The organism is Halorubrum sp. Atlit-26R, assembly GCF_003666015.1.
Lineage (GTDB): Archaea > Halobacteriota > Halobacteria > Halobacteriales > Haloferacaceae > Halorubrum.
The window spans coordinates 334,079-389,559 of the sequence record NZ_QPLT01000002.1 but is presented as its reverse complement, the minus strand read 5'-3'; the positions used below and the strand labels follow the sequence as shown (position 1 = coordinate 389,559).

Annotated in this window: 52 protein-coding genes and 1 tRNA gene (2 of these 53 running past the window's edge); 27 read left to right on the top strand and 26 right to left on the bottom strand. The window is 70.0% G+C overall.

Going from position 1 to position 55,481, the window contains the following annotated elements; translation table 11 throughout:
• On the bottom strand, nt 1-206 hold the 5' portion of the coding sequence (locus DVK07_RS04365; protein WP_121595909.1) for a hypothetical protein. It extends 97 nt beyond the left edge of the window; the window shows 206 of its 303 coding nt (coding positions 1-206); the start codon lies at nt 204-206; its stop codon lies beyond the left edge, outside the window.
• Nucleotides 207-356: 150 nt separating this feature from the next.
• On the opposite strand from DVK07_RS04365, the gene DVK07_RS04360 reads away from it, so the two are divergent.
• Together DVK07_RS04360 and DVK07_RS04355 are read left to right on the top strand one after the other, a co-directional pair.
• Entirely contained in the window at nt 357-1,244 is an 888-nt protein-coding gene (locus DVK07_RS04360; protein WP_121595908.1) for a DMT family transporter, read from the top strand.
• A gap of 60 nt (nt 1,245-1,304) precedes the next feature.
• A complete protein-coding gene (locus tag DVK07_RS04355) occupies nt 1,305-2,882 on the top strand; it encodes an ATP-binding protein (RefSeq protein ID WP_121595907.1) in 1,578 nt (525 codons plus the stop codon).
• A 31-nt stretch (nt 2,883-2,913) separates the two neighbouring features.
• Here the strand turns inward: DVK07_RS04355 and DVK07_RS04350 are convergent, their stop codons facing one another.
• Nucleotides 2,914-3,414, bottom strand: a complete 501-nt coding sequence (locus DVK07_RS04350; protein ID WP_121595906.1) for an SRPBCC family protein — start codon at nt 3,412-3,414, stop codon at nt 2,914-2,916.
• A gap of 93 nt (nt 3,415-3,507) precedes the next feature.
• On the opposite strand from DVK07_RS04350, the gene DVK07_RS04345 reads away from it, so the two are divergent.
• Both DVK07_RS04345 and DVK07_RS04340 read left to right on the top strand, forming a co-directional pair.
• Nucleotides 3,508-4,434, top strand: coding sequence for a DNA-3-methyladenine glycosylase (locus DVK07_RS04345; protein WP_121595905.1), 927 nt, complete (start codon nt 3,508-3,510; stop codon nt 4,432-4,434).
• A 68-nt stretch (nt 4,435-4,502) separates the two neighbouring features.
• Nucleotides 4,503-4,946 (top strand): DUF555 domain-containing protein, encoded by a 444-nt coding sequence (locus tag DVK07_RS04340; RefSeq protein ID WP_121595904.1) that lies wholly within the window; start codon nt 4,503-4,505, stop codon nt 4,944-4,946.
• Nucleotides 4,947-5,009: 63 nt separating this feature from the next.
• Here DVK07_RS04340 and DVK07_RS04335 read toward each other — a convergent pair whose 3' ends face one another.
• From DVK07_RS04335 to DVK07_RS04315, 5 genes are all read right to left on the bottom strand, one after another.
• On the bottom strand, nt 5,010-5,243 hold the full coding sequence (locus DVK07_RS04335; protein ID WP_004598519.1) for a UPF0058 family protein: 234 nt from the start codon (nt 5,241-5,243) through the stop codon (nt 5,010-5,012).
• Between the two features lie 240 nt (nt 5,244-5,483).
• Nucleotides 5,484-5,663, bottom strand: a complete 180-nt coding sequence (locus DVK07_RS04330; RefSeq protein ID WP_121595903.1) for a hypothetical protein — start codon at nt 5,661-5,663, stop codon at nt 5,484-5,486.
• A gap of 112 nt (nt 5,664-5,775) precedes the next feature.
• A complete protein-coding gene (locus DVK07_RS04325; protein WP_121595902.1) occupies nt 5,776-6,828 on the bottom strand; it encodes a transcription initiation factor IIB family protein in 1,053 nt (350 codons plus the stop codon).
• Between the two features lie 260 nt (nt 6,829-7,088).
• Nucleotides 7,089-8,402: a Zn-dependent hydrolase gene (locus tag DVK07_RS04320; protein ID WP_121595901.1), complete on the bottom strand. Its 1,314-nt coding sequence runs from the start codon at nt 8,400-8,402 to the stop codon at nt 7,089-7,091.
• Nucleotides 8,403-8,491: 89 nt separating this feature from the next.
• Nucleotides 8,492-8,821 (bottom strand): hypothetical protein, encoded by a 330-nt coding sequence (locus DVK07_RS04315; protein ID WP_121595900.1) that lies wholly within the window; start codon nt 8,819-8,821, stop codon nt 8,492-8,494.
• A 95-nt stretch (nt 8,822-8,916) separates the two neighbouring features.
• On the opposite strand from DVK07_RS04315, the gene DVK07_RS04310 reads away from it, so the two are divergent.
• Complete coding sequence (locus tag DVK07_RS04310) at nt 8,917-9,129, top strand: PLDc N-terminal domain-containing protein (protein ID WP_049897417.1); 213 nt, start codon at nt 8,917-8,919, stop codon at nt 9,127-9,129.
• Between the two features lie 81 nt (nt 9,130-9,210).
• Here DVK07_RS04310 and DVK07_RS04305 read toward each other — a convergent pair whose 3' ends face one another.
• The 3 genes from DVK07_RS04305 to malA form a co-directional block, all read right to left on the bottom strand.
• The gene (locus tag DVK07_RS04305; RefSeq protein ID WP_121595899.1) at nt 9,211-10,239 is read right to left on the bottom strand and encodes a sodium:calcium antiporter; all 1,029 of its coding nucleotides are present in this window, start codon (nt 10,237-10,239) and stop codon (nt 9,211-9,213) included.
• Between the two features lie 3 nt (nt 10,240-10,242).
• Nucleotides 10,243-11,733, bottom strand: a complete 1,491-nt coding sequence (malQ, locus tag DVK07_RS04300) for a 4-alpha-glucanotransferase (RefSeq protein WP_121595898.1) — start codon at nt 11,731-11,733, stop codon at nt 10,243-10,245.
• Nucleotides 11,734-11,832: 99 nt separating this feature from the next.
• A complete protein-coding gene (gene malA / locus DVK07_RS04295) occupies nt 11,833-13,944 on the bottom strand; it encodes an alpha-amylase MalA (RefSeq protein ID WP_121595897.1) in 2,112 nt (703 codons plus the stop codon).
• Nucleotides 13,945-14,106: 162 nt separating this feature from the next.
• Between malA and DVK07_RS04290 the strand changes: the two genes are divergently transcribed.
• Entirely contained in the window at nt 14,107-18,840 is a 4,734-nt protein-coding gene (locus DVK07_RS04290; protein ID WP_199719413.1) for a glycoside hydrolase family 15 protein, read from the top strand.
• Nucleotides 18,841-18,881: 41 nt separating this feature from the next.
• Here DVK07_RS04290 and DVK07_RS04285 read toward each other — a convergent pair whose 3' ends face one another.
• Together DVK07_RS04285 and DVK07_RS04280 are read right to left on the bottom strand one after the other, a co-directional pair.
• The gene (locus DVK07_RS04285) at nt 18,882-19,355 is read right to left on the bottom strand and encodes a hypothetical protein (RefSeq protein ID WP_121595896.1); all 474 of its coding nucleotides are present in this window, start codon (nt 19,353-19,355) and stop codon (nt 18,882-18,884) included.
• Complete coding sequence (locus DVK07_RS04280) at nt 19,348-21,171, bottom strand: DNA mismatch repair protein (protein WP_121595895.1); 1,824 nt, start codon at nt 21,169-21,171, stop codon at nt 19,348-19,350. The genes DVK07_RS04285 and DVK07_RS04280 overlap by 8 nt, the downstream gene beginning before the upstream one ends.
• 150 nt (nt 21,172-21,321) lie before the next feature.
• Here DVK07_RS04280 and DVK07_RS04275 point away from each other — a divergent pair, with 150 nt between their 5' ends.
• Nucleotides 21,322-21,996, top strand: a complete 675-nt coding sequence (locus DVK07_RS04275) for an MBL fold metallo-hydrolase (protein ID WP_121595894.1) — start codon at nt 21,322-21,324, stop codon at nt 21,994-21,996.
• Nucleotides 21,997-22,014: 18 nt separating this feature from the next.
• Here DVK07_RS04275 and DVK07_RS04270 read toward each other — a convergent pair whose 3' ends face one another.
• From DVK07_RS04270 to DVK07_RS04255, 4 genes are all read right to left on the bottom strand, one after another.
• A complete protein-coding gene (locus DVK07_RS04270) occupies nt 22,015-23,163 on the bottom strand; it encodes an acyl-CoA dehydrogenase family protein (protein ID WP_121595893.1) in 1,149 nt (382 codons plus the stop codon).
• Nucleotides 23,164-23,224: 61 nt separating this feature from the next.
• Entirely contained in the window at nt 23,225-25,330 is a 2,106-nt protein-coding gene (locus tag DVK07_RS04265; RefSeq protein ID WP_121595892.1) for an AMP-binding protein, read from the bottom strand.
• A 33-nt stretch (nt 25,331-25,363) separates the two neighbouring features.
• The gene (locus DVK07_RS04260) at nt 25,364-25,798 is read right to left on the bottom strand and encodes a universal stress protein (RefSeq protein WP_121595891.1); all 435 of its coding nucleotides are present in this window, start codon (nt 25,796-25,798) and stop codon (nt 25,364-25,366) included.
• A 97-nt stretch (nt 25,799-25,895) separates the two neighbouring features.
• A complete protein-coding gene (locus tag DVK07_RS04255; RefSeq protein ID WP_004598548.1) occupies nt 25,896-26,849 on the bottom strand; it encodes a transcription initiation factor IIB family protein in 954 nt (317 codons plus the stop codon).
• 366 nt (nt 26,850-27,215) lie between these two features.
• Between DVK07_RS04255 and DVK07_RS04250 the strand changes: the two genes are divergently transcribed.
• Nucleotides 27,216-27,611 (top strand): hypothetical protein, encoded by a 396-nt coding sequence (locus tag DVK07_RS04250; protein WP_121595890.1) that lies wholly within the window; start codon nt 27,216-27,218, stop codon nt 27,609-27,611.
• Nucleotides 27,612-27,614: 3 nt separating this feature from the next.
• Entirely contained in the window at nt 27,615-28,238 is a 624-nt protein-coding gene (locus DVK07_RS04245) for an METTL5 family protein (RefSeq protein WP_121595889.1), read from the top strand.
• Between the two features lie 36 nt (nt 28,239-28,274).
• Here the strand turns inward: DVK07_RS04245 and DVK07_RS04240 are convergent, their stop codons facing one another.
• The 3 genes from DVK07_RS04240 to DVK07_RS04230 form a co-directional block, all read right to left on the bottom strand.
• The gene (locus tag DVK07_RS04240) at nt 28,275-30,143 is read right to left on the bottom strand and encodes a rhomboid family intramembrane serine protease (protein WP_121595888.1); all 1,869 of its coding nucleotides are present in this window, start codon (nt 30,141-30,143) and stop codon (nt 28,275-28,277) included.
• Between the two features lie 109 nt (nt 30,144-30,252).
• Nucleotides 30,253-30,531, bottom strand: coding sequence for a UPF0058 family protein (locus DVK07_RS04235; protein WP_008580735.1), 279 nt, complete (start codon nt 30,529-30,531; stop codon nt 30,253-30,255).
• Between the two features lie 94 nt (nt 30,532-30,625).
• Entirely contained in the window at nt 30,626-30,841 is a 216-nt protein-coding gene (locus DVK07_RS04230) for a ribbon-helix-helix domain-containing protein (RefSeq protein ID WP_004598554.1), read from the bottom strand.
• 242 nt (nt 30,842-31,083) lie between these two features.
• Between DVK07_RS04230 and DVK07_RS04225 the strand changes: the two genes are divergently transcribed.
• The gene (locus tag DVK07_RS04225) at nt 31,084-31,698 is read left to right on the top strand and encodes a sulfite oxidase-like oxidoreductase (RefSeq protein ID WP_121595887.1); all 615 of its coding nucleotides are present in this window, start codon (nt 31,084-31,086) and stop codon (nt 31,696-31,698) included.
• 100 nt (nt 31,699-31,798) lie between these two features.
• The gene (locus tag DVK07_RS04220; protein ID WP_121595886.1) at nt 31,799-33,181 is read left to right on the top strand and encodes an isochorismate synthase MenF; all 1,383 of its coding nucleotides are present in this window, start codon (nt 31,799-31,801) and stop codon (nt 33,179-33,181) included.
• A 30-nt stretch (nt 33,182-33,211) separates the two neighbouring features.
• Here the strand turns inward: DVK07_RS04220 and DVK07_RS04215 are convergent, their stop codons facing one another.
• Nucleotides 33,212-33,952, bottom strand: a complete 741-nt coding sequence (locus DVK07_RS04215; protein ID WP_121595885.1) for a proteasome assembly chaperone family protein — start codon at nt 33,950-33,952, stop codon at nt 33,212-33,214.
• Nucleotides 33,953-34,077: 125 nt separating this feature from the next.
• Between DVK07_RS04215 and DVK07_RS04210 the strand changes: the two genes are divergently transcribed.
• Nucleotides 34,078-35,025 carry an RsmB/NOP family class I SAM-dependent RNA methyltransferase gene (locus DVK07_RS04210; protein ID WP_121595884.1) on the top strand — a complete coding sequence of 316 codons (948 nt, stop codon included), beginning with the start codon at nt 34,078-34,080 and terminating at the stop codon, nt 35,023-35,025.
• Complete coding sequence (locus tag DVK07_RS04205; RefSeq protein WP_121595883.1) at nt 35,022-35,564, top strand: hypothetical protein; 543 nt, start codon at nt 35,022-35,024, stop codon at nt 35,562-35,564. Before DVK07_RS04210 ends, DVK07_RS04205 begins: the two co-directional genes overlap by 4 nt.
• Nucleotides 35,565-36,072: 508 nt before the next feature.
• On the opposite strand, the gene DVK07_RS04200 is transcribed toward DVK07_RS04205, so the two are convergent.
• A complete protein-coding gene (locus DVK07_RS04200; RefSeq protein WP_121595882.1) occupies nt 36,073-37,590 on the bottom strand; it encodes a DUF790 family protein in 1,518 nt (505 codons plus the stop codon).
• A gap of 559 nt (nt 37,591-38,149) precedes the next feature.
• Between DVK07_RS04200 and DVK07_RS04195 the strand changes: the two genes are divergently transcribed.
• The 7 genes from DVK07_RS04195 (at nt 38,150) to DVK07_RS04165 (ending at nt 45,866) form a co-directional block, all read left to right on the top strand.
• Nucleotides 38,150-39,883, top strand: coding sequence for a tRNA uridine(34) 5-carboxymethylaminomethyl modification radical SAM/GNAT enzyme Elp3 (locus DVK07_RS04195; RefSeq protein WP_121595881.1), 1,734 nt, complete (start codon nt 38,150-38,152; stop codon nt 39,881-39,883).
• 58 nt (nt 39,884-39,941) lie between these two features.
• Complete coding sequence (locus tag DVK07_RS04190) at nt 39,942-40,202, top strand: AbrB/MazE/SpoVT family DNA-binding domain-containing protein (RefSeq protein ID WP_121595880.1); 261 nt, start codon at nt 39,942-39,944, stop codon at nt 40,200-40,202.
• Nucleotide 40,203: 1 nt separating this feature from the next.
• Complete coding sequence (locus DVK07_RS04185) at nt 40,204-40,611, top strand: hypothetical protein (RefSeq protein WP_121595879.1); 408 nt, start codon at nt 40,204-40,206, stop codon at nt 40,609-40,611.
• 63 nt (nt 40,612-40,674) lie between these two features.
• Nucleotides 40,675-42,885: a ribosome rescue protein RqcH gene (gene rqcH / locus DVK07_RS04180; protein WP_121595878.1), complete on the top strand. Its 2,211-nt coding sequence runs from the start codon at nt 40,675-40,677 to the stop codon at nt 42,883-42,885.
• A gap of 90 nt (nt 42,886-42,975) precedes the next feature.
• Nucleotides 42,976-43,368 carry a DUF5820 family protein gene (locus DVK07_RS04175; protein ID WP_121595877.1) on the top strand — a complete coding sequence of 131 codons (393 nt, stop codon included), beginning with the start codon at nt 42,976-42,978 and terminating at the stop codon, nt 43,366-43,368.
• A 139-nt stretch (nt 43,369-43,507) separates the two neighbouring features.
• Nucleotides 43,508-45,007 carry an amidophosphoribosyltransferase gene (gene purF / locus DVK07_RS04170; RefSeq protein ID WP_121595876.1) on the top strand — a complete coding sequence of 500 codons (1,500 nt, stop codon included), beginning with the start codon at nt 43,508-43,510 and terminating at the stop codon, nt 45,005-45,007.
• Between the two features lie 133 nt (nt 45,008-45,140).
• On the top strand, nt 45,141-45,866 hold the full coding sequence (locus DVK07_RS04165; RefSeq protein ID WP_121595875.1) for a halocyanin domain-containing protein: 726 nt from the start codon (nt 45,141-45,143) through the stop codon (nt 45,864-45,866).
• A 21-nt stretch (nt 45,867-45,887) separates the two neighbouring features.
• On the opposite strand, the gene DVK07_RS04160 is transcribed toward DVK07_RS04165, so the two are convergent.
• Nucleotides 45,888-46,448, bottom strand: coding sequence for a DUF420 domain-containing protein (locus DVK07_RS04160; RefSeq protein ID WP_121595874.1), 561 nt, complete (start codon nt 46,446-46,448; stop codon nt 45,888-45,890).
• Nucleotides 46,449-46,652: 204 nt separating this feature from the next.
• On the opposite strand from DVK07_RS04160, the gene DVK07_RS04155 reads away from it, so the two are divergent.
• Nucleotides 46,653-46,737: transfer RNA gene (locus DVK07_RS04155), tRNA-Leu, on the top strand.
• Nucleotides 46,738-47,131: 394 nt separating this feature from the next.
• Nucleotides 47,132-48,235, top strand: a complete 1,104-nt coding sequence (locus tag DVK07_RS04150; RefSeq protein ID WP_158603126.1) for a PQQ-binding-like beta-propeller repeat protein — start codon at nt 47,132-47,134, stop codon at nt 48,233-48,235.
• A 177-nt stretch (nt 48,236-48,412) separates the two neighbouring features.
• Here the strand turns inward: DVK07_RS04150 and DVK07_RS04145 are convergent, their stop codons facing one another.
• Nucleotides 48,413-49,051 (bottom strand): IS6 family transposase, encoded by a 639-nt coding sequence (locus DVK07_RS04145; protein ID WP_121595872.1) that lies wholly within the window; start codon nt 49,049-49,051, stop codon nt 48,413-48,415.
• A 92-nt stretch (nt 49,052-49,143) separates the two neighbouring features.
• Here DVK07_RS04145 and DVK07_RS04140 point away from each other — a divergent pair, with 92 nt between their 5' ends.
• The 3 genes from DVK07_RS04140 (at nt 49,144) to DVK07_RS04130 (ending at nt 52,634) form a co-directional block, all read left to right on the top strand.
• Complete coding sequence (locus tag DVK07_RS04140; RefSeq protein WP_121595871.1) at nt 49,144-49,419, top strand: hypothetical protein; 276 nt, start codon at nt 49,144-49,146, stop codon at nt 49,417-49,419.
• Nucleotides 49,420-50,157: 738 nt separating this feature from the next.
• Nucleotides 50,158-52,041, top strand: a complete 1,884-nt coding sequence (gene gatE / locus DVK07_RS04135; RefSeq protein ID WP_121595870.1) for a Glu-tRNA(Gln) amidotransferase subunit GatE — start codon at nt 50,158-50,160, stop codon at nt 52,039-52,041.
• A gap of 68 nt (nt 52,042-52,109) precedes the next feature.
• Nucleotides 52,110-52,634 carry a phosphate-starvation-inducible PsiE family protein gene (locus DVK07_RS04130; RefSeq protein ID WP_121595869.1) on the top strand — a complete coding sequence of 175 codons (525 nt, stop codon included), beginning with the start codon at nt 52,110-52,112 and terminating at the stop codon, nt 52,632-52,634.
• 10 nt (nt 52,635-52,644) lie between these two features.
• Here the strand turns inward: DVK07_RS04130 and DVK07_RS04125 are convergent, their stop codons facing one another.
• Nucleotides 52,645-53,127, bottom strand: a complete 483-nt coding sequence (locus tag DVK07_RS04125; protein WP_121595868.1) for an Lrp/AsnC family transcriptional regulator — start codon at nt 53,125-53,127, stop codon at nt 52,645-52,647.
• Between the two features lie 182 nt (nt 53,128-53,309).
• On the opposite strand from DVK07_RS04125, the gene DVK07_RS04120 reads away from it, so the two are divergent.
• Nucleotides 53,310-54,251 (top strand): DMT family transporter, encoded by a 942-nt coding sequence (locus DVK07_RS04120; protein ID WP_121595867.1) that lies wholly within the window; start codon nt 53,310-53,312, stop codon nt 54,249-54,251.
• Between the two features lie 27 nt (nt 54,252-54,278).
• Here the strand turns inward: DVK07_RS04120 and DVK07_RS04115 are convergent, their stop codons facing one another.
• Nucleotides 54,279-54,845 carry a hypothetical protein gene (locus tag DVK07_RS04115; RefSeq protein ID WP_121595866.1) on the bottom strand — a complete coding sequence of 189 codons (567 nt, stop codon included), beginning with the start codon at nt 54,843-54,845 and terminating at the stop codon, nt 54,279-54,281.
• A gap of 141 nt (nt 54,846-54,986) precedes the next feature.
• A complete protein-coding gene (locus DVK07_RS04110) occupies nt 54,987-55,355 on the bottom strand; it encodes a 2Fe-2S iron-sulfur cluster binding domain-containing protein (protein WP_121595865.1) in 369 nt (122 codons plus the stop codon).
• Nucleotides 55,356-55,450: 95 nt separating this feature from the next.
• Here DVK07_RS04110 and DVK07_RS04105 point away from each other — a divergent pair, with 95 nt between their 5' ends.
• On the top strand, nt 55,451-55,481 hold the beginning of the coding sequence (locus DVK07_RS04105; RefSeq protein WP_121595864.1) for a biotin--[acetyl-CoA-carboxylase] ligase. Its footprint extends 968 nt past the window's final position; the window shows 31 of its 999 coding nt (coding positions 1-31); the start codon lies at nt 55,451-55,453; its stop codon lies off the right edge, out of view.

The following is a 55,481-nucleotide window of genomic DNA, read 5'->3' as shown; positions in this document are numbered from 1 at the left end:
GCAGCGGTCTCACCGGTTTCGTACCGCGCAGCGACGGCCTCAAGGGTCGGGCGGCGGTCGAGTCGCTCCCACACGGCCTCCGCGACGAGCGACTGGAACGCCTCGGGGTCGGTCCACCCGGCGTCGATATCGGAAGGGACGCCGACGACGACTCGGAGTTCCGTCTCGGCGACGCGGATGCCGACGCCGAACGTGTCCGCACACATGAGCGGTGGTTCGCGCCGGGGTGTGAAATCACCGTCGGCGTCGTCCGTTGGCGTCGTCCGTCGGGGGAGAGCGAGAGGGCACCTCGCCGTGCCGGCGGGTCAGCTCTCGAAACCGGTAAGCGCCCGTCGCTCAAACGACCACGGGATCCGATGAGTTCGAAGCCGGCGGTGTCGCCGAAGGCGGGTTTAGCGGCCGCGGTCGCCGCGGTGAGCGCGGGCGCGATCCTCGTCCGTCTGAGCGACGCGCCGAGCTCGGTCGCCGCCTTCTACCGAGTGCTGTTCACGACCCTGCCGCTGGCCGCGATAGCGGCGTGGCGGTACCGCGGGGAGTTCGCGCGGATCCGGTCTCGCGACCTCGCGTTCGCGGTGCTGTCCGGGGTCGCGCTCGCGGTCCACTTCGCGGCCTGGTTCGAGAGCCTCCGGTGGACGAGCGTCGCCGCGAGCGTGACGCTCGTTCAAGCGCAGCCGGTGTTCGTCTCGATCGGCGCGTGGCTGCTGTTGCGCGAACGCGTCACGCGCCGGATGGCCGCGGGCATCGCGGTCGCCGTCGGCGGGATGGCCTCGATGTCGCTCGGCGACTTCCTCGCCGGCGTGGCGGTCGGTCCTCGTCCGCTGTACGGCAACGCGCTGGCGCTCGCGGGCGCCGTCGCCGCCGCGGCCTACGTGCTGACCGGTCGCTCGCTTCGGCAGCGCATCTCGCTTATTCCCTACGTCACCGTCGTGTACGGCGTCTGCGTGGTCGTTCTGCTCGCGTTCGTCCTCGCCGCGGGACACCCCCTCACGGGATATCCCGCCCGGGAGTGGCTCCTGTTCGCCGGGCTCGCGGTCGGGCCGGGACTGCTCGGCCACACCGTCCTCAACTGGGCGCTCGCGCATCTCGAGTCGAGCGTCGTCTCCGTGTCGCTGCTCGGCGAACCGGTCGGTGCGACGCTGCTCGCGGTCGCGCTGCTGTCGGAGACGCCCACCCCCGCGACGATAGCCGGCGGATGCGTCGTCCTCGCCGGTATCTACGTCACCGCGACGGCGGCTCAGTCGTAGCGTTTTCAGCACCGATATTTTGGGGTGAACGTTGAAGCCACCCGAACGAGTGAACCGGATATGGACCGGCGAACGGTCGTCGCGTTCGTGGGCGAGGACCCGAGCGCGAGCGAACGCGTGTCCCGAGCGGTCGACGCCGTCTGGGGCGGCCCGAGGGGACCGGAACTCCGCGTGTTCGTTCCGACAGACCTAGACGACGACCGCGACGGCGAGGACCCGCTGAACGAGACGTGCGGCGTCGTTGTCACCGCCGCGGCCACGACCGAGGATCGGGTAACGGAGCGGCTCGCGGCGCTCCCGTCGAACGTGCCGGTGATCGCGCTCGTCGAGGACGCGACGCCGACGACGGTCAGGGCCCTGCTCGCGGCCGACGCAGACGACATAGTCGACGCCGGCGACTGGGCGTCCGACCCAGACGAGATCGACGCGACCCACCCGCTCGCCGAACGGCTCGCGAGCCGACTGGACCCCGACCGCGTCCGACTCGGCGGCGACGACGTCGGCCGTCTCTCCGAGGTGTTGCTCGACGCCGGAACGACGCTGATGAGCACCCGCACCGACGAGGTCGGGACGAAGATCGAGTGGACGATGGAGAACGTCGGCGAACACGCCGAGCTCGATCGGATCGTCTGTTACCGGGAGGATGGCGGGCAGTTCGTCCCCGCGTACGGCTGGTGTCCCGACGGGTCCGAGCCGGAACCGAGGCCGTTCGAGGCGTTTCCGGACCCCGAAACGCTGTCGACGTTCGGTAACGTCGAGCGAGGATCCGTCCCTGCCGGGAACGCGGACGGCGAAGGCGACGAGGTTCAGGTCGCGGAATCGCCGGCGACGGTTCACGTCCCGCTCGTCGTCGACTGGGAGCTGAGCGGGATCGTCGCGTTCGAGTCCGACGACCCCCGCGCCTGGGCGGACGACGAGGTCGACCTGTACCGCACCCTCGGCGACCTGATCGCGCACACGATCGCGCGCAACGACCGCAGGACGGCGCTCCGCCGGCAGGCGGAACAGCTGGAACAGTTCAGCGCGGTCGTCTCACACGACCTGCGGAACCCGCTGAACGTGCTCTCGGGCTACCTGTCGCTCTCCGAAGACGAACTCGCTCCCTCTCGGTACGACGCCATGAGCGGCGCGGTCGACCGCATGGAAACGCTGATCGACGACCTGCTCATGCTCGCGCGGCGAGGCGAGACGATCGGAGAGACTGAGCCGGTCCCGATCGCGGCCGTCGCGGAGGAGGCGTGGGGGTCGGTGCGCGCGCCCGACGCGACGCTCACGATCGCTGGCGAGGTCGGCCGCGTCGAGGCCGACCCGGGTCGGCTCCGGCAGGCCTTAGAGAACCTCTTCCGGAACGCCGTCGACCACGGCGGCCCGGAGGTGTCGATAGAGGTCGGCCCGCTCACCGCGGACGGCGGCGTCGGCGGGATGTACGTCGCGGACGACGGGCCCGGGATCCCGGTCGAACTCGCCGACACGGTCTTCGATTCGGGCGTCTCGTCGGCAGACAGTTCCGGGATCGGACTGGCTATCGTCGACCGGATCGTCGAGGCGCACGAGTGGGATATCGAGGCCCGAAACGACGACGGCGCCGTCTTCGAACTCACGTTCGGCGCTGACGCGACCCGGGTCGCGGCGCCGTGAGGATCGGACAGTCAAGCCGCCGCGGCGGAGTTCAGCTCTCGGCGAACCGCTCGGCTGTCCGGCGGTGCCGGTCGCGGAACATCCCCTCGAACCCGACCTTCGCCATCGGTCCGACCGCGTCGCCGAGCGGGCCGAGCGGCAGCCGATAGGCGACCGTGTCGACGAGGAGGGTCTCGTCGCCGTCGGCGTAGAACGCGTGGGTGTGTTCCCACCGCCGGAACGGACCGCCTTCCATCTCGTCGACGAACCGAGCGGAGCGCTCGGGCGGCGTCGTCCCGTCGGGCTCGCGCTCGACGATCCGCGAGGTCCACCGCTGGCGCGGTCCGGCCCCGAACGGCCGGATCGACATCTCGATCTCCGAACCGGCGACGAGGACCTCCGGGTCGGGCGACCCGTCCGGCCCGGTGACGCCACCCACGCGGAGCCGCATCCAGTCCGGAGTGAGCTCTCGCAGTCCGTCGACCGTGGAGTGAAACTCCCACACGTCTTCGATCGGGGCCGGCACCCGAGTCGTCCGCCTGTACGTCGGCATACGTCAGATACGGGTCGCGCGGACAAAAACCCGTCCTCGGCGGCGGTTCGGGGACCGAAACCCGCATGCCCGCGCGCGCCGTGAGACGAGACGATGGAACGCGGGGCGATCGACGTCGGCGATCTGGCTGGACCGTTCGACCTACAGGCGACCCTCGAGAGCGGACAGAGCTACCTCTGGAACCGCGCGGACGGCGAGACGTACGACGATCTGCACGCGCACGGCGGCGACGCGTGGTACGAGACCGTCGTCGACCCGATCCCCGGCGTGACCGAGGAGCGCGTCGCGGTCCGGGTCCGACAGGAGGGCGGCGTCCACGACGGGACGCTCCGCTGGGAGGCGTCGACGGACGCCGAGCCGCTGTTGACGAACCTGCTCCGGCTGGACGACGACCTCGACGCGATCCTCGACGCCACGCCGGACCTCCCGCTCTTGGAGCGCGCGTACGACGCCTACGAGGGAATGCGGCTGACCCGCGACCCCGTCTTCCCCTGTCTGATCTCGTTCATCTGTTCGGCGCAGATGCGGGTCGCCCGCATCCACGGGATGCAGCGACGGCTCCGGGAGACGTACGGCGACGCCGTCGCGCTCGGCGACGAGACGTATCGGGCCTTCCCGACGCCCGAGCAGTTGGCCGCGCGCACCGAGGAGGAACTCCGCGACCTCTCCTTGGGCTACCGCGCGCCGTACGTCCGGCGCACCGCGGAGATGATCGCGACGGGTGAGGCCGACCCGCTGGAGGCGGTCGATCTCCCCTACGAGGAGGCCCGCGAGTCGCTCACCCGCTTCGTCGGCGTCGGGGACAAGGTCGCGGACTGCGTGCTGCTGTTCTCGCTGGGGTTCCTCGAAGCGGTGCCGCTCGACACCTGGATCCGCACCACGATCGAGGAGTACTACCCCGACTGCGACCGCGGGGGCTACGCCGAGACCTCCCGGGCGATCCGCGAGCGCTTCGGCGGGGAGTTCGCCGGCTACGCGCAGACGTACGTGTTCTACTACCTCCGTGCCGGCGGCGAGTGACTGATTCGTCTCTCGGAAAGCGCTTCGGCCGAAGTTTGATACTCGTTCGCGTGGTATCGACACGCGTGATGGACTGTCGAGTCGTCGTCGAGGCCGCGGTTCCGGTGTACGACGTGGACACCGCCGACGAGGCGGTCCGGATCGCCATCTCGAAGACCGGCGAGATGCTCAACCCGGATCTCAACTACGTCGAAATCGACACGGGGACGCGGACGTCGCCGAGCGGCGAGCGGCTCGACCCGGCGTTCGTCGCGGCCGACGAGGCGCTCGTCGCCTTGGAGCTTCAGATGGACGTGTTCAACGTCGACCGCGACGAACACGCCAGCCGCGTCGCGCGCAAGGAGATCGGTAAGCGCCTCCGAAACATCCCGCTGAAAGTGCTTTCCGTCACCGAGATCGATTCCGCGGAGAGCGACCGCACGGAGGAGTCCGCGCCCCCGGAGGAGACCTCCGAGTCGGATGGTGTCAGGGACGACGCCGGAGACGGTACCGGAGAGGACACCGAGTACTGAGCGACGGTCGCGACGCTGGTCGGCGTTCGGACGGTCGGCGAGGAGCAGCGCGCAGTAGACGTCTCAGTCGGCCGTCGGGGCCAGCGGCTCCGATTCCGACGACTCCATCGGCTCGGTGATTCCCTCAGTCAGCTTGAAAACGGCCGCTTTGTGGTCGGTCTTCGACTTGTGAATCGATGTCGGCTTCACGCCCAGTTCCTCGTAGGCTTCGAGGTCGACGTCGTCGTCCCAGAACTCGCACTGTTTTCGTACCTCCGCGAGGAGACCGTGAAGATGGATGAGCTCCTGCTTCTTCATGAGTACCAGTCCTTTGCTACCGGAGGTTTATATTATTATCTTGAGTCACGTTACCACACCGTTCGCGTATTTCGCGAGTAGCGGGGCGGAGAAGTGGGTTCTCGATAGATCGATCAGGATCGTTTTCGGAGGTTCGCGGCGACGCGCGAAGCGAGCGAAAGGCGTCACTGCGCAGTCAGTGAGTTCTCGATCGGGAGGGCGGCCCGGGGTCGGTTCGGCGGCGGCTGGCTCCGCCGCGCGTCACTGGAACTGCTTGACGGCCTCGAGGTCGCGTTCCGTTCGCATGAACTCGGTCAGGCGACGCGTCGCGTGACACGCCGGACAGCTGAAGTTAGACCGAAGATCCTGAAGTTCGGCGGGATTGTCCTGCCACTCCTTGCCGCACTCCGGACAGACGAGTCTGACGAACGCGTCAACCATGTCACCGTGTACAGCCGGCCGCGTTAAAAACGTAGGTGCCGACGAGGTGCCGGCCGTCGCGGCGAGGTCCGAGCGTCGAACATCCGACGTCGAATCGGCACGTTGCGGCGCGTCAGGCGTTCACGGTACCGCTCGCCTCGAGCAGCTCCTTGTATCGGTTCCGGATGGTGACCTCCGAGACGTCGGCGACCTCGGACACTTGGCTCTGGGTCACCTTCTCGTTCGACAGCAGCGCCGCGGCGTAGACGGCGGCGGCGGCGAGTCCGACCGGCGACTTGCCGCTCGTGATCCCCGCGCTCGCGGCGTCGTCGAGCAGTTCGCGGGCGCGCCGTTCGGTCTCGTCCGAGAGGTCGAGCCGGGAGACGAACCGCGGGACGTAGCTCGTCGGGTCCGCGGGCTGGACGCGCAGTCCGAGCTCGCGAACGACGTAGCGGTACGTCCGGGTGAGCTCCATCTTCTCCACCCGGGAGACCGCCGTGAACTCGTCGAGGCTTCGGGGGTTCCCCACCTGCCGCGCGGCGGCGTACAGCGCCGCGGTCGCGACGCCCTCGATGGAGCGTCCGGGCAAGAGGTTCTCGCTCAGCGCGCGGCGGTAGATGACGGAGGCGGTCTCGCGGACGTTGTCCGGGAGGCCGAGCGCGGAGGCCATCCGGTCGATCTCGCCGAGGGCCTGTTTCAGGTTGCGCTCCTTGGAGTCGCGGGTGCGGAACCGCTCGTTCCACGTCCGCAGCCGCTGCATCCGGCGCCGCTGTCGGCCCGAAAGCGACTTGCCGTAGGCGTCTTTGTCCTGCCAGCCGATGTTCGTCGAGAGCCCCTTGTCGTGCATCATGTTCGTCGTCGGGGCCCCGACCCGGGACTTGCTGTCCCGCTCGCCGGAGTTGAACGCGCGCCACTCCGGCCCGCGGTCGACCGAGTCCTCCTCGACGACGAGCCCGCAGTCGCTGCACACCGTCTCGCCGTGTTCCGTGTCCGTCGCGAGTCGGCCGCCGCACTCGGGGCAGGTCGTGGTCCGCTCGCGCTCGCCCTCCGTGCGCTCCTCGACGTCCGCCGACTTCTCCGCGTCCGCCTTCGTTCGCGTGCGCTCGCCGCTCGCGGGCGCGTCGCCCGGGTCCGCGAGTCGCTCTCGTTCCGTTCCGCCGTCGCTGTAGGTGTCTGTCTCTGTCATGGGTTTGCTCCGACGATCCCCCGACGAAAATACAGCGAGGTCCGCGAATCGCCAGTCTGTTAACGTGTAGTTAGTCTCAAGAGTATATAAATATGTCGCTAACGGAGTGGGTAGATATTCACGGAAACCGTCCTAATACCCCGTTTTCCTCGACATCGTGGCTCGGCGACACCGGTGAGCCTCCGAAGGCGTCCACTCACGACGACGTATATACTTCACTCCCTGCGCCGACTCCGTTGTCTCCGCCACCGGCCCGACCGTCACCGCTCGTCGACGGCGACGCGCGCGAGCGCGCCCGCCAGGACCTCCGTCGCGGCGGCGCAGTCCGCCCAGTCGGTCCACTCGCGGGGGTTGTGCGAGATTCCGTCCCGCGAGGGAGCGAAGAGCAGCGACGCGTCGGTGACGCGCGCGACCCGCATCGCGTCGTGGGCGGCGCCCGAGTGGAGGTCGATCGCCTCGCGCCCGGCCGCGTCGGCGGCGTCGTGGGCGGCCTCGCGGAGGCGGTCGCTCATCGGTGTCGGCGCCACGTCGAACGGCCGCTCGAACTCGGTCTCGACCCCTCGCTCGCGCTCCAGCCGGGCCAGCGAGTCGCCCGCGGCGTCGACGATCGCCTCCATCGACTCGGCCTCGACGTCGCGAATATCGACGCCGGCCTCGACGCGGCCGGGGACGACGTTGGTCGCGTTCGGCTCGACCGACAGCGACCCGACGGTGCCGACCGCCGAGGGCGACGAGGAGTCGACGACCTCGTTCGCGGCGGCCTCGACGTCCAACACGAACTCGCTCGCGGCCGCGAGCGCGTCCGTCCGCTCGTCCATCGCGGTCGCGCCCGCGTGGTTCGCCTCTCCCTCGATTTCCGCCTCGCAGTGGGTGATTCCCGTGATCGTCGTCACGACGCCGGCCGCCGCGCCCGCGTCCTCCAGCGTCGTGTCCTGCTCGACGTGGAGCTCGTAGAACGCCGCCCACGACGCGGGATCGAGCGTCGTCGGGTCGCCGTCGGCGTCGGTCGGCGTGGCGGCGTCGACCCCGCTCCCGCCGCGGTAGCCGATCCGGTCGAGCGCCTCGCCGAGCGTCTCGCCCTCCGGGTTCGTCAGCGCGAGGGCTTCGTCGAGCGACAGCTCACCGGTCGCGACGGACGAGCCCAGCAGGCCGTTGCCGAACGTGCCCCCCTCCTCCTCGGTGAAGCTCACGACGCCGACCGGGCGCTCGGGTTCGAACCCGTCGTCGCGCATCGCGCGAACGGCCTCCAGCGCGGCGTAGACGCCGAGCGGGCCGTCGAAGATTCCGCCCTCGGGGACGCTGTCGAGGTGGCTCCCCGAGACGACCGGCGCCGCGTCCGGGTCGGCGCTCTCCGGCGTCCACGTCCCGAGGACGTTCCCGACGGCGTCGACCGTCACGTCGAGGCCGGCGTCGCGGAGTCGCTCCACCAGCCGGTCCCTCGCCCGCCGATTGGCTTCGGTCCCCGTCCGATTCGTTCGCGCGTGCGCCTCGGGGTCGTCCGTCTCGACGCGGCCGAACGCCGCGTTCGCCTCGATGTCCGCCCGGAGCCGGTCCGCGTCGACTGGGAGCTTCATACCGGACCCGAGCGCCGCGGGATCAAAACGGTTCGGGCTCCGGTGGGGTTCCCCGCGTCGCCCGGGTCGCCCCCGGCTCGGTCCCGTCACTATCCGCGCCGCGCGAGCCAGTAGCCGGCCGACCCCAGTCCGAGTCCGGCCGCGAACGCGCGTCTCGACGCCGGACCGTCGACGGATCGGTCGACAGCGACGCCGATCGCCGTCCACGCCAGCGCGATCCCGAGGCTCCGCCCCGGTCCGCTCCGGAACCGCCGACAGCCCGCGACCGCCCGCGCGTGCCGGTAGAGGTAGCCGGCCGCGAAGCCGACCGCCAGCGGACCGGCTCGCACCTCGCCGTCGGCGATCCCCCACCACGCGAGGGGCACACCGACGACGAGGCCTTCGATCGCGGCGCCGACCGCGCGCACCGCGTTCACCATGCCACACGTTCACGCTCAACGCGAAAATCGGTTACGCCGATCCGCAGTCGCGGATCCGAAAACACTTGTCCGGGGGCGTTCTGCTTTCGGCCGGCATGTCCCCGTTGCTCCTCCAAGGCGCGGCCGCCGGGATCGCCCTGCTGATCAGCCTCGTCTTCCTTGTCGTCCACCTCGCGATGATCGTGTGGACCTACTCGGACGCGGAGTCGCGCAGCGACCACCCGCCCGTCCTCTGGGCGCTCGTGGTGTTCTTCGCGCCGATTCTCGGTCTGTTGCTATACCTCATCATCGGGCGGAACTCCTACTGACCCCTCGTCGTACAGCCGACAGACGGTGTCGCGGCCGTCCGGCGACCGGTGCCCGAGACCGACCGACGACCGCGACGGGCCTCACACGCCCCTGAGCACGCTCGTCGCTCCGACGCTCTCGGCGACGACCCACGCGACGAACAGCCCGTAGGCCGCGAGCAGCGCGTACGACTCGCGCTCGTCGAGCGCGAGGCTCGTCCGGAGCGTCACGAACAGCAGGACGGTCGCGACGGTCAACACGCCGAGCATCGGCACCGCCGTCGAGAAGTTGACGGCGACCTCGCCGACGATAAGGACGCCGAGCGGGATCGCGACGAGCAGGTCGAAGGTGTTCGACCCGAGGACGTTCCCGAGGCTCGTCGTCCCACGGTTCTCGCGCGCGGTCCGGACGCTCACCAGCGTGTCCGGCAGGCTCGTCGCGGCGGCGACGACCGTGACGCCGGCGAGGAACTCGGGGACGCCGAAGGTGACGCCGAGGGACTCGACCGACGCGACGAGCCGCTCGACCGTGACGACGATGAGCCCGAGCCCGGCCGCCAGCTTCCCCCACTCGCGGCGGACGTCGACCCCGTCGCGAACGCGCTCGATCCCCGCGTCGTCGACGTCCTGGTACTGGATGAAGAGGTACAGCCCGTACAGCCCGAGCGGGATGACCGCGAGCGAGCGCGGCATCGTCCCGACGATCGGATCCGTCGACACGGGGAAGTAGATGACCGCGAGCGCGAACGTCACGACCAGCGCCGACACCGCGAGCATGTAGAACTGCGCCTCCTTGTACACGATCGCCCGGTTGGCCTCCAGATCGCTGTCGCCGCTCAGCCCCGACGCGGCCGGGATAACGAGGACGTTGAAGATGGCCGACCCGACCAACGCGCCCACGCCCATGTCGAAGACGCCGGTGAGGGCGGTGACCAGCACGCTCACGAGCTCCGGGAAGCTCGACCCGACCGCGACGACGACCGAGCCCTGGACCACGGCCGGGAGCCCGTAGTACCCGGAGAGCGCCTCGGCGGCCTCCTCTAACCAGCCGCTCCCGAGCCAGATGAACCCGGTCGCGGCGACGACGACGAGGGCGTGGACGACCGGCGCGTCGGGGAGGGCTCCCGTCACGGCTCAACGCACGTGTCTCCCGCCCAGTTCCCACAGGCGGTCGGCGATCGCGTCGTCGAGGGCGTCGCTGGTGACCCGCCACTCCCAGTTGCCGTCGAGGGTGCCGGGCTCGTTGAACCGCGCCTCGCTCCCGCGGCCGAGCAGGTCCTGAACCGTGGTCACGGCGAGGATGGCGTCCGAACTCCACACCTCGTCGATGACCGCCCACTCGCTCGGCTCGTCGGGGTCGGAGCCGACGTTGTACCGGAAGCAGTCCCGCTGCTCGGCCGGGAGGTCCTCGAAGTAGCCGGCCCACGTGTCCGTGTCGTGCGTCGAGGTGTAGCCGACGACGCCCTCGCCGTAGTGCATCGGCTGGTACTCGTTCCCCTCCGCGCACCAGTCCGCGTACTGCGGGACGCGCATGCCGGGGAAGCCGAACTCGGCCATCAGCTCGTCCATCGCCGGCTCCTCGAACCCGAGGTCCTCGGCGATGAAGGGGGCCTGGCCGAGCTCGCGCTCGACCGTCTCGAAGAGGTCGCGGCCCGGCCCCTCGCGCCACTCGCCGTCCGCGGGGTCGTCGCTGTGGGCGGGGATCGCCCAGTACTTGACGAACCCGAGGAAGTGGTCGAGCCGCGCCACGTCCGCGAGCTCGAACAGCCGGCGGAACCGATCGAGCCACCAGTCGTACCCCGACTCGGCGAGCCGGTCCCAGTCGTACAGCGGGTTCCCCCACCGCTGCCCGTCGTCGCCGGCGTTGGGAGGGACGCCCGCGACCGCGGTCGGGCGGTTCCCCTCGTCGAGCCGGAACGCCTCGGGGCTCGCCCACACGTCGGCGGAGTCGAGCGCGACGTAGATCGGCACGTCGCCGACGATCGACACCCCCTCCTCGGCCGCGACCGCGCGCAGGTCGCGCCACTGCCGGTCGAACGTCCACTGGACGAACTCGCGGAACCGGACCTCCGACGCGTGTTCGTCGCGCGCGCCGGCGAGCGCGTCGGGGTCGCGCGTCCGCAGCGGCTCGGGCCAGTCGGTCCAGACGTCCTCCGGCCGCGCGTCGGAGAGCGCCCGGAACAGCGCGTAGTCTTCGAGCCACGGCTCGCGCTCGCGGAACTCGGCTACCGCCGCGCGGTCCTCCTCGCTCGCCCGCTCCTCGAACCGCTCGAAGGCGGTCCGCAACAGCGGCAGCTTGTACTCGCGGACCGCGTCGTAGTCGACGCGGTCGGTCGGGAACTCGGGGACCGGCTCGAGGTCGCCCTCGTCGAGCCAGCCGTCGTCGACGAGTCCCTCGGGGTCGACGAACAGCGGGTTGCCGGCGAACGCCGACGGCGACTGGTACGGCGACTCCCCGGCCGCGGAGATGGTCGGCCCGATCGGACAGATCTGCCAGTGGTCGACGCCGGCGTCGCCGAGGAACGAGAGGAACTCGCGCGCGCCCTCGCCGAGGTCGCCGATCCCGTACGCCCCCGGCAGCGAGGTGACGTGACAGAAGACGGCGTCGGAGCGGTCGAATCGCATACGCCACCCTGCGATCCCCACCGACTCAAGCGTTGCGTCCGGGGGCGTCGCGGGCGCGGCCCTCCTGTCAGCGGACCGCCGGAGGGGGCGACCGACCGCTCACTCCTCCGTGACCGGCACCACCGCCACCTCGTCGACGCGGATCCGCTCCGTCCCCTCGCCGTCCTCGACGACGCATCGCTCGTCGGTGACGAGGTCGCGCTCGCCGTGATCGACGTCGACCGCGACGCTCGCGTCGGCGGGCGCGAAGTTGAGGACGACGACGAGGTCCTCCTCGCCGTCGTGCCGACGGAACGCGACCACGTCGTCCGGGTGAACGTCGCCGCTGGCGACGACCGGCCGCTCAGAGAGGTCGCCGCTCGCGACGTGGTAGCCGACGCGCGAGAGGTCGCCTGCCGGCCCGAGCGCGGGGTGCTCGCGCCGCGTTTCGAGCAGGCGCTCGTAGCGGTCCCGGACCTCCTCGCGCGCGTGGTCCCACGCGATCGCGTCGCGGCGCCCGCGCTGGCCGATCTCCTGGCCGGCGTACACCATCGGCACGCCCGGCAGCGTCATGATCGCCGCGCCCGCGGCGGCCGCGGCCGCGTCGCCGCACTCGACGCGGTAGCGCGTCTCGTCGTGGTTCTCGATGTACTGGAGGAACTCGGCGTGGTCCGGGAACCCGATCTCGGCGCGCTGGTCGACCGCGTTGAGGACGGTCGCCGCGGGCTCGGCCCCCCGACCGACCTGTCTGAGCTGGAAGTACAGCGTCGCGTCGAAGTGGACGTCGAACATCCCCTCGTGGAAGCCGGGGATGTACGGGATCGTCTCGTCCATCAGGAGGAACTCCCGGTCGATGTCCTTCACGCGGTCGCGAAGCTCGCGCCAGAAGGAGTCGGGGACCGCCCACGCCATGTCGCAGCGGAACCCGTCGACGAGCGGCGCCCACTCGTCGATCACGTCGAGCAGGAACCGCCGCACGTCGAGGTTCGCGTGGTTCAGGTTCGCGATCAGCTCCCAGTCGAAGTAGGTCCCCGGCTCGCCGGACTCCTGCCACTCGTAGCGGTCGCGGTACGGCGAGTCGGGATTCTCGTAGGCGTCCCGGAACCACTCGTGGTCGCGCGCGGTGTGGTTGGCGACGAAGTCGAACAGCACGCGCATCCCGTGGTCGTGGGCCGTCTCGACGAGCGCCTCGAACTCCTCCCGGTCGCCGAGGTCGTCCGCGGTGTCGAAGAAGTCGACGATGTTGTAGCCGTGCGGCTTCCCGTCGTGGCCGAGGACCGGCGTGAGCCACAGGGTGTCGACGCCGAGCTCCGCGATCCGCGGGACCCGCTCGGCGATGGCGTCGAACGCCTCCCCCTCGTCGGCGTCCGCGAAGGTGCGGACGAAGATCTCGTACACCGAGGCGTCCGCGGTCCACGCCGGCGGATCGTTGAGTCGGACTGTCTCGAACTCGGGCGTGGCCGGCGTCAACACCGCCTCGCCCTCCGCCGCGTCGTCGATCGCGGACGGGCTACTGCCGACGCGCTCGACCGCCGCCGCGTCGGCGACGCTGACTCGCGGGTCCTCGCCCGGGTCCCGCGCGACCGCGACGGCGTGAACACGGAGCCGGTCCGGCACCGCGTCGAGCGGCACGCGGAGTTCGCGGCCGTCGTCGCTCACGCGGAGCGCGTCCCGCGGGTTCGCGCGCCCCGCCGCGACGGCGTCGGCAACGTCGCGGTCGTCGACGACGAACGTCACCGCCAGGTCGGCGACGTCGAGCGCGGATTCCGGATTCGGCGAGGGGACCGCGGTGAACACCGCCTCCCCGGCGTGTTCGCCCTCCCCGTCCGCCTCATCGTCGAACACGACGCTCGCGTCGACCCGCACCCGCGGGCGGCCGACCCCCTCGTGTCGCTCACGGGCGGCGTAGTCGACCGGGGCGTTGACGTCGCCCGCGTCGCGGTCGCGGATCGCGGTCCCGCTCCCGCCCGCGACGTCGACGCCCTCGTAGCTCGCCGGGAACGCGCGGACGGTGAGCAGGTGGTCGCCGTCCGGGGCGTCGAGGCCGATCAGGTACCGGCCGGGCACGTCGGGCGTGAACTCGGTCACCGCGTCGTCGCCGACGGTCGCCTCGCTGTCGGGCGGCGCGTCGGCGACGCGCCACGCGTACGCGGCGTCGGGGTCGGGGTCTCTCGGGGCGAGTTCCGTCCGCTCGCCCGTCGCGAGGAATCTGGGGGGTCCGGGGTGGTGCATGTGACGCCCATCGGCACCCGGGGCCTTCGGTGTTGCTCTTGTTTCGGTGGCGTCCGCGCGGCGACGGCAGGCGTCCCGACGCTCCCGCCCGGACCGCGGCCGGCGTCGCGCGGTCTCCGCCGCGGTCGTCAAGGCTTTTACTCCGGCCGGCGCAGACCGGGTATGCGACTGCGTACCGCCCTTACGGAGCACGAACGTCGGCGCGGGGAGCGCTATCCGGCGGAACACTCGATGACCGCCGGGGCGTTCACCGGCGACGACGGCCGACTGGTCCACGTGGGGCCGGACGGGACCGTCCACGACTGTTCGTACTCCCTCTCCGAGGTCGGCGGCGCCGACCGCCTCCGGATGGGGATAACCGCCGGGCGCGGCGTCCGCTGGTTCGACGACCTCGAGACGACCCGCCAGCACTACGACGGCGACACGCCGCTCGTCGAGACGGAGTACGACGCCGGCCGCTACACCATCCACCAGTTCGACCTCGTGGTGAGCGACACCCACCTCACCCACGTCGAGCTCCGCGGCTCGCCGCCCGCCGACGCCGAGCTCGTCGCCGCCTACGCGTTCTCGCCCGACATGGTCGAGGGCCGCGTCGGCAACATGGTCCACGACGGGGCCGGTCCCGACGACGGCGGCGTCGTCGAGGTGTATCACCGCACGGAACACGACTTCCTCACCGCCTCGACCGGCCTCTCGAACGCCCACGGCCAGCGCCTGCGGACGATCCCGGAGCTGCTCGGCGAGGCCGACGACGGCTTCCCGCACCGCGGCGAGATCGACCGCCGCGAGGACTCGCGGCTCACTCCGGACGTCGTCGTGCGCGCCCCCTTCGAGCGCGACGGGCGCACCGAGCGGGTCACGCTCGCGGGCCGCGCCGTCGTCGACCGCCGGGCCGCGCGCGACACCGGCGACGACGCGAAGGACGCGCTCACCGACGGGATCGACCGCCAGCGCCGCATCGAGACGGTCTCGAACATCGCCACCGCCTACCCCGACGCCGACGACCTCCGGGAGGCCGCGGACGGTCGCGGCCCGGACGTGCCCGAGGACGCCCCCCGCCGGTCGGTGATCGCCAGCGACCTCCGCGCGCTCGACCTGCTCACGGCGGAGTCCGGCGGCCGGATCGCCGCCCCCGAGTTCGACCCCTTCTACTCCACCTCCGGCGGCTACGGCTACACCTGGTTCCGCGACGAGGCGACGGTGTCGACCGCGCTGCTCGGCGCGAGCGAGGAGCTCGGCCTCGACGCCGACGAGGAGCTGCTCGCGGCCGCGAGCTTCTTCTGTCGGACCCAGGACGCCGACGGCTCGTGGCCCCACCGCGTGTGGGCCGACTCCGGGAAGGTCGCGCCCGGCTGGGCGAACGCCCGGATCGAGGGCGCGAACGCGACGCCCGGCCCGAACGACCAGCTCGACCAGCCGGCCACGGTCGTCGCGTTCCTCGCGACGCTGCGCCGCGAGGCGGACCTCCCGGCCGAGTGGCGCGACCGGATCGACGAGACGATCGCCGACGCCGTCGACTTCCTCTTCGAGACGATCGAAGACGACGGCCTCCCGCGCCGCTGTCAGAACTGCTGGGAGAACGCGCTCGGCCGGTTCACCCACACCGGGGCCGAGTACCTCCGGGCGTTCGCCGCGGTGGCGCGCGCGCCGGTCGACGAGGGGCTCCGCGCCGACGCCGCCGACGCCGCGGACGCGGCGCTGTCCGGCCTCGACGCGCGCTGGAACCCCGACACGGAGCGGTTCCTCCAGCGCGCCAGCGACGAGGGGCAGGACGCCCGCGCCGACGCCAGCACCTTCGCGCTCGCGACCGCGGCCGCCGAGTACGCCGCCCTGCTCGACGACGAGGCCGGAGCGGGAGACGACCCGAGCGCCGACGGCTCCGCGGCCGACGACGCCGCGACCGACGGCTCCGGCTCGATCGATCCCGTCGAGAGCAGCGAGTTCGACCGCTTCCTCGACCGCGTCAACACCCACGTCCGGCAGTCGATCGACGCGCTCCGCCGCGAGACCGCCTCGGTGGAGGGGCTCGTCAGGTTCACCGGCGACGACTGGCGCACGGCCGAACAGGGCGCCGCGAAGGTGTGGTCCATCGCGACGCTGTGGGGCGCGACCGCGGCGGCGACGCTCGCCGGCGTCGTCGAGGATCGCGGCGGCGCCGCCGGACCGCTGTTCGCCGACGCGCGCGACCTGTACGCGCTCTGCGAGCCCGACGGCCCCTTCGTCAACGAGGCGGGGCTGTTCGCGGAGCAGGCGTTCGACGACGGCGACCTCGACAGCGCGACCCCGATCGCGTGGTCGCACGCGCTCCGGATCGACGCGACGGTGACGCTGGCGAGCCACGGCGAGCTCCCGGTCCCCCACGACCGCGAGACCGGCCCCGAGGCGGCGCCGCACTGGACGACCGGTCGGAAGTTCGGCGTCGGCACGCCCGCGGACTACGAGGCCGACGAGCCGGTCCCGGTGTGGTTCACGCTCACCGAGGGGACGCTCACCGAGGCGCGGTTCCCGCGGATCGACGTGATGAACGTCCGGACGTTCGACTTCCTCGTCGCTGACCCCGACTCCGAGTACGCGATCCGCACGTTCGACGAGACGGGCCACGTCACGGCGACGGAGACGATCGAGCGGACGACGGAGCCGGCGGCCGACGACGCGCTCGCGTACGTTCAGCGGATCCGCGAGACCGGCGACGGCCACGGCCACAGCTGGACGCTCCGCGTCGAGTACGCGGTCGACACCGACGGGACGGCGATCCTCGCGGACGTCCGGTTCGAGGGGAGCCGCGAGTACGACGTGTACGCGCTCGCGGACGCGACGATCGCCAACGTCGGCACGAATGACCGCGCCGAGCGGGTCGACGGCGACGCGGGGGCCCACCTGCTCGCGCAGAAAGACGACCCCGACCGCGACGCGGGCAAGCTGGTCGACGACGAGGGCGAGCCGTTCGCCCCCGCGCTCGCCTTGGCGAGCGGCGACGGGTTCGACTGGGCCAGCGCGCTCGCGGCCGGCGGCGACGCGGCGGCCGCGCTGTTCGGCGACGGCGAGCGGGTCGAGGAGTCGTCGGAGGCGGTCGGCAACGTCGTCCTCGCCGGGCTCGTCGGGAGCGGCGAGTCGGTGTCCGACACCGTCGCGCTCGGGTTCGCCGAGGACTCGGACACCGCGGCCGCGCTCGGCGAGGCCCAGGGGGCGCTCGGCCGCGGCTTCGACGAGGCCGCTGACGCGTACGCGGAGACGTGGCGCTCGTGGCTCGCGGACCGCGACCTCCCCGACTCGGTGGCGGGCGACCCGGACCTCGCGGCGCAGTACCGCTTCGCCCTGATGACGCTGGCGGCCGTCGAGGACAAGGCCCACGACGGCGCGGGGATCGCCAGTCCCTCCGTCCCGTGGGGCGAGACGGAGTACGCCGCGGAGGACCGCGGCTACGGCTACAACTTCGTCTGGTCGCGGGACCTCTATCAGGTGTTCACGGCGCTGATCGAGATGGACGAGCTCGAACGGGGCGCCGACGCCTTGGCGTACCTGTACAACACCCAGCAGGACGACGACGGGTTCCTCCCGCAGAACACCTACATCGACGGGCGGACCCGGTGGGGCGGCGAGCAGATGGACAACATCGGGTTCCCCTCGGTGATGGCCTGGCAGCTGTACGAGCGCGGCGTGACGCTCGACGACGCCGGCTACACCTACGACCAGGTCGCCCGCTCGCTCGACTACATCGCCGATAACGGCCCCGAGACCGCTCAGGAGCGCTGGGAGGAGGAGGCCGGCTACTCGCCGTCGAGCATCGCGGCCGAGATCGCCGGCCTCGTCTGCGGCGCGGCGCTCGCGCTCGCGGAGGCCGACCGGCGCGACCGAGACGTGTCCGGGAGCGAGGCCGCGGCGTCGCCGGAGTCGCTCCGCGCCGACGCGCTCGCGTGGCTGGCGCTCGCGGACGACTGGACGGCCCGCGTCGAGGAGTGGTGCGCGACCGCGACCGGCACCGATCGCCACGAGCGGACGCCGTACTACCTCCGGATCACGGCCGACGGGAACCCCGACTCCGGCCGCCCCCGCACCATCGCCAACGACGGTCCCACCTACGACGAGCGGGAGATCGTCGACGGCGGATTCCTCGAACTCGTCCGGCTGGGGATCAAGCCCGCCGACGATCCGGTCGTCCGCAACTCCGTCTCCGTCGTCGACGACTCGATCCGGGTCGACACGCCTCACGGCGCAGCCTGGTACCGGTACGTCGGCGACGCGTACGGCGAGATAGCCGTCGGCGACCCCGGCGCGCCGTGGGCCGGCACCGGCGACGGTCGCGGGCGCCTCTGGCCGATATTCACCGGCGAGCGCGGCGAGTACGAACTGCGCGCCCGCGCCGGCGGCCCGGACGCCTTCGGCGGCACCGACGACGAGAAGCTCGAACCGGAGACCCTGCTGGAGACGATGGCCGGGTTCGGCAACTCCGGACTCATGCTCCCCGAGCAGGTGTGGGACCGCGAACACCCGACGAAGTACGGCTGGGAGTTCGGCGAGGGAACCGGGGGGGCGACCCCCCTCGCGTGGTCGATGGCCGGCTTCGTCCGGCTGGCGCACGGGGTCGACGCGGGCGAACCGGTCGAGACGCCGACGGTCGTCCGCGACCGCTACGTCGAGTCCGACCGCCCCGCCGGTCCTGACCTGACGGCCACCGCCGAGTTCGTCGAGGACTCCGTCGTCGTCTCCGGCGAGACTGACGGCGCTCGCGTGGCGGTCCACACGCGTAAGACGTCCCGCCTCGTCACCCCCGACGGCGGCGGCGCGTTCGAGGTCGGCCTCGACGCCGACACCGACGCGGACACCGTCGTCGTCGCGGCCGCGACAGACGACGACTTCGAGAACGCGGGCACCGCCGTCGAGCGGTTACGGCTGTAGCGCTTCGCCGCTACGTCAGGTCGGCGGCTCGCGAACCCCTTCTATCCCAGCGCGGTCACGTCGACGGTGCGGGTCTCGCCGTCGACCTCGATATCGACCTTCTCGGCGACGCACTCGCGCACCGTCTCGCGCCACTCCTCGACGGCCTCGGCGTGTCGCTTCCGGCGCGCTTCGAGGTCCGCGTCCGGATGTTCCGCGGCCGTGTCGTCGACCTCGGGGTACGGCGGCACCGACTCCACGAGCGTCCGCGGATCGATGTGGAGCGGCGCCGGAGCGTCCGCGTCGTCGTCGCGCTCGTCGCCCCCGTTTCCGCTCGCGTCGAGCGCGTGGAGCCGGGCCCGCATCCGCCCGGAGAATGGCGGCGTCGCGCGGAGGACGACCTCGCGGTCGCTCCGCAGCGTCGCTTCGAGCGCGTTCGCCACGTCCTCGCGGTGGACCGCGACCGATCGGATCCGGTTGGGCCCGGGCTCCCCGGGCGCGGACTCCCGGTCGGCGTCGCTCGGTTCCTCAGTCATCGTTCGCCGCCCACTCGGCGTCCGAGAGCGTTCGCTGGACCGCCTCCTCGCCGACCGCCCCGGCGAGGTGCTCGAAGCCGGCGCGGACCCCGCGGTCGCCCGCGTTCGCGACGAGCCGCGAGACGATGAACTCCGGCGTGGACTTACCGATCGTGCCGAACCGCGGCTGGTAGTCGACGCGGAGCTCCAAGTCGTTCGTCAGTCCCTCCGCGAAGATGCCGTCGATCCGGGCGGCGTCGGGCAGCGGGCTCAGGTCCTCGGCGAGGTGGGTGACGTAGACGCCGAGCGCGCCCCGGTCGACGGTGAGCGTGACGAGCCCGTTCAGCAGGTCGGCGGCCCGGCCCGGCTCCGTGATCGCCTCGAACTCGTCGACGAGCATGAGTGTCCGGCCGTCCGCGGTCAGCGGCGGGACGACCGACTTCAGCGTCGACTCTAACACGCCCGCGTTGAACGAGGCGTGCCGGCGGTGGAAGACGATCCGGTCGAACGTCCCGACCTCGGCCGCCTCGGCGGGCACGGGCAGCCCCATCGACGCGAGCAGCGCGACCGCACAGAGCGTTTCGAGCAGCGTCGTCTTCCCGCCGGAGTTCGCCCCGGTGAGGACGCTCACGCGGTCGCCGGTCGGCGGCGCGTCCGCGCTCGCGACGCCCGGCTCGTCCGCGAGCGAGTGCGAGCCGACCCCGTACGAGACCGGCTGGACGTCGCCGCCGAGGAAGGGGTTCCGCGCCCCGCGCACGGCGATCCCGTCGTCGACGAGCGTCGGCCGGACGTGACCGTTCTCGGCCGCGAACCGCCCGAGCGACAGCAGGAACGCGGCGTCGGAGACCGCCGTCGCGGCGCGGGCGAGGGTCGTGTCGCCCCCGCTCTCGTCGGGGGAATCGTTCTCTCCGAGCCGTTCGCGGACGTCGGCCGCGACCGCGGCCTCGCGCTCGTCGACGGCCGCCTCCAGTTCGGCGACGAGGTCGCGCAGCGTCCCGGAGACGAAGTCGGCCGCGTCGAGCGCCTCGTCGGGCGACGCCGACCGGACCGTCGCCGGCTCGACGCCCGTCTCGCGCGCGACGTGGTCGATCGTCGCCGCCTCCAGCGCCTCGAAGTCGCGGAGGCTCCCGTCGCGGACCGATTCGAGCACGTCGAACGCGGAGTCGGCGAGGTCGCGCGCGGCCGACAGCTGTTCGCGCAGCCGGTCGAGCTCGTCGTCGGCGCCGCTCGCGATTTCGATTTCGTCCCCGTCGAGGCCGCCGGCCGGGTCGATCGACCCCCGCACGTCGGCGAGCGCGTCGGCGGCGTCGCGGAGGCGGTCGCCGTCGAGCGCGCCCACGTCGGCGAACGGGCCGTCCGTCAGCCCCGCCTCGCGGAGCGCGACCGCCGTCTCGACCGCGGCGAGGTCGGAGCCGTCGGCCTCGTCGTACGCCGCGAACGCGTCCGCGACGGCCTCGCGGTCCGCCTCGTCGAGGCCGGCCCACGCGTCGCGGGCGGCGACGACCCGATCCAGTCGCTCCTCGACGGCGTCGCGGTCGAGAAGCGGGGTCAACACCCGGATCCGGTCGGCCGCGTGCGCGGTCAGCGCCGCGTCCGCCGCGAGCGAGAGGAGGTCGTCGTACACCGAGCGCGCGTCGCCCGTCGCGAGCACGTCCATCCCCGACTCGCCGTTCGCTCTGCGGAGGATTCGGGTCGCGCGGCCGCGGTGGAGCCCGGCGTCGACGAGCGCGCGGACGTCGGCCGACTCGATCGCCTCGACGGCCCGTTCGGTCCCGAGCGCCTCGGTGAGCCGCTCGCTCGTCTTGGGGCCGATCCCCCAGTAGTCCTCCAGTCGCATACCACGTGGTGTCGCCCCGGCGTCTTGGCGTTTTCGTCGCCCGCTCGGTCGTCGACGCGTGCGCACGGCCGCGACTTCTCGGCCGGACCGGGGGCGCCGCTGCTGCCGGCAGGAAAGTGTTCATCCCGCGCTGGGCCGTATCGTGGAGACATGGCAACCGAGATCGCCGACGGCGTCTGGCGGATCGAGTGTCGCGGCGTCAACGCGTACCTCGTCTTCGACGACGTCCCGACGCTCGTCGACGCGGGCACGCCGTGGGACGAGGCCGCGATCCGCGACGGCCTCGACGCGGCGGGCGTCGAGGTCTCGGAGATCGGTCGCGTCCTCCTCACCCACTACGACATCGACCACGTCGGGACGCTGGCGGCGCTCGCGCCCGACCTCGACGCGCCGGTGTTCGCCTACGGGTTCGACGCACAGCTGCTCCGGGGCGCCCGCTCTCCCCCGCTCCGGAACCACAAGGGGCTGATCCAGCGGCTCGGCGGGCTCGTCACGGACTCGGGCGACCTCGACGTCGTCGGCGTCCGCGACGGCGAGCGCGTCGGCTCGTTCACCGCGTACCACTCCCCCGGCCACACGCCGGGCCACGTCGCGTACGTCTGCGAGGAACTGGGTGTCGGACTGCTCGGCGACCTCGTCTCGGAGTCCGACGGCGAGCTCAGATCCTCCAGCTGGCTGATCAGCTACGACACGGACGAAGTCGCGACGAGCGTGCGCGGGCTCGCCGACCGCGCTCCGGCGTTCGAGGTCGCCTGCGTCGGGCACGGCGACCCGCTCGCGTCGGGGGGAAGCGAAGCGCTGCGGCGGTTAGCGGCGACGCTGTGAGCCGGTTCGGGGTCGCGCTCAGCGCGACTGCCGGTAGATGAGGTTGCGCTGAATGTCGTTGGCGCCCTCGTAGATCACCGGGATGCGCACGTCGCGGTAGACGCGGGCGATCCGGCGGTCGGTGAGGATCGAGCGCCCCCCGTGGAGCTTCATGCCCTTCTCGGCGCAGTCGGTGGCGACCTCCGTCGACTTCGTCTTCGCCAGCGCGGCCCAGTAGCCGGCGTCCTCGTTGTTCGCGACCTTCTCGCAGGCGCGCCAGTTGAGCGCGCGCGCCGACTCGAACCCGATCCGCATGTCCGAGATCGTGTGCTGGACGGCCTGGAAGTCGTCGATGGTGCGGCCGAACGCCTCGCGCTCGTCGATGAACGCCTCCGCCTCCTCGATGGCTGCGGCCGCGAGCCCGAGCCCGTGGCCCCCGACGATGACGCGACCGTGGTTGAAGAAGTCCGCGAGCACGTAGAACCCGCCGCCCTCGCTGCCGACGACGTTCTCCTCGGGCACGAAGCAGTCGTCGAAGACGATGTGGCCCTGCTTCGAGGCGCGCATCCCCATCTTCTCGGGGATGTGCTCGGCCTCGTAGCCGTCGGAGTCGGTCTCGACGATGAACAGCGTGTAGTTGGAGTAGCGGTCGTCGCTCTCGCCGGTCTTCGCGTAGACGGTGAGCCAGTCGGCCTCGACCGCGTTGCCGACCCAGTACTTCTCGCCGGTGAGCTCGTAGCCCCCCTCGACCTTCTCGGCCTTGGTCGTCATGCCCGCCAGGTCCGAACCGGTCTGCGGCTCGGAGACGGCGAGCCCGGAGATCTGGTCGTTCTCGGCGACGGGCCGGAGGTACTCCTCTTTCTGTTCCTCGGTGCCGTAATCCTCGACCATCTCCGCGCCGAAGCTGGCGAGCTGGAGGGTGAGCGCGATGCCGGCGTCGGCGCGGTAGAACTCCTCCGCGATGGCCAGCACCTGCGCGAGGTCGAACCCCTTCCCGCCGTACTCCTCGCCGATGTCCTGTGCGACGAGCCCGGCGTCCATCCCCGCTTCGAGCACCTCCCACGGGTACTCGCCCGACTCGTAGTACGACTCGGCGTTCGGGGCGATGTACTCGTCGGCGAACTCGCGGGCCTCCCGTTTGACGTCTCGCGCGCGCTCCGGCACGACGCTGTCGTCGAGCAGCTCCATACGCTCCGTGAGGACCCCGCGGACTAAACGTTCGTGGAACAACGGAGAACGCCGGGGGAGTTTATCTCTCGTCGACCGCGGTCGTGTCGCCTCCACCGTCGCCTCGCTCTTCCGCTTCGAGGGCGTCCGTGTCACCGGATTCCGCGGCGTTGTCGTCGTCGTCGCTCGGTTCGGTCGCGACCTCCTCCGCGTCGGCGATGTCGACCCCGCCGGTGTCGCTCGGCTCATCCTCGTCGACGTCGCTCGGCTCGTCCGCGGCCGCGCCGTCGCCCGTCGCGTCCTCGGAGTCGGGTCCCGGGGCGCCCGCCTCGCCGTCCGTCCTCTCCTCCGATTCCGCCGGCGGATCGGTTGATTCGGACGGCTCGGCGGGGTCGGCGGGCTCGAACCCCGCGGTTTCGAGGTCCGCGTCGGCGTTCCGGCGGGGGTCCGCGCCGCGCTCGCGGAGGAGCGCGCGCGTCGCCTCCCTGTCGACCGTCCCCGAAACGGTCCGCGGCAGCTCCTCGACGTACGCGATCGTCTTCGGGATCTTGAACCGTGCGAGTCGCTCCCGGGCGAAGTCGACGAACGCCGTCTCGTCGATCGGCGCGGGACCGATGCCGCCGGCTTCGACCGCAGGCGGTTCGGGTCCGTCGCTCTGCTCCGCGTCGCCCTCAGCCGTCTCATCGCCCTCAGCCGTCTCATCGCCCTCAGCCGTCTCATCGCCCTCAGCCGTCTCGTCGCCCTCGACGGAGGCCGTCGCCGCCGACGGGAACCGGTCGCCGAGGGCCACGAGCGCCGCGACGCGCTCTCCCCACACCTCGTCGTCGAGCCCGACGACCGCCACGTCGTCGACCTCGTCGTACTCTCGGAGGACGGCCGTGACCTCTCCCGGCTCGACGTTCTCGCCGCCGCTGATGATCCGGTCGTCGACGCGGTTGAGCACGTGGAGATACCCCTCCTCGTCGAACCGTCCGACGTCGCCCGTGTGAAGTCCGTACGGGCCGAAATCGGACCGATCGACGTCCGCGGGGTCGATCCCGTTCAGGTCGATCGCGTCGCCTGGGGACGCGTCGCCTTCGCCGACCGCGTCGGGGGAATCTCCCCCGTCTTCGACGAGGTACCCCGGCGTGATCGTCGGTCCGCTGACGACGATCTCGCCCGTCTCGCCCGGCTCGACCGGGTCGCCGTCGTCGACGACCGTCACGTCGGTTCCGAAGAGGGGCCGGCCCACCGTCCCGATCCGGTCTCGGGTCTGTCGCGGCGTCGCGGTCGTGATCTGTGAGGCGGCCTCCGTCATCCCGTACGTCGGGTAGACGGGGACCGAGTAGTCGCGACACCGCTCCAACAGCTCCGCCGGCGCGGGCGCCCCCCCGAGCAGGACCACGCGGAGCGAGTCCGACAGCGTCCCCCGTCGGTCGAGCATCCGCTTGAGCATCGTCGGGACGAGCGAGACGCCGGTCACGTCGTACGCGTCGATGTCGTCGGCGGTGCCGCCCGCGTCGAACCCCTCGCGCAACACGAGGGTGGTCCCGTACAGCACCGACCGGTACACCGGCGCGAGCCCGCCCATGTGGTGGAGCGACAGCGACACCAGCCACCGGTCGTCTGCCTCGACGCCGAGGCGGAACGCGGAGGCGACCGCCGAGCTGTACACGTTGCCCGCGGTCAGCGGCACGGGCTTGGGCTCGCCGGTGGTCCCGGAGGTGAACAGCACGCAGAGCGGGTCCCCGAACGACCACTCCGGGGGATCGAGCGACGCCGGGTCGACGTCGTGGATTCCCGTGACCTCGGCGCTCGTCGGGTCGTCGACGGAGTAGACGGGTATGCCCTCGATCTCCGCCGCCGCGTCGGTCGCCGTCGGCTCGGTCGGCTCCGCGCAGACGACGGCGTCGAGGTCGGTCCGGTCGATCCGCGCGGCGATCTCGCGCGGCGTCAGCTCCTGGCCGAGCGGGACGAACGTCGCCCCGATCCGCATCGTCGCGTGGACGAGGCCGACGGTGCCCACGTACGGGGGCGTGAGCACGCCGATCCGGTCGCCCTCCCCCAGGCCGTGCGCGACGAGCCGGCCGGCCGTCTCGGCGACGAGACGGTCGAGGTCGGTGTAGCTCCACGCCTCGCCGTCCTCGGCGCGGACGAGGGCTGTGTCGTCGGGCGACGAGACCACGCGGTGAGAGAGCCAGTCGCGCATCGGTCTCACCCGCGTTCGCCCGGTACGGTGGCGCTACTCATCCGTCGGCTGTCGCACGGTCAACACCGGGACGTCGGAGGTGCGGACGACGCGCTCCGTGACGCTCCCGAGCAGGTAGCGGTCGAGCCCCTTCCGCCCGTGCGTCCCCATCACCACGACGTCGATGCCGTGTTCGTCGACGTAGTCGTGGATCGACCGGTACGCGGTGCCGGACACGACGCTGGAGACGCACTCGACGCCGACGTCCGCGGCGGCGTCGGCCACGCGCTTCGTCGCCTCCTCGCCCTCAGATTCGAGCGCCTCGACGACGATCTCTGCGCCCGCCTCGAGGCTGGAGTACGCCGCGCCGTCGACGACGTACAGCGCGTGGAGGCGCGCGCCGTACTGGTCCGCGAGGTCGATCGCGTGTTCGATCGCGGCGTCTGACGCCGGACCACCGTCGGTCGGAACGAGGATCTCTGAGTACATCTCACCCCGTAGTACAGCGGGTATCGATTAAAAACCCGATCAACTGTCCCGAAGTCCGGTAAGGAACGCACACCGCGATTCCGAACGGGAGGCCGCCCTAGCGGAAGCCCATCGCTTCGATCTGCTCCTGGTACCGGTTGCGGATGGTGACCTCGGTGACCTGCGCGACGTCGGCGACCTCGCGTTGGGTCTTCTTCTCGTTACAGAGCAGCGAGGCCGCGTAGATGGCCGCCGCCGCGAAGCCCGTCGGCGACTTCCCGGAGAGCAGTCCCTGCTCGGCGGAGACGTCGATGATCTCGGTCGCCTTCGACTGGACCTCTTCCGAGAGCTGGAGCGACGAGGCGAACCGCGGGACGAACTGCTTGGGGTCGACCGGTTTCAGCTCTAAGCCGAGCTCCTGGGAGATGTAGCGATAGGTCCGGCCGATCTCCTTCTGCGGGACCCGCGAGACGTCCGCGACCTCGTCGAGGCTGCGGGGGATCCCCTCCTGGCGGCAGGCGGCGTACAGGGCCGCGGTGGAGACGCCCTCGATGGAGCGCCCCCGGATGAGGTCCTCGTTGAGCGCGCGTCGATAAATGACGGACGCCACCTCGCGTACCGACCGCGGCACCCCGAGCGCGCTCGCCATGCGGTCGATCTCCGAGAGCGCGAACTGGAGGTTGCGCTCGCCCGCGTCTTTGGTCCGAATCCGCTCCTGCCACTTGCGCAGGCGGTGCATCTGCGAGCGCTTCTCCGAGGAGAGCGACCGCCCGTAGGCGTCCTTGTCCTTCCAGTCGATCGTCGTCGTCAGCCCCTTGTCGTGCATCGTCTCCGTGATCGGGGCGCCGACGCGCGACTTCGACTGCCGCTCGTTGTGGTTGAACGCGCGCCACTCCGGCCCGCGGTCGATGTTCCGCTCGTCTAAGACGAGCCCGCAGTCCTCGCAGACGAGCTCTTGGTCGGCGTCGGTGACGATGTTCTCCGAGTCACACTCCGGACAGGAGACCGTCGATTCGTCCGTTTCCTGCTCCGTGTCTCGCTCCTGTTGCCGCTGGCGACTCGGACGTTCCATTAAAAGGTTTGTGGTCAGTCGCGTATTTAAGCCTTGTCCACGTCCATCATCGATCCTGAGGGATCTCGGGTCGGCCTCATGTCCGGTTTATACCGTTTAAAACGCCTGTAACGCCTGAAACGGAGACGCAGATTCGAGTCGTCGGCGGCTTCGACGTGGTCCGCCGCGGTCCGGCACGACGCACGAAACGTGACCGTACATCGAGGTCGAAATTCGACATTGGGAACGCCCGGCAAGGCCCGAAAACGCCATGTCAGCGGTAGAGCGTGTTCGATCCCGGAGCGTGCCGTGCGCGACCGCAGGATCCTTTATATTACCACTAAACATCTATAAAGACTTTTGTATAACCTCTGCCAATGGATTCGTATGAGCACTACTTCGTCTCCCGGCATCGAACGCACGCTGCGCGGCTGTCGCCCCGCCGACGTCGACCCAGTCGTCATCGACGCGGCGGACCTCGACAGCACCGCGCCCGAACACCTCCGCGACCTCAAGCGGGGGCTCGCGGCCCGCGGCTACCAGCCCGCCGCGGTCGCGACCGAGGCGGAGTTCGACGCCGAGAGCACGCTCGAACGCCAGCGCGAGGCCGACCGCCTCCGCGACCTCGTCCGCGCGGCGTCGTTCCTCGGCGCCGGGCGGATCGAGGTCAGCGTCGACGGCGAGCCGCGCGAGGAGACCCGCACGGCGCTCGCGGCGCTCGCCGAGCGCGCCGACCGCGAGGGCGTCGAGTTCGTTCGCGTCGACGGGGACGGCGCCGCCTGACCGATGGCGACGAAGCGGTCGCTCGCGACTAAGCTCGGGGTCGTCGCCGGCTTCGAGCGTCCGGACGCCGCCCTCGAACAGTACCCGACGCCCCCGGAGTTGGCGGCCCACGTCGTCCACCTCGCCGACCTCCACGGCGACGTCGACGGCCGGACCGTGATCGACTTAGGCGCCGGCACCGGGATGCTCGCGCTCGCCGCCGCGCTGCGCGGCCCCGCCCGCGTCGTCGGCCTCGAACTCGACGGCGGCGCGCTCGCGACCGCCCGCGCCAACGAGCGCCGCGTCGCCGCCAGCGCGCCGGTCCACTGGGTCCGCGGCGACGCCACCCGCCCGCCGCTCGCCGTCTCGGAGCCCGCGACCGTCGTGATGAACCCCCCGTTCGGCGCGCAGGACGGCAACCGCAACGCGGACCGCGAGTTCCTCGCGGTCGCGAGCGACCTCGCGGCCGTCTCCTACTCGGTCCACAACGCCGGTAGTCAGGAGTTCGTCGAGGCGTTCGCCGCCGACGAGGGCGGCGAGGTGACTCACGCGTTCGCGGCCGAGTTCCGGATCGACGCGCAGTTCGACCACCACACAGACGAGGCGCGCGACATCGACACCGAAGTGTACCGGATCGAGTGGTCGTAGGCCCCCGGCCCGCCCCTCTGGTATGGCCGCCCTCGACTACTGCCGCCCCTCGTAGCGCTCCCGCTGCGCGATCCGGACCCGGGTCTCGCCGCGCTCCGCGAACACCGCGTCGCCCTCGCGTACGAACGTGATCCCCCGGACCCTCACCGACTCGTTCGCGGCCGGGAGCGGCGCCGTGACGTTGTTTCCGCTGCCCCCGACTACCGAGAGCTCGAACCCTCTCCTCGTGGCCGCGACGACGACGTTGCGGCCGTCGATCCGGGGCTCCGCCCGCGCCGGGTCGCTCGTGAACAGCGTCCGCCTGGTTTCGTTCCGTATCGCGTCGACCCGATAGGTCGGGTCGCCGTTCGCGGCGACCCACCCGACCCGCTGGACCCAGACGGTCTCGCGCCAGCCGGTCCCGCCCACGTCGACCGCGCGGTACCCCCAGAACGCGAGGTTCCCCTCCGAGACGGCCGTCGTCCATATCTCGCGGTCGGGGTCGCTGACGATCACCCCCGAGGTGTTCACCGACGTCGAGCGCCCGAACGCCTCCACGTCGACGACGCCCACGAGCCGGTCCTCCACGTTCTCCGCGTACGTCACCTGGTACCCCTCGACCTCGATCGGGTCGCCGGGGAGGTCGCCGTCGTCGACGGCGACGAGGTTCGGCACGACGGCCGGTCCCGCGACGACGGCCAGCGCTCCGAGCAGGAGGAGGACCCCGACCGCCGCCGGCGTCGCCGACCGGATCCCGCCTCGGATCGTCTCGGGCTCCGGAACCGCCCGGCTCGGCCAGAGCGGCTCGTCGCGCGAGACGGCCGCGACGGCGACGATCGCGGCCAGCAGGGCCAACAGCCCGACGCCGACCGCGCGGTACAGTTCGTACCGCTCGTTCCCGAGGTACCAGTACACCGCCCACAGCCGACGCGACGCGCCGAACAGCAGCAGCGCACCGAAGACGAGGAGCGCCGACCGCTCCGTCGCGTCCGTCCGCGGTCCGTCGCGGTCGACGGTCGCGATCGGGTGGTACCGCCACCGTCTCGCGGTCGGGCCCGTGTCCGGCTCAGGAGCTCCGGCGTTCGAGTCCCTCGCGCGGCGCCGCACGAGGAGGACCGCGATCAGCGCGCCGCCGATGAGCCCGAGCGCGTGTCCCTGTATCGCCACGTTCGCCCAGCCGGGCACGCCGTAGGAGGGGGACGCCTCCGCGAACGCCACCGGGACCCGGAGGGACTCGTAGAGGACGCCGACGAGCGTCGTCCCGGCCATCGCCACGACCGCGGCGACGGGGCGCGAGACGAGCGCGAAGCCCCAGTACGCGAACACGACGACGGAGAAGCCGATCACCGGGCCGAGCGCGAACAGCGCGGAGAGGAGCCCGAACCCGACCGCCGCGCCGGGGACGATCAGGAGCGCCCGGACGTAGGGATTCGCGGCCGGCGACTCGACGGCGGCCACCCGGCTCGGGAGTTCTCGGAGGCGACTCGGCAGGCGTCGGAGCCGGACCGCGAGGCCCTCTCCGTCGTCGACCTCGCGCCCGTCGGGGAAGTGGCCGTACGCGTACTCGGCGAGTCCGCCGGCCACGAACGCGGAGAGGAGGTTTCCGGTGATGTGACCGCGACTCGCGTGCGCGAAGCTGGACCAGAGCAGCCCCTCCGGGTAGAAGTACGACCACGACCGGAACGGGATCACGACCGGGCGGTTCGGATTGTCGATACCTGACTGAACGAACAGGTACACCCCGACCACGCCGGCGATCACGAGGAGCGTTCCCCACGGGACGCCGAGGAGGAGCCGAGAGCGGAGCGCCCGCGTCCAGTCGTCGCTCGGGCGGTCGACGAGGTACACCGCGGCGAGCGCGACGACGACGCCGACGCCTCCGGCCGCGAGATGGACGGCGTCCGATGTCAGCGCTTCCGCGACCATGTGGGGTTCGAGGGGGCCGCGCACACATCAATACGGGGGTCCGGTGCGTCGCGTCGAGTTCGAAATAGGAGGGAGAGCGCGCCTCGACCGGTGACCGGAGCCTTCGGCCTCAGATCTTGTTCTCGGCGTCGTCGGCGAGCTCCTCCATCCGCTTGCCGACGCGGCCGGCGGGCGAGAACTCGTCTTCGCTCATCGCGTTCGCCAAGGCGTTACCGAGGACGAACACGGCGTGTTTGTGCTCGCTCTTCGACTTGTGGACGTGCGAGGGGTCGACGTCGAGCTCGTCGTAGGGGTCGAACAGCGAGCCGTCGACGGTCTCCTGCGCGCGGAAGTGTTCCATAATCGTCACCATCTGTTCGTGGAGTTCGAGCAGCTCGTCCTTGTGCATATCCACGGATACGGGATGTAAGCCCTATAAGGGTTGTTGAGGGGGGTACGCACGGTTCTGCGCCGCGGGGACCTCAGCTGCGGAGGTCGGTCGCTCAGAAGACGTACTCGTCTTCGTGGCCCATCATCCCCTCGTCCTCGAACCCGTTGGAGTCGTCGTCGTCCCGGGGACCGCTCGTCTTGTACGCCTTGATGCCAGTCGACAGCAGCTCCTCGACCGCCTCCTCCCGGTTGAGGAACTCTCCCTCCTCGACCATCTGGGCGATCTGCATCTCCAGATGCTCCGGCACGGTTATCTTCACTCGTGGCATTTGCTGTCCGGGTCTTGTGGCATGGCGTATATAAAATTGGCGTCGGAGATACGTGGATTCAAAAACTCAAAACGAAGACTCAAAAGTTCATTTTTGATCTTCTAAATACGCGTTAGAGATATACGAACCCGGGCCGCACTCCTTCCGGCGCCGGGGGCGTTCCCGTCGAGCGCGGCGCGCTCTGACGCCCGACCGTCTCCGAGAGCGACATTCATACGTCGGTCCGGGCCGAACCGAACCGCATGACAGAGTCCGGCGTCGAGGCCGCCGAGGACCTCACCGACCTCTACCGCGAGTACGGCGACGACCGGCTCCCGCCGGGACAGCGCGAGACCGACGGCTTCCCGGTCCTCTCGAAGAGCGGAACGCCGTCGTGGGACCCGGAAACGTTCGAGCTCGAAGTTTGGGGCGCCGTCGAGGAGCCGCGCTCGTTCACGCTCGACGAGTTCCGCGAGCTCCCGGCCGTCACCCAGCGACAAGATTTCCACTGCGTGACGGGGTGGAGCAAGTTCGACTGCGAGTTCACCGGGGTCGCGTTCGCGGACCTGGCCGAGCTTGCGGGCGTCCGCGACGACGCCGAACACGTGCTGTTCCACTCGCTGGACGGGTACACCACCGACCTCCCGCTCGACGAGTGTACGAAGCCGGGCGTCCAGCTCGCGTACGGCTTCGACGGCGACGACCTCCCGGCCGACCACGGCGGCCCGATCCGCGTCGTCACCCCCCACAAGTACGCGTACAAGGGAGCGAAGTGGGTCTCGGGCGTGGAGTTCCTCACCGAGCCCGAGCTCGGCTACTGGGAGAAGCGCGGGTACAGCGACACGGCGAACCCCTGGAACGAGGAGCGGTACAGCTGATCGCTCGGCGCTGAAGCCCCTCCGCCCTGCCGTCTGATCTCCCCCGTCCGCTCCGCCCCGATAGTCAGGATAAAGGGTCCCCGGTCCCCATTCGATACGCATGGAACGGGCGCGCTCTCGGTCGTCGCCGCCGCTGGTCAGCCGGACCACGGCGATCGACGAACCGGCGTTCGCGGCGGCGTTCGAAACGCTCCCGTCGCCGCGCACGACCTGGAGCGCGCCCGACGACGCGCTGGTGCTCGGCGGCGGCGCGGCGGCGACGCTCACCGCCGACGGCGGCGACCGGTTCGGGGCGATCCGGGAGGCAGCGACCGAGCTGTTCGAGTCGGGCGACGTCCACGCGGGCACCGAGGCGGCCCGTCCCCGCGTCTTCGGGGGGTTCGCCTTCCACGAGGGCGCCTGCGACGGCGACCCGTGGGGGCCGTTTCCGGAGGCGCGGTTCGTGTTACCGCGGGTCCAGCTGACGATAGCGGACAACGGCGCGTGGCTCACCGTCAACGCGGTCGCCCCCGACGCCGACGTGTCCGCCGTCGAGGACCGCTTGGCGCGCGAGGTCGACCGGTTCGCCGCGCTCGACCGACGCGACTCCGGGGAGGCGGGCGAGAGCGCGGCCGCCTCTCGGCCGCCCCGTCCGGGCATCCTCGAGAGCCGCCGGACGACGAGCCGCGAGGCGTGGCGCGAGAGCGTCGGCGCCGCGGTCGACCGGATCCGCGACGGCGACCTCCGGAAGGTGGTGTTGGCGCAGGCGCTCGAGGCCGACCTCGCGGCCGACTTCCCGCGCGCGGCGACGCTCGAACGCCTCGCGGAGAAGTACCCGGACTGTCACCGCTACTGGTTCGAGCCGGACGGCGGCGAGAGCGCCTTCTTCGGCGCCACGCCGGAGCGGTTGGTCTCGCTCCGCGGCCGCACCGTCGAGACCGACGCGCTCGCCGGGACGACCGGTCGCGGGGAGACGCCGAGCGAGGACGAGTGGCTCGCGCGGGAGCTCCTCGACGACGAGAAGAACGTCCACGAACACGAGCTCGTCGCGGAGACGGTCCGCGACCAGTTGGAGCCGTTCGCGGCGTCGGTCTCCGCGGGCGAGCGCCGCGTCCGGCGGCTCGCGACGGTCCAGCACCTCCACACCCCGATCACCGCCGAGCTCGACGCGGACCGCCACGTCCTCGATCTCGTCGAGGCGCTCCATCCGACCCCCGCGGTCGGCGGGCTGCCGCCGGACCGCGCGCTGGCGACGATCCGCGAGACGGAGCCGTTCGACCGCGGCTGGTACGCCGCCCCGGTCGGCTGGATCGACGCCGCGGGCAACGGCGCGTTCGCGGTCGCGATCCGCTCGGCCGTCGCGAGCCGGCGGCGCGCGACGCTGTTCGCCGGCGTGGGGATCGTCTCCGACTCCGACCCCGACCGCGAGTGGGACGAGGTCCAGCTGAAGTACCGGCCGATCCTCGACGAGTTAGAGGGCGGCGACGACGAGAGTGGTCGATAGCGCGCCCCGCCGCCAGTGCGAGGGGTCGCGCTACTGGAACATCTTGAGCGGCTCGGCCTGCGAGCTCTCCTCGTTCGCCTGTCGCATCTGCTCGGCGAGCTGTTGCTTCGCGTTCCGGATCTCCGTCGCCTGCTCGACGAGCCCGTCGGTCGGCGTCTCGATCCCGGCGATCGGGTCGATGCCGTCGGCGATGAGCACCCGCGCCGCCTCGGGGTCGGGGAACTGCGGGTCGGACTCGACGACGAGCCCGACCGCGTCGCGGTCGTTTTCGAGCGCCGCCGCGAGCATCGCGCCCGTGGGCCCGGAGACGAGCCCGGACTCGGACGGTTCGGACACCTCGGCCCGGGCCAGCGCCTCGGCGCCGTCGCCGGTCGCGATCCCGTACAGGCTCGGGGGCGCCTCGTCCTTCTCGCGGCCGAGCCCCGACAGGAAGATCGGGAACAGGTCGGCCTCGTCGAACCACGAGCCGACGCACGCCGCGACCTCCGTCGCCGCGGCCGGGTTGACGGGCACGTCGCTGCGGAGCGCGACGAGGTCGTTCTCGGGGTCCGCGTACAGCCGCACGGGCGTCGTCGCGGCCGTCTCGGACTCGCGGTAGACGGCCACCGGCGGGAGCCCGTCGCAGTGGACGTTCGCGTAGTGGGTCATCCCGTGGACGTCGATCAGGTGGTCGGTCGCGATCTTCCCGACGAGGCCGACGCCGGGGAACCCCTCGATCAGGGTGGGCTCGTCCGGCGAGACGTCGTCGTCGAGGACGGAGATACGTGCCATGCGCGGCCCTACGCCCGGGGCGGACCTAAAAGTGCTGCGCGGGGCAGTTCCGCGTACAGGTGCGGCGCGCGGCGACCGCGCGCGAGTCCCGAAACCGTCTAACGGCCTGCCCCGAAAGGACGGGCATGAACCCGCTCGACCGATACGAGCCGCTCGTCGACGACGTCGACGCGTTCCGGGCGGCGTGCGACCGGCCCCTCCCCTCGGTCGTGCGCACGAACGGCATCGCGGCCTCCCCGGCCCGCGTCCGCGAGGCGTTCGACGAGGCGGGCGTCGCCTACGAGCCGGTCGACTGGCATGACGGCCTCTTCCGGCTCCCGGACGGGAACCCCGGCGGCAACTGGCCGTACGTCCACGGCTGGACGCACGGACAGGAGGAGGTGTCCGTGCTTCCCGGGCTCGCGCTCGACCCGCGGCCGGACGAGCGCGTCTGGGACGCCTGCGCGGCCCCCGGCAGCAAGACGACCCAGATCGCGGACGCGATGGACGACGAGGGGACCGTCGTCGCCAACGACAACAACCTCGGGCGGCTCTCCGCGCTCCGGCACAACGCCGAGCGCCTCGGGATCACGAATACGATCGTCACGAACCAGGACGCCCGCAACTTCTCGACGAAGCCGCTCGCGTTCGACGAGTTCGACCGCGCCTTGGTCGACGCGCCCTGCTCCTGTGAGGGCACCTGCCGGAAGAACCCGGACGTCTTAGACCAGTGGACGCTCGGCCACGTCGACGCGGTCGCGGGGATCCAGAAGGGGATCCTGGCCCGGGCCGTCCAGGCGACTCGCCCGGGCGGCGTCGTCGTCTACTCGACGTGTACGTTCGCGCCGGAGGAGAACGAGGCCGTCCTCGACCACGTCCTCGGCGAGGAGGACTGCGAACTCGTCGACTTCGACCTGCCGCTTGAGACGGATCCAGGCGTCACCGAGTGGGAGGGCGAGACCTACGACGAGTCGGTGACGCGCGCGCAGCGCATCTACCCCCACCGGAACGACACGGGCGGGTTCTTCTGCGCGAAACTGCGCGTGGGCGGGGAGGAAGACGAGAGCGCGAGCGACGGCGAGGTGGCCGCATGAGCGACGACGAATCGGGAGCGGCACCCACCAACGACGGGCAGCAGTTCGATCGCCTCCCCGAGACCCCCGCCGACCGCGAGGTCGAGGGCCGGGCGAGCCGCGCGGAAGTCCTCGACTGGTGGGACGAGCGGTTCGGGATCGGGCGAGAGGTGTTCGAGGAATACAGCTTCTGGGAGAAAGGGGCCGGAAAGATCTGGATCTTCAACGGCGAGGCGACCGACCCGAGCGAGGTGGAGGCCGTCGGGATGACGTTCCTCCGGACGCGACAGGAGCACTGGAAGCCGACCGGCCGGGCGGTCTCGCGGTTCGGATCGCGCGCGACGAAGAACGTGATCGAACTGGACCCCGAGCAGGCGTCTCGGTTCGCCGCGGGAGAAGATCAGGAGTTGCCGGAGTGGGACGGTGACTGGGGGTACCTGATCGCGACGCACCGTGTTGCCGGTGAAAGCGTGCCGATCGGGGTGGGGCTGTATTTATACGACGAACTGCGCTCCGTGGTCCCGAAAGGCAGTCGGGCCGACCTGCCCGTCGTGGAGTGACGGATCGCGTTCACATGTCGCTTTACTGCTTATAAATGACTGATCGCGGATCGGCGGAGAACACTTCTCAAACCCCAATCGATCGTTTATAAATAGCCGCTCACGGACCGGCGGTGAACACCACCAAAGCCACGGTCGCTTCCTTATAAATAATTGACTACGGGACGGCGTTGAACACCGCCAAAGTCCCAGCCGTTCGCTTATAAATGACGGAATGTGGATCGACGGAGAACACCTCCAAAGCCCCAGCCGCGAGGCGGGCGCACGCTCGCTGCGGTCCTCGGTTGGTCGCTCGCTTCGCTCGCTCCTGCCCTGCGGTCCTTACGTCGCCTGCGCCCGCCTCGCGGCTGCCCCTTTGAGTCCCGCCCGCCCGCACAGCACCGCAGCCTCACGCCTCCCCAGCCTCGTCAGTCGCCGTCGCTTCGCTCCGGCGACTGACTCCCTCGCGCGTGCGATTCGCGCCCTTCGGGCGCTCATCGGCACGCGCCACAGCACTTATTTAAATACGCTACACCGATTTCTCCCGAACTGTCCCGCCGCCGAGCCCCTCCCACTCGACCCGGTACCCCAGCCGCGAGAGCGCGGCGCTCGCGTCGTCGACGCCGTAGTCGTCGAGGACCGCCTCGGCCTCCGAGAGCGCCATCCCGGCCTCGATTTCCTCGGCGAGCGTCTCTATCACCGCTGGCCGCACGAGCGTCCGCCCGATCCGCTCGTGGTCGGGGAACGACTTGTCCGCTAGCGCCTCGACGCTCACGCCGCGCTCGTCGGCGAGGTTGTCAAGGCCGATGGCGTCGGCGTCGGGCGAGAGGGTATCGGGGAGGTCGGCGGCCGCGTCCGCGACGAACTCGGCCTCGTACTCGCGGAGCACGTCGACCACGTCCTTCACGCGCACCGTCCCCGAGTAGGTGACGACGCGGTGGTCGCGCGCGGCGATCTCCTCGCCGACGCCGAGGCTCTCGTCGACGGCGACCAGCAGGTCAACGTCCTCCACGTCCGCGAGCTGGCCGAGCTTCTTGTCGACGTACTCGGGGGTCCAGAAGCCCATCACCTCGAAGAAGAGTCTGAAGTCCGCGTGGGCGTAGTCGAATGCGAAGTCCGGGATCATCACGCTCGCCCCGGTTTCGAGCGGCTCCGGCTCGCGCACCAAGGTCCAGTCGAGATCGAGCCCGCGGACGCGCCCGGCGAAGTCGGCCTCGACCCCGCTGTCGAAATCGGGCTCCGCGACGGGCTCGACGTCCGGCACCGTCACGTCGCCGTCCGAGAGGCGCATTGTGCGCTCGCGGCCGCGGTCGTCGATGGTCGCCTCCAGCGACCACTCCGCCGACTCCGCGACGGTCCGGAGCAGCCGCGCGAAGGCGGTCCCGTACCGCCGCGTGCGCGAGAACAGCCGGTCCGGGCCGGTGACGACCAGTTCGCGGCCCTCGGGGGTCTGCTCCACCTCGTACATCAACCGGAGTCGCTTGACGGCGGAGACGAGCCGCTTCGGGTCGTTCGACCGCACCCGGACCTCGGTGGCGTCGAAGAGCGCGGTCTGGGCCAAGGAGAGGTCGTACTGCTCCAAGAGGGCGTCGGGGTCCCAGCGCACGTCGGCGTCGACGAGGACCTCGTTGACGTCGCGGTCGGCGTACAGCGAGGCGTCCACCGCCTCGGACTCGATACCGAGCGCGTCGGCCGCGCGCTCGACCGCGACCTCCCGGTCCGGCTCGCTCGCGACGCCGACCGCCTCCGCGGCCTCGAACGCGGCCCGCCGGACGCGGCGCGGCGGGACCGGCGCGCGCGTCTCGAACTCGCACTCGCGCTCGACGAGCGCCGCCAGCCCGCGGACGAGCTTGAAGTCGCCGTTCCGGGCGGCGGCGTCGGCCTCCAGCGCCGCCAGCGCGTCGTCGAGGTCGCCGCGCCGCTCGCCGACGTGCGACTCGAACGTCCCGAGGACGCGGGCCGCGAGCGGGCGGTGTTCCCGGCCGGTGAACTGCGGGCGGTAGCCGCCGCCCGCCCGGGAGACGCGCAGGAGGTCCTTCCGGAGCACGGGCCGGGGTACGCCGCGCCCTGCCTAAAACGAGCGGGTTCGGTTCCAACCCCCGAACGTGCGGTCGCGGTGGCGCGTGCCCGCGAGGCCGCACCGCGGCCGAGCGGCACGCGCGAGGGAGTCAGTCGCCGGAGCGAAGCGACGGCGACTGACGAGGCTGGGGAGGCGTGAGGTACGGTTGCGGTGCGGAGCGGGGCGGGACTCGAAGGGGCAGTCACCGGCGGCGAAGCCGCCGGTTGCCCGTGGCGCGTAGCGCCACGCTGTCGCGAGGACGAAGCACGGCGACGGTAGCACCGCAGCGAGCGGAGCGAGCGAGGAGCGCACCGAGCCGCGCGAGTCCTCGCGGCTGGGGCTTCGGTGGTGTCGCTCGCCGATTTGTCTGATTTGAAGCCCTCGTACAGCCGAGCGGTCGAGGGCTCAGATTTCGTTTCGCCGAGGCGGAAAACGCGGTACCGTGTGATCGAAGACACGGCGCCGACTCTCGCTTTTTCGCCGACGCGCACCCCTCTCACGGATCGGTGCGACACGCTTAACTCCGAAACCCGTCGATCGGAGCGTAATGAGTACCGACGCGGCGGGCGACGCCGAGTCCGACGACGGCGCCGGAGACGCCGACGCCACCGACTCGGAGGCGTTCGTCCGCACCTGCGAACACCTCGTCGACCGGATCCTCGACGGGGAAATCGAGCGCGACGACCTCGAACGCGCCAAGCTCGACGCCTGCTCGGAGTTCGGCTCCCCGAAGGTGCCGAAGAACACCGAGATCCTCGACCACGCGCCCGCCGAACACCGCGACGACGTGATCGAGGTGGTCCAGCGCAAGCCCGTCCGGACCGCCTCGGGCGTCTCGCCGGTCGCGATCATGACCTCGCCGGAGCTGTGCCCGCACGGGAAGTGCCTCTACTGTCCCGGCGGCCCGGCCTCGGAGTTCTCCTCGGCGCAGTCGTACACGGGCCACGAGCCCGCGGCGGCCCGCGGCGAGCAGAACGACTACGACCCGTACGGGCAGGTAACCCTCCGGCTCGAACAGCTCCGGAAGATCGGCCACCCGGTCGACAAGGTCGAGCTCATCCTGATGGGCGGGACGATGACCGCGCGCTCGCACGATTACCAGGAGTGGTTCGTGAAGCGCGCGCTACAGGCGATGAACGACTACGACCTGGACAAGGAGCCGGAGCCGGCCGAGGGGGAGTCGTTCGCGCCCGCGCCAGAGGAGACCGAGTTCGAGTACCTCGAGGACGTGATCGCGGAAAACGAGACGAACGAGATCCGTAACATCGGCACCACCTTCGAGACGAAGCCGGACTGGTGCGACCCGGAGCAGATCGACCGGATGCTCGACCTCGGCGGGACGAAGGTCGAGGTCGGCGTCCAGACGACCTACGAGCGCATCAACCGCGAGATGCACCGCGGGCACGGCAACGAGGCGAGCCGGAACGCCAACCGACGCCTGCGCGACGCCGCGTTCAAGGTCGGCTTCCACATGATGCCCGGCCAGCCGGGGATGACCCGCGAGATGTGCTTAGAGGACTTCCGGCAGCTGTTCGACAACCCCGACTGGCGGCCCGACTACCTGAAGATCTACCCCACCCTCGTCGTCGAGGGGACCCGCGTGTACGATCGCTGGCGCCGCGACGACTTCGACCCGCTCACCAGCGAGGAGGCGGCCGACCTCGTCGCCGACGCCATGGACCTGATCCCGAAGTACACGCGGCTCCAGCGCGTCCAGCGCGACATCCCCGCGGATTTCATCGATGCCGGCGTCCAGAAGTCGAACCTCCGCCAGCTCGCGGCCCAGCGCGCAGAGGGGAAGGGGATCGTCCAGCGCGACATCCGCGCCCGCGAGGTCGGCCACAACGACGCCGACCCGGACCCCGACGACGTCGAACTCGACGTGCTCACCTACGAGGCCGGCGGCGGCACGGAGCACTTCATCTCCTTCGAGGATCCCGTCCGCGACCTCCTCGTCGGCTTCTGTCGCCTGCGGTTCCCCTCCTTCGCGCCCGACCAGCCCGGCGCGCCGGGCACCGAGGGCGACCCGATCCGCCCGGAGCTCGAAGACGCCGCCTTGGTCCGCGAGCTCCACGTGTACGGCAACGAGGTCGGCATCGGCGGCGACGGCGACTGGCAGCACCAGGGGTACGGGACGAAGCTCTTAGAGCGCGCCGAGGAACTCGCTCGCGAGGCCGGCTACGACAAGGTCGCGGTCATCTCCGGCATCGGCGCCCGCGAGTACTACCGTAACAAGCTCGGCTACCGACAGGACGGGCCGTACGTCTCGAAGCGGATCTGACGGGGTCGGGAACCGGCTGCCCCCCAACACTAAGGTATTACGACGAGTATTACCGCGCATGAGCGAGTCGACGCGGATCACGGAGAAGGGGCAGGCGACGATCCCGAAGTCCCTCCGCGAGAAGTACGATTTGACCCCCGGTGACGAGGTGATCTGGATAGACACCGACGAGGGAATCGTCGTCAAAAAGCGCACGCGCACGGCCGGAAGGGGACTGCTCGTCCCCGACGACACGTCTCGAGAAGAGCGGGAGGCGGTCGCCGAAGAACTCGCCCGGCGCGTCCGAGAGCGCCGCGACAGCAACTACGAGGAGGTCTGACGTGACGGAGTACACGGCCGACGCGGTCTCGCTTCTCGCCTATCTCGTCGACGCGCTCCCGCGCGCCGCCGATCGGATATTCGCCGAAGCGGAAGCCGGAGAGACGGTCGTTCAGGCACCCAGTACGGCGATCGCCGAGGTTTTGTACGCGGTCTCTCGCGACAAGGACGTTCGAGGCGTCACCCTCACCGGAACGCCGGACGAAGCCCGCCAGGCGCTACTCGACAACGGACCCGTCATGCTCGCGTCTATCGAGGACGCCGAGCTGACAGAGTACGCTCTGGTCATCGACGAACTGAGCATTCACGACGCCCTGACCGTCGCCAGTCACCGAACGCGGGAGACGGACGCGATCATCACGAGCGACGGCGTCATCGCCGACGCCGGCTACGAGACCGTCTGGAACTGAGATCGGTCTCGCGATACCGGGGGAACGACACGCCTTTTTCCGGCCCGCCGGTTGCTATGGAGTATGGACCAGAAGCGGGAGCTGTCGAGCATCGACCTCGCCGCGCTCGTCACCGAGCTCAATCGGTACGAGGGCGCGAAGGTCGACAAGGCGTACCTCTACGACGACGACCTGCTCCGGCTGAAGCTGCGCGACTTCGACCGCGGCCGCGTCGAGCTCATGATCGAGGTGGGGGACATCAAACGGGCGCACGCCGCGGACCCGGACCACGTCGCGGACGCGCCCGGTCGCCCACCGAACTTCGCGAAGATGCTGCGGAACCGGATGTCCGGCGCGGACTTCGCGGGCGTCGAGCAGTACGAGTTCGACCGCATCCTCACGTTCGAGTTCGAGCGCGAGGACCAGAACACGACGCTCGTCGCTGAGCTGTTCGGCCAGGGCAACGTCGCCGCGCTCGACGAGACGGGCGAGGTGATCGGGGCGCTGTCGACGGTGCGGCTCAAGTCCCGCACCGTCGCGCCCGGCTCGCAGTACGAGTACCCCGCCTCCCGGCTGAACCCGCTCGACGTGAGCCGCGGCGCGTTCGACCGCCACATGCGCGAGTCGGACAGCGACGTGGTGCGCACGCTCGCCACGCAGCTCAACCTCGGCGGCCTGTACGCCGAGGAGGTGTGTACCCGGGCCGGCGTGCCGAAGGAGACGCCGATCGAGGAGGCGACCGACGACCAGCTCGGCGCGCTCCACGACGCGCTCGCCCGCATCGACGAGCGGCTCCGCTCCGGCGACGTCGACCCCCGCGTGTACGAGGAGGAGCTCTCCGGCGACGAGGCGGACGACCGCGACCCTCGTGTCGTCGACGTGACGCCGTTCCCGCTCGCCGAGCACGAGGGTCTGCCGAGCGTCGGCTTCGACTCGTTCAACGCCGCCGTCGACGAGTACTTCTACCGGCTCGCGAACGAGGAGACCGACGACGGCGAGGCGCCGGCGGACGCGAGCGCCTCGCGCCCGGACTTCGAGGAGGAGATCGCCAAACAGGAGCGGATCATCGAACAGCAGCGGGGGGCGATCGAGGGGTTCGAGGAGCAGGCGCAGGCAGAACGAGAGCGCGCCGAGCTGCTGTACGCGCACTACGACCTCGTCGACGAGGTGATCTCGACGGTGCGGGAGGCCCGCGCAAACGAGGTGCCGTGGGACGAGATCGAGGAGACGCTCGACGCGGGCGCGGAGCGAGGCATTCCGGCCGCGGAGGCCGTCGTCGATATCGACGGCGGCGAGGGAACGGTGACGGTCGAGCTCGACGAGGAGAGCGGCGGTGACGGAGGCGACGACGGGAGCGGCGGCGGCACGACCCGGGTCGAGCTCGACGCGAGCGAGGGCGTGGAGGTCAACGCCGACCGGCTCTACCGGGAAGCGAAGCGCGTCGAGGAGAAGAAGGCGGGCGCGCAGGAGGCGATCGAGTCGACTCGCGAGGAGCTGGAGGCCGTCAAGGAGCGCAAGCGGGAGTGGGAGGAGCAGCAGGCGGCCGACGACGGAGGTGATGGCGACGGGGGGAACGGCGAGGACGAGGAGGACGAGGAGTACGAGACGGACTGGCTCGCCCGCTCGTCGATCCCGATCCGGAGCCCGGACGACTGGTTCGAGCGGTTCCGCTGGTTCCACACGTCGACCGGCTACCTCGTCATCGGCGGGCGCAACGCCGACCAGAACGAGGAGTTAGTGAAGAAGTACATGAGCAAACACGACCGGTTCTTCCACACGCAGGCGCACGGGGGGCCCGTGACCTTGCTGAAGGCGTCCGGTCCCTCGGAGTCGGCCGACCCGGTAGACTTCGACGAGGAGACGCTCAGGGAGGCCGCGCAGTTCGCGGTCTCGTACTCCTCGGACTGGAAGGACGGCCGCGGCGCCGGCGACGCGTACATGGTCGAGCCGGATCAGGTGTCGAAGACGCCCGAGAGCGGCGAGTACATCGAGAAGGGGAGCTTCGTGATCCGCGGCGACCGCACGTACTTCGAGGACGTCCCCTGCCGGATCGCCGTCGGCGTCCAGTGCGAGCCGGTCACGCGAGCCATCGGCGGGCCGCCGTCGGCGATCGTCGACCGCGCGGCCGCGCACGTCACCTTCGAGCCGGGGATGTACGCGCAGAACGACGCGGCGATGATGGCCTACCGGAACCTGAAAGAGCGGTTCGCGGACCAGTCGTTCGTGCGGAAGGTCGCGAGCGCCGACCAGCTACAAGAGTTCCTGCCGCCGGGCGGGTCGGACATCGTCGACTGAGGGTCGTGGTCGACTGAGGCACGGTCCCCGACTGACGGGACCGGTCGACCCGAGCGCGACGTTTTCAAGCCTCCGCGACGGAGGGAGCGCATGGTCTTCGAATCGCTGCCGGAGGGGTGGCGGCTGTGGAACGAGGAGCCCAGCGGACGGGCGATCCTCGTTTACCGCCCCGACGTCTTCGGGAGCGGCGACCTCCCCGACGAGTGTCTCCCGACGATCTACCTGACGAACGGCGCCCGGAACGCCCGGCCCGGATCGGGCCAGTACGCGACCGACGAGTGGCACGTCGTCCTCTTCTTGGAGCCCGAGATCGAGGCGGTCGCGCAGACCCACGAGAGCCGGGAGGCGGGCGCCGCCGGCGCGGTCGACGTCGCGGAGCGGTTCGTCGCCGGCGACGTGGACTACCGCGGGGCGTATCAGGTGCCCCGCGAGGACTACTTCGCGCGTCTCGACGAGTTCGTCGGGGGCGGCGAGACGGCGTGACCGCCGCGGTCGGACCGCGTGACCGCGCGGCCGCCGCCCGCCAAAAATATCCACGATCACGCATAAATAAGGGCGAGAAGGGGAGCGATACGCCACGAACACGAGGATTTTTATCGCCGCCCGCCCCACCCTCGCGTACATGAACGCCGGTGGGGACTACGGCGGCGACGAACCGCGGGAGAAGTGCGGCGTCGTCGGCGTCTCGCTCGAGGACCGGGAGGCCGCGCGACCGCTGTACTACGCGCTGTACGCGCTCCAACACCGCGGCCAGGAGTCGGCCGGGATCGTCACGCACGACGGGTTTCAACAGCACAGCCACGTCGAGCGCGGCCTCGTCGGCGACGCCTTCGAGGAGGGGGACCTCGCGTCGCTGTCGGGCGGCACCGGCATCGGCCACGTGCGCTACCCGACCGCCGGGAGCCTCGACAAGAGCTGCGCGCAGCCCTTCTCCGTCTCCTTCAAGTCCGGATCGCTCGGGCTCTCGCACAACGGGAACCTCGTCAACGCCGACGAGGTGCGCGAGGAGTTGGCGGCGGCGGGCCACGCGTTCACCTCCGACGGCGACACCGAGGTGATCGCTCACGACCTCGCGCGCAACCTCCTCGAAGAGGACCTCGTTCGGGCGGTCAAACACACGATGAACCGCATCCACGGCTCCTACTCGCTGGCGATCACCCACGACGACACGGTGTTGGGCGTCCGCGACCCGCTCGGCAACCGCCCGCTGTGTCTCGGGAAGATCGACGGCGGCTACGTCATCGCCAGCGAGTCGGCCGCCATCGACACGCTCGACGGCGAGCTGATCCGCGACGTCCGCCCCGGCGAACTCGTCGTCCTCGACCCGGACGGCACGGGCTACGACACGTATCAGCTCGTCGAGCGCGAGTCGACCGCCCACTGCTTCTTCGAACACGTCTACTTCGCGCGCCCCGACTCCGTCATCGACGAGAGCCTCGTGTACGAGGTGCGCCGGAAGCTCGGCCGGAAGCTCTGGGAGGAGTCCGGCGTCGAGTCCGACGTGGTGATGCCAGTCCCCGACTCGGGGCGCGCGTTCGCCTCCGGCTACGCCGACGCCGCGGGCGAGACCACGGCCGACGGCGAGCCCAGGGCGGCCGACGACGGCGGCGTGGAGTTCGCCGAGGGGCTGATGAAGAACCGGTACGTGGGCCGGACGTTCATCATGCCCACGCAGGACGAGCGCGAGCGCGCGGTCCGGCTGAAGCTGAACCCGATCCGCTCGACGGTGGAGGGGAAGTCCGTCACCATCATCGACGACTCCATCGTCCGCGGGACGACCTCGACGCAGCTCGTCGACCTCGTGCGCGAGGCGGGCGCCGAGGAGGTCCACCTCCGGATCGGCGCGCCGCCGATCCTCGCCCCCTGCTACTTCGGCATCGACATGGCGACGCGCGAGGAGCTGATCGCCGCCGACGCCTCGACCGAGGAGATCCGGCAGGAGGTGGGCGCGGACTCACTGTCGTACCTCTCGATCGACGCGGTCGCGGAGGCGCTCGGCGAGAGCCGGGCCGACCTCTGTCTCGGCTGCGTCACCGGCGAGTACCCGTTCGACGTCGAGGGCGAGGCGACCGACCGCGACGTCGACGCGCCGGTCTCGGATCCGACGCCGGCGGACGATTAGGGACCGCGAATAGCCCACGCCGGCGGACGATTAGCGCTCGCTTCTCCGCGTCGATCCCGCACACGTTCGCCGCCGGTCCGACCGTTCGGAACGTATCGGGGGCTTAAATACGCTCACGGTCACACGTCGAGGTATGACACGGAACGCCGACGCTGCCGAGGACGACGCCGCGTCGATGAGCCGCCGCGGGTTCTTCCGCGCCGGGGCCGCCGGGGCGGCGGTCGCCGCGGGCGTCGCGGCCGGAAGCGGGACCGCGTCCGCCCAGTACGACGGCTGGCTGGAGGGCGTCAGCAACTACGACGGGACTCACGACTACCGCGGGCAGGACGAGGTCACCGTTCAGGTCGGGGCGGGCGAGAACGGACTCCGCTTCGGCCCCGCCGCGATCCTCATCGACCCCGGCGCGACGGTCGTCTGGGAGTGGACCGGACAGGGCGGCGGTCACAACGTCGTCGCGAACGACGGCACCTTCGACAGCGGGTCGGCGGTCTCGGAGGAGGGGACGACCTTCGAGCACACCTTCGCGGACGCGAGCGACGGCGACGCGTTCAACTACCTCTGCGAGCCGCACGAGGCGGTCGGAATGAAGGGCGTCGTCGCGGTCGGCTCCGTCGACGACGACCTCGTTGATCCGCAGGCGGAGGGCGGCGACGGCGAGAGCGGCGGCGGGGGCGACGGCGGATCCGGCAGCGACGGGGGCGATGGCGGCGACTCGGGCGGTTCGGACGGTTCGAGCGAGTCCGGCGGCGGCCTCACCGCGAGCGACATCGGGACGCTCGCGCTCGGCTTCGGCTTCGCCGGCGCGCTGCTCGTCCCGCTGTTTTACGCGGCACACAAGAAGGCGGAGCGGAACGCGTAGTCGGCGCGTTTTTAAAATCGGTCAGTAGACGTGGTACAGCAGCAGGTACACCCCGATCCCCATCGTGAAGGAGATCAGCCAGAGGACGGCGCCGACGAACCCGACCTGCGAGTGCCGCGTGTGGTAGAGTTCCTCGTACGAGCGGGTCGCGGCCAGGAAGAGCGCGTGGAAGACGAACGGGACGCAGACGATCGCGAGCAGGATGTGGACCGCGAGGAACGGGAGGTAGACGTACGAGTAGACGAGCTCCGGACCGGGGAACTCGGTCGTGCCGACGTGGATCAGCCGGTAGAGGTACGCGCCGAGGAACGCGGCGAACAGCGCGAAGGAGGTCACCATGAAGTTCCGGTGGCGCTCGACGTTCCCGCGGGAGATCTCTCGCCAGCCGAGCAGGATCGTGACGATGGCGGTCGCGGAGACGGCGGCGTTGAAGTGCGGGATCGCGGCGAGGACGGCGTCGCTCGCGCGCGGCAACAGCGAACTCGGGATGACGCCGCCGACGGCGCCGAAGACGAGCGCGAGCGCGACGCCGGAGGCGACGGCGGTCAGGACGGAGACGTTCTCGCGGGCCCAGTCGGACATATCCCTGTGGTGGGACGCGACCCCCAAACGCGTGCCGGTTGCGGTCGACGCGTTCGGGTGGCGCTCGCCGCGCGCCGGTCGTGGTCGCGGGGTCGCGACCGCGTTCCGCCGCACGGCGGTCTGCGAAACCCCGCCACGCTCCCGCCAAATGGAAGGGCTTTTAATTAGGGGAAGGGTACGTGGAGACGCGACAGAACACCGCGAGCGTGGGTAGCCAAGCCAGGCCAACGGCGCAGCGTTGAGGGCGCTGTCCTGTAGAGGTCCGCCGGTTCAAATCCGGTCCCACGCATCGCAGGGGTCCACCCCCAAACGATGCACGGTGTTGTCTCTACGACAGCACCCACGCACAATTCCTTTCGATGCTACGTGAGGAGTGACGACTGTGCTCGGTTCTGTCCGGTGACTGGTCGATAGAATACGCCTGTGAACGTACCGCCGTAGATTCTGCCAGATCTCGTTAGTGTTCACGCAGCGCTGCTGAATGTAGCGCGCGTATCTCGCAGTTAGAGTGAGTAGCCGAGCCCAACCGTGGGGTGGAGTAAAGTGAGAGTGGGCTTTCTCTGGCGACAATGGCTGACCGGACCGTACGGATGTATAATCCAACGCACCGATTACAACGTAAGCAGGCGCCAGCGCTAACTGACGAGCCAGTTGTACAGTGGCGAAATCAACTCAAAAACGCAGTGCGTGAGGTGGCTGTCTGGCATCAGACAGTCTATGCCAGCATAAACAAGACCGGCATCGTCGCTCTCAGTCTCGATGGCACAGAGCAGTGGCGCTTCAAGACTGATGCCGGCATGTCCTCGTCACCGGCAGTGGTGGATGGGACTGTCTACGTCGGGAGTGACGACAACCACGTCTACGCTCTCGATGCGACCACTGGGAGACAGCAGTGGCGCTTCAGGACTAACGGTTGCGCGATGTCGTCACCGGCAGTGGTGGATGGGACTGTCTACGTCGGAAGTCGGGATTACAACGTCTACGCTTTGGATGCAGCCACTGGAAAACAACAGTGGCGCTTCGAGACTGACGGCCGGGTGGATTCGTCACCGGCAGTGGCGGATGGGACTGTCTATATCGGGAGTGATGACCACAACGTCTACGCTCTTGATGCGACCACTGGGAGACAGCAGTGGCGATTCGAGACTGAGTTCAAGGTGAGGTCGTCACCGGCAGTGGTGGATGGCATGGTCTACGTCGGGAGTGATGACAACCACGTCTACGCTTTGGATTCGGACGGGGGAGGACTGTTGTCTAGGTCGCCCCAACAGTGGTGCTTCGAGACTGGTGGCCATGTGAGGTCGTCACCAGCAGTGGTAGATGGGACTGTCTACGTCGGGAGTGACGACAACCACGTTTACGCTCTCGATGCGACCACTGGGAGACAGCAGTGGCGCTTCGATGCTGACCTTAGTGTGTCTTCGTCACCGGCAGTGGTGGATGGCACGGTCTACGTCGGTAGTAACGATAACAATCTCTACGCGGTTGATACAACAGACGGCACTGAGCAATGGGCCTTCGAAACCGGGGGTTGGGTCAGATCGTCACCGGCAGTGGTGGATGGGACCGTTTACATCGGGACGACAGACTATTCTGACGACAACCACGTCTATGCGCTGGAAGACACTGGAACCGAAGTGTTCAGGGAGAAAACTGAGCACGTAGGGACCAACACACGGGCCTACCAAGCGTGTCCAAACTGCGAAGCTGACCTGTCCGAGTACGACAATCCGCAGTTCTGTCCGAAGTGTGGGACAAAGATAACTGCAGGCAAAAATTCTGAATAGAAATCTATGATCCGTGTGGATGGGCCAGTACAGTTGTAATGTAACAAATGTGGGACCCGTGCTGGATTCACCCTCTAAATCTTGTACGATATTCTTGACATAATATGGACAGATCGGTGTTCTACGTCAGTACGTGGGTCTCCTGTACTGACCACTGTCCGCGGAACGGCGGTCGCGTTAAGTTTGGCGTGAGTTGTGGTAGACGGCGACGGCTTCGAGCCAATCTTGAGCTGTCTCGAGCGCGACATTGCTGAAACTATTCGCAAACGATGATGTTCGTCGTTTTATTTCCCAAAAGACACGTTCGATGGCATTCCGATTTCCATGACGAATGACTTGAAATCGATAGCCGTCCTCAGCGAGAACTGATCCGAGATAGTCTGCGTCATCGACGAGAAATTCGACGTTATCGAGCTGATAGCGCCGGTGAAGCTCGGTGAGAAACCATCGCGTCGTCTGTTTATTTGCGGTCGGATAGAGGCTCACGTGGAGGATCTCGTTCGTGTTCGGATCAACCGCACCGTACAGCCAGAACTTCTGTCCGTGAAGGCGGATCATCTTTTCGTCAACCGCAAGCTGATCCTCGGAGACGGTTGAGATCGGCTGTAGATCGGCTTTGTGAACCCAGTTGTGAACAGCAACGTGACTCCGATCGATCCCAAACAGTTCAAGATGCTTACTTACCTCACGTAGTGACATACCGGCCAAATGACAGCGGATCCCTACTTCAATCACCCAACGCGGAGTTCGATCTCGCTCCACAAACGACAAGTCGATCCACGCTATACGTTCGCTGAGGCGGTCGAATTCTGGCATAGACACTCAGAAATCGACCGCCTCATCCTCTAACTTTACGCGACCGGAACGGCATCGCCACTGTTTTTAAATGCGCATTGGAAATCCGATTGATGCCCTCCAACAAAGCGACAGCCGCGGCCCCGATAGCAACTGGCGTCCTTCTCGCCGGGACGGCTACACGAGAAGTCGCACAGCACGGACTGGAACTCTGGACGACGCTGGCGCTCGCCGGTGGCCTCTCCGCGGTCGCTGTCGGCCTCGGCGTTCTGACCGGTCGTGGGTTCGACTCCGACGACCGCGACGGACACCACGACCGGACAATCGTCGCGCTCGTCGGCCTCGCACTGACGAGTCTCGCCGTCGGGGCGGGGATTGCGCTGGCGTAGGCGACGCCAACCGACCCGCGTTACGTCCGATCCCCGCTCAACGTCTGCTGTAGTCCGGGATACGCAGCGGTGCGCGCCGCCGCGGTTTCTCGATCGGAAGCCTTCACTCTCTCACCAACGCCCGAGAGCTCAGTGACCGAGACGCGCTCTGTATTCAGCATGGTTTCAAGGACATATCTCCGAGTGAGGATTTCAACAGCGCCGTTGATTTCGGATAGATCGTTGACACCGCCAAAGCCCCAGCCCCTCGCTTATAAATGAGCGACCGTGGATCGACGGCCAACACCGCCAAAGCCCCAGCCGGGAGGCGGGCGCACGCTCGCTGTCGCCCGAAAATCGAAGATTTTCGGGATGACGAGAGAGCTTCGCTCTCTCGAACCACGCTCCTCGTCACTCGCTTCGCTCGTTCCTGCGGTGTCGCCGGCGGCTTCGCCGCCGGCTTTCCGTGGCGCGTAGCGCCACGCTACTTACGTCGCCTGCGCCCGCCTCGCGGCTGCCCCTTTGAGTCCCGCCCCGCAGCGCTCCGCACAGCACCTCACGCCTCCCCAGCCTCGCCGCTCACGCCCTTCGGGCGTTCGCGGCGTCCCTCGCGCGTGCTGTCTCGCGGCCGCCGGGGGCGGCCGCTCGCAGGCACGCGCCACCGCACCTGTAGTTTATAAACAGCATCGGCGGCCCGGGTCTCGCGTCGCTCGCGCGAACTGCCACCCTTTTAGTCGCGCGCCGTCGGAGTAACGCGTAATGAGTACGGACGCGACCCCCGAGTACGACTACGAGGAGCTGGGGCTCGTCGCCGGGCTGGAGATCCACCAGCAGCTCGACACCGAGACCAAGCTGTTCTGTAACTCCCCGACCGTCGAGCGCGACCCGGACGAGGCCGAACAGTCGATCACCCGGCGGCTCCACCCGACGAAGAGCGAGCTTGGCGAGATCGACGACGCCGCGATGGAGGAGAGCCGCGTCGACCGCGAGTTCACCTACCTCGCGTACGACACCACCTGCCTCGTCGAGGAGGACGACGAGCCGCCCCGGCGCGTCGACGGCGAGGCGCTCTCCGTGGCGCTCCAGATCGCCGACCTGCTCGACCTGAACGTCGTCGACCAAGCCCACGTCATGCGGAAGCTCGTCATCGACGGCTCGAACACCTCCGGGTTCCAGCGCTCGATCCTCCTCGGGCAGGACGGCCAGATCGAGACCGACGCCGGCTCGGTCTCCATCGTCGACCTGATGCTCGAAGAGGAGTCGGCGAAGCGCGTCGAGGAGACGGACGACGGCGTCGTCTACTCGCTCGACCGGTTGGGGGTTCCCCTCGTCGAGATCGGGACGGGCCCGGACATCCGGAGCCCCGAGGGCGCGCGGCAGGCCGCCGAGCGCATCGGAATGCTGCTGCGCTCGACGGGCGCGGTCAAGCGCGGCCTCGGCACCATCCGCCAGGACGTGAACGTCTCCATCGCGGACGGCGCCCGCGTCGAGGTAAAGGGGGTTCAGGACCTCCAGGGGATCGAGGACATCGTCCGCGGCGAGGTCGGCCGACAGGCCGAACTCCTGGAGATCCGCGACGAGCTCCGCGAGCGCGACGCGAGCGTCGGCGACGTCTCCGACGTGACCGACGTCTTCGCCGACACGGAGTCGGGGGTCATCCGCGGCGCGCTCGACTCCGGCGGGAAGGTGACGGCGGTCCCGCTGTTCGGCTTCGACGGGCTCGTCGGCCGCGAGATCCAGCCCGACCGCCGGCTCGGCACCGAGCTCTCGGACCACGCGAAGCGCCACGGCGCGGGCGGGGTCTTCCACACCGACGAGCTGCCGGCGTACGGCGTCACGGCCGACGAGGTCGCAGCCCTCCGCGACGCGGTCGGCGCGGGCGACGAGGACGCGGTCGCCATCGTCGCGGCCGACCCCGAGACCGCCGACCTCGCGATCGAGGCGGCCGCCGAGCGCGCGGAGACCGCGATCGAGGGCGTCCCGGAGGAGACCCGCGGCGCGAACGACGACGGGACGACGCGCTACCTCCGCCCGCTTCCGGGCGCGGCGCGGATGTACCCCGAGACGGACGTGCCGCCGGTCGAGCCGGACCCCTCCGACGTGGTGACGCCCGAGCTGCTCGACGAGAAGGCGGAGCGCTACGCCGACGAGTTCGGCCTCGACGCCGGCCTCGCCGAGCAGGTCGCGTTCGGCCAGCGGTTCCCCCTCTTCGAGACCGCGGTCGAGCGCGGCGTCGACCCCACCTTCGCGGCGTCGACGCTGGAGTCGACGACGACGGAGGTCCGGCGCGACGGCGCGCCCGTCGAGAACCTCACCGACGACCACTTCCTCGACCTGTTCGACCTCGTCGAGGACGGCGACCTCGCGAAGGAGGGCGTCCCCGAGGTGCTGACGACGCTCGCGGAGAACCCGGAGCTGTCGGCGAGCGAGGCCGTCGAGGAGGCGGGCCTGTCGGGCGTGAGCGAGGACGAGGTCCGCGAGGCGGTCGTGGAGGTCGTCGAGCGCAACGCCGACCAGATCGAGAACGAGGGGATGGGCGCGTTCTCCGGGCTGATGGGCGAGGCGATGGGTGCGCTCCGCGGGAAGGCCGACGGCGAGGTCGTCTCCGACGTGCTGCGCGAGGAGATCGGGAAGCGGTCGTAGCGCGCTCCACGTCCGTTAGGCCCGCTTTTTAGGTGGCGCGAGCCCCTGTTTCGATCTAAGAACTTCAGATGGCAGACTCGTCTGCGAGCGAACCGTCGGACGACCCGTCCTCGCCGGACCGAACGCCCGACCCGGCCACCGAGAGGTCGCGTGGCGAACGCGTCTCCGACGCGACGAACTGGTTCATCCACGGCGTCGAACTGGCGGCGGCGGCGCTTTTCGCGCTGCTTTTCGGCGTCGGCGTCGTCGACCTCGCGATCCAGATCGTCGAGTCCGTCCCGACCGGCGAGATAACGGACCCGAACACGGTCATCGGATTCATCGAGACGGGCCTGCTCCTGCTCATCATCGTCGAGGTGTACGAGACGGTCGTCGCCTACATCGAACAGAGCGACACCCGGCGGATCGTCAGGCTGGTGATCTACACCGGCGTCATCGCGATGGTCCGGAAGGTGATCATCTTCCGCACCACGGAGTACTCGACGACGCAGGACGCGCTGTTCGCGGCGTTCTCCTACACGCTGGTGATTCTCGGCTTAGTGGCGCTGCTGTTCGTCGAACGGTCGACCACCTCCTCGCTGCTGTCCGACTGAGCCGCCGGCGTCAGTCGGTCAGCTCCTCGATCAGCGTGTCGAGGTCGTACGTCGCCGGCGCCCGCGGCTCGTCGCGCAGCGTCGCGATGGTGAACGTCGAGTTCGTGCGCTCGACCTCGGGGATCGCCTCGAAGTCGCTGATGAGCCGCTCGACGGTGTCCGACGAGGAGAGTCGCGCGAGGACGACGAAGTCCGTCTCGCCCATCGTGAAGAACGCCTCCGTGACGCCCTCGACCGCCAGCAGCTCTTCCGCGAACTCCTCGTAGGGCCCCTCGTAGCTCGCGAGCACCTCGACGATGACGGTGACGCCGAGCCCGAGCGCCTCGTGGTCGAGGTCGTACAGGTCGTTCTCGATGACGCCGTCCTCGCGGAGGTTGTTCAGCCGGTAGTGGATCGTCGACACCGGGATCCCGGTCTCCTCGTGGAGCCGCTCCGGGCTCCCGGTCCCGAGATCGGAGATGGCCTTCAACAGCCGCACGTCGCGCTCGTCCATACGACCCTTTCCCGTGACGATCTGTTATATATTGCGGCCGATACGGTTGGAGTCGAGTTCAAGATTCGCTCTCATTTCGGAACCGTATCGCACGCAGTTCGTATGTGTGATTGTTCGTTTTCGATCTCGGGGAGCCTGAGAGCTGTGTTTAACTATCTCCAGCAATTCTGAATTGGTAGTCAATGAACTTGCGGAACCTGGTTTCTACTCCCGAATCGATCCTCGCGGCGTTCGTCCTCCTCGCGACGCTGTGGGGCACCTCCTTCGTCGCCATCGAGGCCGGGTTACACTACTTCCCGCCGCTGCTGTTCGCCGGCGTCCGCTACGCGATCGCCGGCGCGGTCGTGTTAGGCGTCGCCGCGGTCGCCTCCGGCAGGGCGATGCCACGAGGCCGCGACGAGTGGCTCGGGGTCGCCGTCGCCGGGGCCTTCGTGATCGCCGCGTACCACGGGCTCCTCTACGTTGCGGAGCTCCGCATCTCGGGTGGGGTCGCGGCCGTGGTCGTGAGCCTCGCGCCGGTGTTGACCGCGACGTTCGCCGCGCTCCTCCTCCCGAACGAGCGCCTCGGTCCCTTCGAGATCGGCGGGTTCGCCCTCGGAATCCTCGGCGTGATCGTGATCGCCGACCCGATGGAAGCCGGACTCGGGAGCGCCGCGCTGTTCGGCGTCGCGCTCGCGTTCGCGGGCGCGGTCGCCTTCTCGCTGGGCGCCGTGCTGCTCCGCCCGCTGCGGACCGACCTCCCGATCGCCGCGCTCCAGGGGTGGGCGATGGTCTCCGGCGCCGGGCTCCTGTTCGTCGGCGCCGCCCTGCTCGGCGAGTCGCCCGCGGCGATCGTCTGGAACGCGACGTCGATCGTGTCGCTGTCGTATCTCACGCTGCTGTCGGGCGTCGTCGCGTTCCTGATCTACTTCGCGCTGCTCGACGAGGTCGGGCCGACCCAGCTCCACCTCGTCGGCTACGCGGAGCCGGTCGTCGCCGCGGTCGGGAGCTGGGTCCTGCTCGGCAGCCTGATCGAGGCGGAGGCGATCCTCGGCTTCGTCGCGATCCTCGCCGGCTTCCTCGTCTTGGAGCGCCACGAGATCGCCGCCTACGTCGGCGCCGAGGACGCGCTCCGGACGCACTGAGTCGGTCGCCTCCGACGGGTCTATCCTTCACTCGCCGATATCCTGACTCAGTCCCGCGCGCAGGTCCCGACCGAAGTAGTGGCCGAGCAGCGCGAGGACGAGCCCGACCCCGCCGCCGACCGCGACGAGCGGGAGCCCCCACTGCGAGAGGTAGTCGATCCCGATCGGGAGGAACCCGACGCCGAGGACGCTCGTCACCGCGCTCGCGGCGCCCGCCGCGCCCCCGGCGATCCCCGTCTCGACGTACCGGCGCGTCGAGAGGACGAGGCCGAGCAGGAACGCGGCGAGGAACACGCCGCCCGCGGTCCCGATCGTCCCGCCGATGATCGGGATCAGGCCGCCGACGAACACCCCGACCGCGACGGTCACGAGCGCGAGCGCGAACGCCTTCCCCGAGAACCACCGGCCCGAGACGCCGATTCGACCGGAGCCGCCCGCGCTCTCGGCGCTCCCCGCGCTCGGCTCCGCGGCCGCGGCGCCGCCGGAATCGGCGTCGGACGCCCCGTCGCCGCCGGCGAGGTCGTCGTCGAGGAGGTCGTCGAGGTCGTCCATCGGATCGTCGTCGGACGACTCGCGCTCCTTGGAGGGTTGCATACCGGACCGTTCGGGCCCGTGGACTTGGCTTTTGTGCCGCGATCGGCCTTCGCGCTCCCGGTCGCCGCGCGGTCGCGTGTGACGCGGTAGCGTTCGCCGTTTCACCGGAAACGAGGTGTGGGGTCCGTCGGTTCGCCGCGCTCAGCGGTCGTCCGATCCCGCACCCCCGTCGCTCGCGTCGGACCGCCGCCCGCCCCACACGCGCTTGTCGACGAGCGCGACCGTCATCGGTCGGTCGACCGCGATCTGACAGGAGAGCCGCGGATAGCCGAACCGATCGGCCAGATGGTCGTGCCAGTGGTCGGCCGGCGGCCCCTCGCGGACGCGGACGCCGCAGGTGGCACACAGCCCGCGGCCGCCGCAGTTGAGACGGCGGGTCGCGGGCGCGTACGGCGACAGCCCGGCGTCGAGCAGGACCCGGCGGAGGTTCCGGCCGCGCTCGGCGTCGAGTTCGACGCGCTCGTCGCCGTCGACGACGGTGAGCCGGACCGTCTCGGACTCGTCGGTCATCGGGGATCCTTCGCGCGCCGGACACAAAGCGTCCGGGCCCGGCCGAGCGTTCGAGACCCGGAACGGCTTTCGGCGCGGGCGTCGGAACGGGCGGTATGGACACGCGGCGCGCGCTGCTGGACGCCC

Excerpts from the sequence above, each read along its gene's own strand:
- DVK07_RS04360 (WP_121595908.1), top strand. The coding sequence starts at position 357 with ATGAGTTCGAAGCCGGCGGTGTCGCCGAAGGCGGGTTTAGCGGCCGCG.
- DVK07_RS04355 (WP_121595907.1), top strand. The coding sequence starts at position 1,305 with ATGGACCGGCGAACGGTCGTCGCGTTCGTGGGCGAGGACCCGAGCGCG.
- DVK07_RS04350 (WP_121595906.1), bottom strand. The coding sequence starts at position 3,414 with ATGCCGACGTACAGGCGGACGACTCGGGTGCCGGCCCCGATCGAAGAC.
- DVK07_RS04345 (WP_121595905.1), top strand. The coding sequence starts at position 3,508 with ATGGAACGCGGGGCGATCGACGTCGGCGATCTGGCTGGACCGTTCGAC.
- DVK07_RS04340 (WP_121595904.1), top strand. The coding sequence starts at position 4,503 with ATGGACTGTCGAGTCGTCGTCGAGGCCGCGGTTCCGGTGTACGACGTG.
- DVK07_RS04335 (WP_004598519.1), bottom strand. The coding sequence starts at position 5,243 with ATGAAGAAGCAGGAGCTCATCCATCTTCACGGTCTCCTCGCGGAGGTA.
- DVK07_RS04330 (WP_121595903.1), bottom strand. The coding sequence starts at position 5,663 with ATGGTTGACGCGTTCGTCAGACTCGTCTGTCCGGAGTGCGGCAAGGAG.
- DVK07_RS04325 (WP_121595902.1), bottom strand. The coding sequence starts at position 6,828 with ATGACAGAGACAGACACCTACAGCGACGGCGGAACGGAACGAGAGCGA.
- DVK07_RS04320 (WP_121595901.1), bottom strand. The coding sequence starts at position 8,402 with ATGAAGCTCCCAGTCGACGCGGACCGGCTCCGGGCGGACATCGAGGCG.
- DVK07_RS04315 (WP_121595900.1), bottom strand. The coding sequence starts at position 8,821 with ATGGTGAACGCGGTGCGCGCGGTCGGCGCCGCGATCGAAGGCCTCGTC.
- DVK07_RS04310 (WP_049897417.1), top strand. The coding sequence starts at position 8,917 with ATGTCCCCGTTGCTCCTCCAAGGCGCGGCCGCCGGGATCGCCCTGCTG.
- malQ (WP_121595898.1), bottom strand. The coding sequence starts at position 11,733 with ATGCGATTCGACCGCTCCGACGCCGTCTTCTGTCACGTCACCTCGCTG.
- malA (WP_121595897.1), bottom strand. The coding sequence starts at position 13,944 with ATGCACCACCCCGGACCCCCCAGATTCCTCGCGACGGGCGAGCGGACG.
- DVK07_RS04290 (WP_199719413.1), top strand. The coding sequence starts at position 14,107 with ATGCGACTGCGTACCGCCCTTACGGAGCACGAACGTCGGCGCGGGGAG.
- DVK07_RS04285 (WP_121595896.1), bottom strand. The coding sequence starts at position 19,355 with ATGACTGAGGAACCGAGCGACGCCGACCGGGAGTCCGCGCCCGGGGAG.
- DVK07_RS04280 (WP_121595895.1), bottom strand. The coding sequence starts at position 21,171 with ATGCGACTGGAGGACTACTGGGGGATCGGCCCCAAGACGAGCGAGCGG.
- DVK07_RS04275 (WP_121595894.1), top strand. The coding sequence starts at position 21,322 with ATGGCAACCGAGATCGCCGACGGCGTCTGGCGGATCGAGTGTCGCGGC.
- DVK07_RS04270 (WP_121595893.1), bottom strand. The coding sequence starts at position 23,163 with ATGGAGCTGCTCGACGACAGCGTCGTGCCGGAGCGCGCGCGAGACGTC.
- DVK07_RS04265 (WP_121595892.1), bottom strand. The coding sequence starts at position 25,330 with ATGCGCGACTGGCTCTCTCACCGCGTGGTCTCGTCGCCCGACGACACA.
- DVK07_RS04260 (WP_121595891.1), bottom strand. The coding sequence starts at position 25,798 with ATGTACTCAGAGATCCTCGTTCCGACCGACGGTGGTCCGGCGTCAGAC.
- DVK07_RS04255 (WP_004598548.1), bottom strand. The coding sequence starts at position 26,849 with ATGGAACGTCCGAGTCGCCAGCGGCAACAGGAGCGAGACACGGAGCAG.
- DVK07_RS04250 (WP_121595890.1), top strand. The coding sequence starts at position 27,216 with ATGAGCACTACTTCGTCTCCCGGCATCGAACGCACGCTGCGCGGCTGT.
- DVK07_RS04245 (WP_121595889.1), top strand. The coding sequence starts at position 27,615 with ATGGCGACGAAGCGGTCGCTCGCGACTAAGCTCGGGGTCGTCGCCGGC.
- DVK07_RS04240 (WP_121595888.1), bottom strand. The coding sequence starts at position 30,143 with ATGGTCGCGGAAGCGCTGACATCGGACGCCGTCCATCTCGCGGCCGGA.
- DVK07_RS04235 (WP_008580735.1), bottom strand. The coding sequence starts at position 30,531 with ATGCACAAGGACGAGCTGCTCGAACTCCACGAACAGATGGTGACGATT.
- DVK07_RS04230 (WP_004598554.1), bottom strand. The coding sequence starts at position 30,841 with ATGCCACGAGTGAAGATAACCGTGCCGGAGCATCTGGAGATGCAGATC.
- DVK07_RS04225 (WP_121595887.1), top strand. The coding sequence starts at position 31,084 with ATGACAGAGTCCGGCGTCGAGGCCGCCGAGGACCTCACCGACCTCTAC.
- DVK07_RS04220 (WP_121595886.1), top strand. The coding sequence starts at position 31,799 with ATGGAACGGGCGCGCTCTCGGTCGTCGCCGCCGCTGGTCAGCCGGACC.
- DVK07_RS04215 (WP_121595885.1), bottom strand. The coding sequence starts at position 33,952 with ATGGCACGTATCTCCGTCCTCGACGACGACGTCTCGCCGGACGAGCCC.
- DVK07_RS04210 (WP_121595884.1), top strand. The coding sequence starts at position 34,078 with ATGAACCCGCTCGACCGATACGAGCCGCTCGTCGACGACGTCGACGCG.
- DVK07_RS04205 (WP_121595883.1), top strand. The coding sequence starts at position 35,022 with ATGAGCGACGACGAATCGGGAGCGGCACCCACCAACGACGGGCAGCAG.
- DVK07_RS04195 (WP_121595881.1), top strand. The coding sequence starts at position 38,150 with ATGAGTACCGACGCGGCGGGCGACGCCGAGTCCGACGACGGCGCCGGA.
- DVK07_RS04190 (WP_121595880.1), top strand. The coding sequence starts at position 39,942 with ATGAGCGAGTCGACGCGGATCACGGAGAAGGGGCAGGCGACGATCCCG.
- rqcH (WP_121595878.1), top strand. The coding sequence starts at position 40,675 with ATGGACCAGAAGCGGGAGCTGTCGAGCATCGACCTCGCCGCGCTCGTC.
- DVK07_RS04175 (WP_121595877.1), top strand. The coding sequence starts at position 42,976 with ATGGTCTTCGAATCGCTGCCGGAGGGGTGGCGGCTGTGGAACGAGGAG.
- purF (WP_121595876.1), top strand. The coding sequence starts at position 43,508 with ATGAACGCCGGTGGGGACTACGGCGGCGACGAACCGCGGGAGAAGTGC.
- DVK07_RS04165 (WP_121595875.1), top strand. The coding sequence starts at position 45,141 with ATGACACGGAACGCCGACGCTGCCGAGGACGACGCCGCGTCGATGAGC.
- DVK07_RS04160 (WP_121595874.1), bottom strand. The coding sequence starts at position 46,448 with ATGTCCGACTGGGCCCGCGAGAACGTCTCCGTCCTGACCGCCGTCGCC.
- DVK07_RS04145 (WP_121595872.1), bottom strand. The coding sequence starts at position 49,051 with ATGCCAGAATTCGACCGCCTCAGCGAACGTATAGCGTGGATCGACTTG.
- DVK07_RS04140 (WP_121595871.1), top strand. The coding sequence starts at position 49,144 with ATGCCCTCCAACAAAGCGACAGCCGCGGCCCCGATAGCAACTGGCGTC.
- gatE (WP_121595870.1), top strand. The coding sequence starts at position 50,158 with ATGAGTACGGACGCGACCCCCGAGTACGACTACGAGGAGCTGGGGCTC.
- DVK07_RS04130 (WP_121595869.1), top strand. The coding sequence starts at position 52,110 with ATGGCAGACTCGTCTGCGAGCGAACCGTCGGACGACCCGTCCTCGCCG.
- DVK07_RS04125 (WP_121595868.1), bottom strand. The coding sequence starts at position 53,127 with ATGGACGAGCGCGACGTGCGGCTGTTGAAGGCCATCTCCGATCTCGGG.
- DVK07_RS04120 (WP_121595867.1), top strand. The coding sequence starts at position 53,310 with ATGAACTTGCGGAACCTGGTTTCTACTCCCGAATCGATCCTCGCGGCG.
- DVK07_RS04115 (WP_121595866.1), bottom strand. The coding sequence starts at position 54,845 with ATGCAACCCTCCAAGGAGCGCGAGTCGTCCGACGACGATCCGATGGAC.
- DVK07_RS04110 (WP_121595865.1), bottom strand. The coding sequence starts at position 55,355 with ATGACCGACGAGTCCGAGACGGTCCGGCTCACCGTCGTCGACGGCGAC.